Origin of the sequence: Mesorhizobium sp. M7A.F.Ca.US.008.03.1.1, assembly GCF_003997495.1 — a bacterium.
In the GTDB taxonomy this organism is placed as follows: Bacteria; Pseudomonadota; Alphaproteobacteria; order Rhizobiales; family Rhizobiaceae; genus Mesorhizobium.
Genome location: NZ_RZRU01000025.1, coordinates 1 through 55,227, shown reverse-complemented (window position 1 = coordinate 55,227; position 55,227 = coordinate 1). Strand labels below are relative to the sequence as shown.

At 62.9% G+C, this 55,227-nt stretch carries 58 protein-coding genes and 1 tRNA gene (1 of these 59 only partly in view); 21 read left to right on the top strand and 38 right to left on the bottom strand.

Annotated elements, in window-relative coordinates; genetic code table 11:
- Positions 1-115: the beginning of a transcriptional regulator GcvA gene (gene gcvA, locus EOA16_RS27040; RefSeq protein ID WP_127260857.1), read on the bottom strand. It extends 791 nt beyond the left edge of the window; 115 of the gene's 906 nt are visible here — the first part of the coding sequence; its start codon is at positions 113-115; its stop codon lies beyond the left edge, outside the window.
- Between the two features lie 110 nt (positions 116-225).
- On the opposite strand from gcvA, the gene EOA16_RS27035 reads away from it, so the two are divergent.
- Positions 226-411, top strand: a complete 186-nt coding sequence (locus tag EOA16_RS27035; protein WP_127260890.1) for a hypothetical protein — start codon at positions 226-228, stop codon at positions 409-411.
- 35 nt (positions 412-446) lie between these two features.
- On the opposite strand, the gene EOA16_RS27030 is transcribed toward EOA16_RS27035, so the two are convergent.
- The gene (locus EOA16_RS27030) at positions 447-1,406 is read right to left on the bottom strand and encodes a sugar-binding transcriptional regulator (RefSeq protein ID WP_127260856.1); all 960 of its coding nucleotides are present in this window, start codon (positions 1,404-1,406) and stop codon (positions 447-449) included.
- Between the two features lie 257 nt (positions 1,407-1,663).
- Here EOA16_RS27030 and EOA16_RS27025 point away from each other — a divergent pair, with 257 nt between their 5' ends.
- The gene (locus EOA16_RS27025; protein ID WP_127260855.1) at positions 1,664-2,296 is read left to right on the top strand and encodes an HAD family phosphatase; all 633 of its coding nucleotides are present in this window, start codon (positions 1,664-1,666) and stop codon (positions 2,294-2,296) included.
- A gap of 61 nt (positions 2,297-2,357) precedes the next feature.
- Here the strand turns inward: EOA16_RS27025 and EOA16_RS27020 are convergent, their stop codons facing one another.
- The 9 genes from EOA16_RS27020 to ureC all read right to left on the bottom strand — a co-directional run bounded on the left by EOA16_RS27020 (position 2,358) and on the right by ureC (position 9,241).
- A complete protein-coding gene (locus tag EOA16_RS27020) occupies positions 2,358-3,125 on the bottom strand; it encodes a class II aldolase and adducin N-terminal domain-containing protein (RefSeq protein ID WP_127260854.1) in 768 nt (255 codons plus the stop codon).
- Between the two features lie 83 nt (positions 3,126-3,208).
- Positions 3,209-3,853, bottom strand: a complete 645-nt coding sequence (ureG, locus tag EOA16_RS27015; RefSeq protein ID WP_013528407.1) for an urease accessory protein UreG — start codon at positions 3,851-3,853, stop codon at positions 3,209-3,211.
- Positions 3,850-4,290, bottom strand: coding sequence for a DUF3995 domain-containing protein (locus tag EOA16_RS27010; protein ID WP_127260853.1), 441 nt, complete (start codon positions 4,288-4,290; stop codon positions 3,850-3,852). Before EOA16_RS27010 ends, ureG begins: the two co-directional genes overlap by 4 nt.
- Positions 4,287-4,958, bottom strand: a complete 672-nt coding sequence (locus EOA16_RS27005; protein WP_164754400.1) for an urease accessory protein UreF — start codon at positions 4,956-4,958, stop codon at positions 4,287-4,289. Before EOA16_RS27005 ends, EOA16_RS27010 begins: the two co-directional genes overlap by 4 nt.
- A complete protein-coding gene (gene ureE, locus EOA16_RS27000; RefSeq protein ID WP_127260851.1) occupies positions 4,951-5,544 on the bottom strand; it encodes an urease accessory protein UreE in 594 nt (197 codons plus the stop codon). Before ureE ends, EOA16_RS27005 begins: the two co-directional genes overlap by 8 nt.
- A complete protein-coding gene (locus tag EOA16_RS26995; protein WP_127260850.1) occupies positions 5,541-6,146 on the bottom strand; it encodes a glutathione S-transferase family protein in 606 nt (201 codons plus the stop codon). Before EOA16_RS26995 ends, ureE begins: the two co-directional genes overlap by 4 nt.
- A 44-nt stretch (positions 6,147-6,190) precedes the next feature.
- Positions 6,191-6,784: a hypothetical protein gene (locus EOA16_RS26990; RefSeq protein WP_127260849.1), complete on the bottom strand. Its 594-nt coding sequence runs from the start codon at positions 6,782-6,784 to the stop codon at positions 6,191-6,193.
- Positions 6,785-6,846: 62 nt separating this feature from the next.
- Positions 6,847-7,335 carry a DUF29 domain-containing protein gene (locus EOA16_RS26985; protein WP_127260848.1) on the bottom strand — a complete coding sequence of 163 codons (489 nt, stop codon included), beginning with the start codon at positions 7,333-7,335 and terminating at the stop codon, positions 6,847-6,849.
- 190 nt (positions 7,336-7,525) lie between these two features.
- The gene (ureC, locus tag EOA16_RS26980; protein WP_164754403.1) at positions 7,526-9,241 is read right to left on the bottom strand and encodes an urease subunit alpha; all 1,716 of its coding nucleotides are present in this window, start codon (positions 9,239-9,241) and stop codon (positions 7,526-7,528) included.
- 179 nt (positions 9,242-9,420) lie between these two features.
- Between ureC and EOA16_RS26975 the strand changes: the two genes are divergently transcribed.
- Both EOA16_RS26975 and EOA16_RS26970 read left to right on the top strand, forming a co-directional pair.
- On the top strand, positions 9,421-9,804 hold the full coding sequence (locus EOA16_RS26975; RefSeq protein ID WP_127260847.1) for a hypothetical protein: 384 nt from the start codon (positions 9,421-9,423) through the stop codon (positions 9,802-9,804).
- A 129-nt stretch (positions 9,805-9,933) separates the two neighbouring features.
- Positions 9,934-10,428 carry a hypothetical protein gene (locus EOA16_RS26970; RefSeq protein WP_127260846.1) on the top strand — a complete coding sequence of 165 codons (495 nt, stop codon included), beginning with the start codon at positions 9,934-9,936 and terminating at the stop codon, positions 10,426-10,428.
- A 20-nt stretch (positions 10,429-10,448) separates the two neighbouring features.
- On the opposite strand, the gene EOA16_RS26965 is transcribed toward EOA16_RS26970, so the two are convergent.
- The 5 genes from EOA16_RS26965 to EOA16_RS26945 are packed head-to-tail and all read right to left on the bottom strand — an operon-like array spanning position 10,449 to position 12,808.
- Positions 10,449-10,754, bottom strand: a complete 306-nt coding sequence (locus EOA16_RS26965; RefSeq protein ID WP_027040029.1) for an urease subunit beta — start codon at positions 10,752-10,754, stop codon at positions 10,449-10,451.
- 8 nt (positions 10,755-10,762) lie between these two features.
- Positions 10,763-11,350, bottom strand: a complete 588-nt coding sequence (locus tag EOA16_RS26960; RefSeq protein ID WP_127260845.1) for a HupE/UreJ family protein — start codon at positions 11,348-11,350, stop codon at positions 10,763-10,765.
- Between the two features lie 28 nt (positions 11,351-11,378).
- Entirely contained in the window at positions 11,379-11,633 is a 255-nt protein-coding gene (locus EOA16_RS26955; protein ID WP_127260844.1) for a DUF1272 domain-containing protein, read from the bottom strand.
- Between the two features lie 10 nt (positions 11,634-11,643).
- A complete protein-coding gene (locus EOA16_RS26950; protein ID WP_127260843.1) occupies positions 11,644-11,946 on the bottom strand; it encodes an urease subunit gamma in 303 nt (100 codons plus the stop codon).
- A 28-nt stretch (positions 11,947-11,974) separates the two neighbouring features.
- Positions 11,975-12,808: an urease accessory protein UreD gene (locus EOA16_RS26945; protein ID WP_127260842.1), complete on the bottom strand. Its 834-nt coding sequence runs from the start codon at positions 12,806-12,808 to the stop codon at positions 11,975-11,977.
- Between the two features lie 215 nt (positions 12,809-13,023).
- On the opposite strand from EOA16_RS26945, the gene EOA16_RS26940 reads away from it, so the two are divergent.
- From EOA16_RS26940 to EOA16_RS26930, 3 genes are read left to right on the top strand one after another with little or no spacing between them, the layout of a single operon-like run.
- Entirely contained in the window at positions 13,024-13,278 is a 255-nt protein-coding gene (locus tag EOA16_RS26940) for an acyl carrier protein (protein WP_127260841.1), read from the top strand.
- A gap of 5 nt (positions 13,279-13,283) precedes the next feature.
- Positions 13,284-14,492 carry a beta-ketoacyl-[acyl-carrier-protein] synthase family protein gene (locus EOA16_RS26935; protein WP_127260840.1) on the top strand — a complete coding sequence of 403 codons (1,209 nt, stop codon included), beginning with the start codon at positions 13,284-13,286 and terminating at the stop codon, positions 14,490-14,492.
- 55 nt (positions 14,493-14,547) lie between these two features.
- Complete coding sequence (locus EOA16_RS26930) at positions 14,548-15,252, top strand: glutathione S-transferase N-terminal domain-containing protein (RefSeq protein WP_127260839.1); 705 nt, start codon at positions 14,548-14,550, stop codon at positions 15,250-15,252.
- Between the two features lie 54 nt (positions 15,253-15,306).
- On the opposite strand, the gene EOA16_RS26925 is transcribed toward EOA16_RS26930, so the two are convergent.
- From EOA16_RS26925 to EOA16_RS26910, 4 genes are all read right to left on the bottom strand, one after another.
- Positions 15,307-15,654 carry a hypothetical protein gene (locus tag EOA16_RS26925; protein ID WP_127260838.1) on the bottom strand — a complete coding sequence of 116 codons (348 nt, stop codon included), beginning with the start codon at positions 15,652-15,654 and terminating at the stop codon, positions 15,307-15,309.
- An 86-nt stretch (positions 15,655-15,740) separates the two neighbouring features.
- Positions 15,741-16,361 carry a nucleoside triphosphate hydrolase gene (locus tag EOA16_RS26920; protein ID WP_127260837.1) on the bottom strand — a complete coding sequence of 207 codons (621 nt, stop codon included), beginning with the start codon at positions 16,359-16,361 and terminating at the stop codon, positions 15,741-15,743.
- 106 nt (positions 16,362-16,467) lie between these two features.
- Complete coding sequence (locus EOA16_RS26915) at positions 16,468-17,568, bottom strand: hypothetical protein (protein WP_127260836.1); 1,101 nt, start codon at positions 17,566-17,568, stop codon at positions 16,468-16,470.
- Between the two features lie 236 nt (positions 17,569-17,804).
- Positions 17,805-19,619, bottom strand: a complete 1,815-nt coding sequence (locus tag EOA16_RS26910; RefSeq protein WP_127260835.1) for a methyl-accepting chemotaxis protein — start codon at positions 19,617-19,619, stop codon at positions 17,805-17,807.
- A 209-nt stretch (positions 19,620-19,828) separates the two neighbouring features.
- Here EOA16_RS26910 and EOA16_RS26905 point away from each other — a divergent pair, with 209 nt between their 5' ends.
- From EOA16_RS26905 to EOA16_RS26875, 7 genes are all read left to right on the top strand, one after another.
- Positions 19,829-20,719, top strand: a complete 891-nt coding sequence (locus tag EOA16_RS26905) for a D-alanyl-D-alanine carboxypeptidase family protein (RefSeq protein WP_127260834.1) — start codon at positions 19,829-19,831, stop codon at positions 20,717-20,719.
- Between the two features lie 543 nt (positions 20,720-21,262).
- On the top strand, positions 21,263-22,186 hold the full coding sequence (locus EOA16_RS26900) for a DUF1003 domain-containing protein (protein ID WP_127260833.1): 924 nt from the start codon (positions 21,263-21,265) through the stop codon (positions 22,184-22,186).
- A gap of 132 nt (positions 22,187-22,318) precedes the next feature.
- A tRNA-Arg gene (locus EOA16_RS26895) sits at positions 22,319-22,395 on the top strand.
- Between the two features lie 341 nt (positions 22,396-22,736).
- On the top strand, positions 22,737-23,780 hold the full coding sequence (gene dcm, locus EOA16_RS26890) for a DNA (cytosine-5-)-methyltransferase (RefSeq protein WP_127260832.1): 1,044 nt from the start codon (positions 22,737-22,739) through the stop codon (positions 23,778-23,780).
- Positions 23,781-23,849: 69 nt separating this feature from the next.
- Entirely contained in the window at positions 23,850-25,724 is a 1,875-nt protein-coding gene (locus EOA16_RS26885; protein ID WP_127260831.1) for a hypothetical protein, read from the top strand.
- A complete protein-coding gene (locus tag EOA16_RS26880; protein WP_127260830.1) occupies positions 25,714-26,550 on the top strand; it encodes a hypothetical protein in 837 nt (278 codons plus the stop codon). Before EOA16_RS26885 ends, EOA16_RS26880 begins: the two co-directional genes overlap by 11 nt.
- Complete coding sequence (locus EOA16_RS26875; RefSeq protein ID WP_127260829.1) at positions 26,547-27,296, top strand: DUF6339 family protein; 750 nt, start codon at positions 26,547-26,549, stop codon at positions 27,294-27,296. The genes EOA16_RS26880 and EOA16_RS26875 overlap by 4 nt, the downstream gene beginning before the upstream one ends.
- A 160-nt stretch (positions 27,297-27,456) precedes the next feature.
- Here EOA16_RS26875 and EOA16_RS26865 read toward each other — a convergent pair whose 3' ends face one another.
- Positions 27,457-28,578 (bottom strand): LacI family DNA-binding transcriptional regulator, encoded by a 1,122-nt coding sequence (locus tag EOA16_RS26865; RefSeq protein WP_164754399.1) that lies wholly within the window; start codon positions 28,576-28,578, stop codon positions 27,457-27,459.
- A gap of 559 nt (positions 28,579-29,137) precedes the next feature.
- Here EOA16_RS26865 and EOA16_RS26855 point away from each other — a divergent pair.
- From EOA16_RS26855 to EOA16_RS26845, 3 genes are all read left to right on the top strand, one after another.
- A complete protein-coding gene (locus EOA16_RS26855) occupies positions 29,138-30,100 on the top strand; it encodes a sugar-binding protein (RefSeq protein ID WP_127260828.1) in 963 nt (320 codons plus the stop codon).
- A 115-nt stretch (positions 30,101-30,215) separates the two neighbouring features.
- Positions 30,216-31,754, top strand: a complete 1,539-nt coding sequence (locus tag EOA16_RS26850) for a sugar ABC transporter ATP-binding protein (RefSeq protein WP_127260888.1) — start codon at positions 30,216-30,218, stop codon at positions 31,752-31,754.
- Positions 31,755-31,813: 59 nt separating this feature from the next.
- Positions 31,814-32,809, top strand: a complete 996-nt coding sequence (locus tag EOA16_RS26845) for an ABC transporter permease (protein WP_127260827.1) — start codon at positions 31,814-31,816, stop codon at positions 32,807-32,809.
- 44 nt (positions 32,810-32,853) lie between these two features.
- On the opposite strand, the gene phnN is transcribed toward EOA16_RS26845, so the two are convergent.
- From phnN to EOA16_RS26795, 9 genes are all read right to left on the bottom strand, one after another.
- The gene (gene phnN, locus EOA16_RS26840) at positions 32,854-33,483 is read right to left on the bottom strand and encodes a phosphonate metabolism protein/1,5-bisphosphokinase (PRPP-forming) PhnN (RefSeq protein ID WP_164754398.1); all 630 of its coding nucleotides are present in this window, start codon (positions 33,481-33,483) and stop codon (positions 32,854-32,856) included.
- Positions 33,480-34,619, bottom strand: coding sequence for an alpha-D-ribose 1-methylphosphonate 5-triphosphate diphosphatase (locus EOA16_RS26835; protein ID WP_127260826.1), 1,140 nt, complete (start codon positions 34,617-34,619; stop codon positions 33,480-33,482). Before EOA16_RS26835 ends, phnN begins: the two co-directional genes overlap by 4 nt.
- Positions 34,620-34,632: 13 nt before the next feature.
- On the bottom strand, positions 34,633-35,340 hold the full coding sequence (locus tag EOA16_RS26830; RefSeq protein ID WP_127260825.1) for a DUF1045 domain-containing protein: 708 nt from the start codon (positions 35,338-35,340) through the stop codon (positions 34,633-34,635).
- Between the two features lie 153 nt (positions 35,341-35,493).
- Complete coding sequence (gene iolB / locus EOA16_RS26825) at positions 35,494-36,306, bottom strand: 5-deoxy-glucuronate isomerase (RefSeq protein WP_127260824.1); 813 nt, start codon at positions 36,304-36,306, stop codon at positions 35,494-35,496.
- 344 nt (positions 36,307-36,650) lie between these two features.
- Positions 36,651-36,899: a DUF3329 domain-containing protein gene (locus EOA16_RS26815; RefSeq protein WP_127260823.1), complete on the bottom strand. Its 249-nt coding sequence runs from the start codon at positions 36,897-36,899 to the stop codon at positions 36,651-36,653.
- A gap of 57 nt (positions 36,900-36,956) precedes the next feature.
- Positions 36,957-37,874: a myo-inosose-2 dehydratase gene (iolE, locus tag EOA16_RS26810; RefSeq protein ID WP_127260822.1), complete on the bottom strand. Its 918-nt coding sequence runs from the start codon at positions 37,872-37,874 to the stop codon at positions 36,957-36,959.
- 63 nt (positions 37,875-37,937) lie between these two features.
- A complete protein-coding gene (gene iolD / locus EOA16_RS26805; protein ID WP_127260821.1) occupies positions 37,938-39,788 on the bottom strand; it encodes a 3D-(3,5/4)-trihydroxycyclohexane-1,2-dione acylhydrolase (decyclizing) in 1,851 nt (616 codons plus the stop codon).
- Between the two features lie 34 nt (positions 39,789-39,822).
- Entirely contained in the window at positions 39,823-41,757 is a 1,935-nt protein-coding gene (gene iolC / locus EOA16_RS26800; protein WP_127260820.1) for a 5-dehydro-2-deoxygluconokinase, read from the bottom strand.
- A gap of 156 nt (positions 41,758-41,913) precedes the next feature.
- The gene (locus tag EOA16_RS26795; protein WP_164754402.1) at positions 41,914-42,759 is read right to left on the bottom strand and encodes a MurR/RpiR family transcriptional regulator; all 846 of its coding nucleotides are present in this window, start codon (positions 42,757-42,759) and stop codon (positions 41,914-41,916) included.
- Positions 42,760-42,914: 155 nt separating this feature from the next.
- Between EOA16_RS26795 and EOA16_RS26790 the strand changes: the two genes are divergently transcribed.
- Entirely contained in the window at positions 42,915-44,024 is a 1,110-nt protein-coding gene (locus tag EOA16_RS26790) for a Gfo/Idh/MocA family oxidoreductase (protein ID WP_127260818.1), read from the top strand.
- A 10-nt stretch (positions 44,025-44,034) separates the two neighbouring features.
- On the opposite strand, the gene EOA16_RS26785 is transcribed toward EOA16_RS26790, so the two are convergent.
- Positions 44,035-44,736, bottom strand: coding sequence for a YafY family protein (locus tag EOA16_RS26785; protein ID WP_127260817.1), 702 nt, complete (start codon positions 44,734-44,736; stop codon positions 44,035-44,037).
- A 129-nt stretch (positions 44,737-44,865) separates the two neighbouring features.
- On the opposite strand from EOA16_RS26785, the gene EOA16_RS26780 reads away from it, so the two are divergent.
- A complete protein-coding gene (locus EOA16_RS26780; RefSeq protein WP_127260816.1) occupies positions 44,866-45,501 on the top strand; it encodes a LysE family translocator in 636 nt (211 codons plus the stop codon).
- 261 nt (positions 45,502-45,762) lie between these two features.
- Here EOA16_RS26780 and EOA16_RS26775 read toward each other — a convergent pair whose 3' ends face one another.
- The 7 genes from EOA16_RS26775 to EOA16_RS26740 form a co-directional block, all read right to left on the bottom strand.
- Complete coding sequence (locus tag EOA16_RS26775; RefSeq protein ID WP_127260815.1) at positions 45,763-46,854, bottom strand: 3-deoxy-7-phosphoheptulonate synthase; 1,092 nt, start codon at positions 46,852-46,854, stop codon at positions 45,763-45,765.
- Between the two features lie 449 nt (positions 46,855-47,303).
- The gene (locus EOA16_RS26765; RefSeq protein WP_127260813.1) at positions 47,304-48,098 is read right to left on the bottom strand and encodes an SDR family oxidoreductase; all 795 of its coding nucleotides are present in this window, start codon (positions 48,096-48,098) and stop codon (positions 47,304-47,306) included.
- Positions 48,099-48,129: 31 nt separating this feature from the next.
- A complete protein-coding gene (iolG, locus tag EOA16_RS26760) occupies positions 48,130-49,125 on the bottom strand; it encodes an inositol 2-dehydrogenase (RefSeq protein WP_127260812.1) in 996 nt (331 codons plus the stop codon).
- Positions 49,126-49,241: 116 nt separating this feature from the next.
- Positions 49,242-50,009, bottom strand: a complete 768-nt coding sequence (locus EOA16_RS26755; RefSeq protein WP_127260811.1) for an ATP-binding cassette domain-containing protein — start codon at positions 50,007-50,009, stop codon at positions 49,242-49,244.
- A gap of 2 nt (positions 50,010-50,011) precedes the next feature.
- Positions 50,012-51,088 carry an ABC transporter permease gene (locus EOA16_RS26750; RefSeq protein WP_127260810.1) on the bottom strand — a complete coding sequence of 359 codons (1,077 nt, stop codon included), beginning with the start codon at positions 51,086-51,088 and terminating at the stop codon, positions 50,012-50,014.
- A gap of 114 nt (positions 51,089-51,202) precedes the next feature.
- On the bottom strand, positions 51,203-52,144 hold the full coding sequence (locus tag EOA16_RS26745) for a sugar ABC transporter substrate-binding protein (protein ID WP_024502009.1): 942 nt from the start codon (positions 52,142-52,144) through the stop codon (positions 51,203-51,205).
- A 300-nt stretch (positions 52,145-52,444) separates the two neighbouring features.
- Entirely contained in the window at positions 52,445-53,476 is a 1,032-nt protein-coding gene (locus EOA16_RS26740; RefSeq protein WP_023810652.1) for a LacI family DNA-binding transcriptional regulator, read from the bottom strand.
- A gap of 170 nt (positions 53,477-53,646) precedes the next feature.
- Between EOA16_RS26740 and EOA16_RS26735 the strand changes: the two genes are divergently transcribed.
- On the top strand, positions 53,647-54,738 hold the full coding sequence (locus EOA16_RS26735; RefSeq protein ID WP_127260809.1) for a fatty acid desaturase family protein: 1,092 nt from the start codon (positions 53,647-53,649) through the stop codon (positions 54,736-54,738).
- A gap of 97 nt (positions 54,739-54,835) precedes the next feature.
- The gene (locus EOA16_RS26730; protein WP_127260808.1) at positions 54,836-55,150 is read left to right on the top strand and encodes a MocE family 2Fe-2S type ferredoxin; all 315 of its coding nucleotides are present in this window, start codon (positions 54,836-54,838) and stop codon (positions 55,148-55,150) included.
- Positions 55,151-55,227: the final 77 nt, after the last annotated feature.

Below are 55,227 nucleotides of genomic sequence, written 5' to 3'. Positions count from 1 at the left end.
TGGCAAGTTCCTCGGCCGCCTTGGTGAAGGAAAGATGCCGCGCCACCGCTTCGAACACCCGGATCGCCTGCAGCGGCGGAAGCTGTGAAACCTGCCGAGAGCTGAGATCCGGCATAAAGTCTCCTTATGGGTCCTTATCGACGTTCGATTGGCAAAGGCGGCCGTCAGGACCGACATTCCCAGTCAACCCGTCATTCGGGTTCAGGATAGCGAAGGTTGACGATCATGACCATGGCGCAGCAAAAATGCACTCACGCACCGGATCACCGCTGGTTTTCGTGGCTGACGGATGGATTCGGCTGGTTCGCGGCCAAAAAACGGGCGCATCTCGACATCAGGGACCTGTCGCCGCATCTGCAGCGCGATCTCGGTTTTCTCGATGGCAATGACCCTTTCGGCCGGCACGGCTAATGCGGTTGGTTTTATCGCAAACCAGTTGCTTCCGGTCAGATGCTGGCCAGCAGGGCGGCGGCGGTCCGTTCATCGGTGATGAGGCCGTTGATCAGCCGCCGGTTGGCGGCCGCCAGGATGCCCGGCAGCTTTCGTTCGCCCATGGCCAGTGCGATGACCAGCGATTTCTCACGTGACGGCAGCGACGCCGACGACACCCGGTCGTTGGTGATGCCCTCGATCATGCGGCCTTCCCTATCGAACACCCAGCCGACGATCTCGGCGATGCCGCCGGCCTTCTGCAGCGCCTTCAGTTCGCTCTCCGAAATGAAGCCGTCCTCGTAGAGCGGGGCCTTGGCGCCGAGGTCGCCGATGCCGATGAAGGTGACGTCGGCCTCGGCGGCAAGCGCCAGCGTCGGCTGGATCATCGGCTGGTTGAGCAGCATCTCGCGCTCCTCCGGCGACGAGGCGATGACCGGCAAGGGCATCGGGAAGGAGCGCGCCTTGACCCTGTCGGCCATGGTGAAGATGACGTTGTAGAACGCGGCCGAACCGTCCGGCGAGATGTTGCCGGTCAACGACACCACCTTGTGCTGCGGGCATTCCATCGGCGGCAGCTGCTCGATCGCCGCCTTCAGCGTGCGCCCGGTGCCGATCGCCATGACGATCGGGGTTGGTGAACGCAACCGCCGCTCGATCTCGGCGGCAGCCGCTTCGGCGATACCGATCGTGGTCGAGGACGAGTTGGGGTCGCTCGGCACCACTTCGACCAGATCAAGGGCAAAGCGCGATCTCAGCCGTGCCGCCAGATCGAGGCAGTTGGCGATCGGATGGTCGACGCGAACCTTGATCAAGCCCTCCGACACCGCCAGCGACACCAACCGCTGCGCCGTTTGCCGCGAGATGCCAAGCGTCGAAGCGATCTGGTCCTGTGTGTTGCCGGCAACATAATAAAGCCAGCCGGCGCGCGCCGCATCGTCCAGCCTGTTGCTGCCACCATCCTGCCGGCTATTCAAAGTCTTGCCTCCCGAGACCGCCGTCATGAGAGCGGCCCATGCCCACTTTCGCAGGGAACGGCCTGCTGCGCAATTGTCAATCTCGGGGGCAATTGCTTGCTGTCCATCGGCGCAGGCACGGCTCAGCTTTTCTTCTCCGACGATGTCTCTGTCCCCAAAGAGACTTGCCCCCGGTCGCGGCAGGCGGCACGTTCTTCGGTCCCGAAGGTTTATCTCCCGGCTCAAACCCTTTAAGGGATGGCAAAAAGGAGCCTCACATGACGCCGAAAGCGGTTTTCTGGGACATGGACGGCACGCTGGTCGACAGCGAACCGCTGCACGAGGCCGCCCTGATGGCGGCGATGCGCAATGTCGGCCTTGTCCCGCCTGATGACCTGCACGAGCGCGTACTCGGCGTTGCCGCTTGGCCGGTCTACGAGATGATGCGTGACGAGTTCGGCCTGGACCTGCCTTTCGACGACTGGATCATGCGCAAATACGAACACTACCTGCCGCTGGTGGAGAGCTTGAACCCGCGCCCCGGCGCGATCGAGATTTTCAGCGAGCTGCGGGAAAGGGGCGTGGCGCAAGCCGTGGTCTCGAATTCGGACCGGATGATCGTCGACGCCAATCTGAGCATGGTCGGCCTGACCTACCCCGGCATGAAGACGATCAGCCGCAACGATGTGCGCGAAGGCAAGCCGCATGCCGAGCCGTTCCTGCGCGCCGCCTATCTGGCCGATGTCGACCCCGCGCACGCCGTGGCGATCGACGACAGCTGGCCGGGCGCCATGGCGGGACTGGCGGCGGGCATGAAGACGATCTTCTGGCCGGAAAAGCCGATGGAAGGCCCTCCTGGCGCCGTCGTCATCAACAGCGCCGAAGAATTGCGCGCCGAACTGGGGCTTTAAAGCAATTCCAGGAAAAGTGTGAAGCGGTTTTCCGTCCGGAATTGCGTCAAACTAAGAGCCCTCAGTTCCGGTAGGCCGGTTCCTGCTCGTCGAGGATCGCCTTCAACTCGCTGAGATGGCGTTCGGCCTGGCCGGGATAGTCGTCCATCTCGCTCGCCGCCTTTTCGGCGATCGCATCTGACAGCGTGCGCAGCGGACGGCCGGTCCACAGCGCCTTGATGTAGGTCTCGGCGGCGCGTTCGAAATAGAACATGCGGTTGAAGGCATCGGCGACCGTATCGCCGATCACCAGCACGCCGTGATTGCCCATCACCATAACCTTGACCTTGGGATCGACGAGAAGCTGCGAGCAGCGCTCGCCCTCCTCCTCGAAGGCCAGCCCGCCATAATGCGCGTCGACGACATGGCGGTTGAAGAACATCGCCGAATTCTGGTCTATCGGCGGCAATGTCGAGTCAGCGAGTGAGGCCAGCACCGTGGCGTGGATCGAGTGCACATGCATGACACAGCGCGCGTGGCGCACATTGCGATGGATGGCGCCATGCAGCCCCCACGCCGTCGGGTCGGGCGCATTGGGGCCGGAGAGCGTTTCTGGATCGTTGGCATCGATCATCAGAAGGTCGCTCGCCTTGATGCGCGAGAAATGCACTTGGTTGGGATTCATCAGGAACTGTGTGCCGCCATCATTGACGGCCAGCGAGAAATGATTGGCCACCGCCTCGTGCATGTTGAGCCGCGCCGTCCAGCGGAAGGCGCAGGCGAGATCGACGCGCTCCTCATAGTAGGGCAGGTTGGTCAGCGGTTCCTTTTGCAGACGGGCAAGGCTCATCGAAAAATCCTCCGGTTTCGGCAAGAATGCCGTGGCCAGCCCATTCCCGCAACCGGTTTTGGTTGGTGCAGGGATGGCGTGTCTCACGCCGCCGTGCTGGCAGCGGCAGCGCCGGCTCGCAGGCCGCCATGCTCGATGATGAAATCGATCACCTCCTGCAATCCCTTGCCGCGCGACAGGTCGGTGAAGCCGAACGGCCGCTTGCCGCGCATGCGGCCGGCGTCGCTCTCCATGACATCGAGGTTGACGTTCACGTAAGGAGCAAGATCGCTCTTGTTGATCACCAGGAAATCGGAGCGGGTGATCGCCGGCCCGCCCTTGCGCGGAATCTCCTCGCCCTGGCAAACCGAGATGACATAGAGCGTCAGGTCGGCCAGATCCGGCGAGAAGGTGGCGGCAAGGTTGTCGCCGCCGGATTCGATGAAGACGATGTCGAGATCCGGGAATTTCCTGTTCATCTGCGCGATCGCCTGCAGATTGATCGACGCATCCTCGCGGATGGCGGTGTGCGGGCAGCCGCCGGTCTCGACACCCATGATGCGGTCCTCGGGCAGTGCCTGCAGCCGCGCCAGCATCATGGCGTCTTCCTTGGTGTAGATGTCGTTGGTGACGACGGCGATGGAAAACTCGTCGCGCAGCGCCTTGCACAGCTTTTCGGTCAGCGTCGTCTTGCCCGAACCGACCGGGCCGCCAATGCCGACGCGCAGCGGACCATTTGTCTGTGTCATGCGGGAAACTCCGTGATGGCGAGGATGGCAAAGCCGAGCCCGATCAACAGGCATAGCGGCGAATAATAGCGGACATCGAGCCGCGCGAAAGGCTGTTCCGGCGTCAGCCGCCGCCACCATGACGTGAAGCCGGCAATGCCGCGTCCCAGGAACACGAGACCGATGAGCAGCGAGGTGGCGGCGAGGCCCTCCCTGGGAAAGGGCGAGGCAAAGACGCCTTCGAGCGCCAGCGGCCATAGTGTCGCCAGGCAGAGGCACGCGGCAACGGCGAAACTGGCGAACGGCGTCGGCATCTCGTCGACGCCGCGAAAGCCGACCACGGCACGAGCGCAGGAGGCCGCATCCTGGCCCGGCCAGATGCCGCCAAGGCCCCAATAGACATGCAGCGCGGTGATCAGCAGCAGGACAAGGGAGAGCGCGAAGGCGAGAAAAATCATGAGCGGAACAGCCGCGAATACTGGGTTTCATGCTTCATCGCCATGACATCGGAGACGAAGGCGCAGCCACCGAGATCGTCCAATGCCGAGCGCGCGGCGCGGCTTGCGGTCGCCAGGGCCAGCGGCTCGAAGCCGGCCAACAACGCGGTCGCGCCGTTCTGGCCGACGATGCCAAGCCGGATCGCTGCCTGCACGAGATTGGAGAAGAAGGTTTGCAGGAAAGCCGACAGCGCATCCTGAAGCGCGATGCCGTTGCCGCCGGCAATGGCGCCGACGGCGACGCAATAGGCGCATTCGGCCGGCAAGCGCTCCAGCACCGGATTAGGCCAGGCTGCCGCCGCTTTGAGGAAGGCCGCACCCTGCAGCATGGTCTCGGTATGGCGTTCACGCGAGCCGGCCAGCGCCTCGGCGAGTGCCGCCACTTCATCGAGATCACCGGCGCCGCGCGCCCGGCGCCAGCTCTCGGCGAACAGCACGGCGTCGTTCCAGCCCGAACCGATCTCGACAAGCGTTTCCAGCCAGTTGGCCAGGCTCCCGGCATCGGCAACCAGCCCGTCATGCACCGCACGCTCGAGACCATGGCTGTAGGAAAAGCCGCCGACCGGAAAGGCAGGCGACAGCCACGCCATCAGCCGCAGCAGGGCGATGTTCGAAGGCTGGTCAGTCATGATCGTGGTCATGGCCGGCATGACTGTGCGAGTGGGAATGCGATTCGCCATGAGAATGGCTGTGCGCTTCCGCGTGGCTGTGCGCATGCGCATGGCCGTGATCGTGGCTTTGCCCACCATGGCCGGAATAGGCGCCGCGCACCGGCTTGAACGGTTCGGACACGTCGGTCACCGTGGCGCCCAGCCCCTCCAGCATCGCCTTGATGACATGGTCGCGCAGAATGAGGATGCGCCCGGCCTCGATGCTCGCCGCGAGATGACGGTTGCCGATATGCCAGGCGAGTTCGGCCAGATGCACGCCGTCGCGGGCGCGGATGTCGTAGACCTCTTCCGGCGCCGCGGCGATCTCAACATGGCCGCCATCCTCCAGCACCAGCCGGTCCCCATCGTTCAAGGCGACGGGTTCGGGCAGGTCGACCAGCACCTTGCTGCCGTCGGCAAGTTCGATAGCCCGGCGGCGCAGATGGCGCTCGTCATGGGCGAGAATGGCCCGGCCGGACGGTAGGGTGGTTCCGGCATGGCCGGCGGACAGCACCGAGACGGCGCGCGGGAATTTGGTGAAGTCGGTGTTCAGGTTGAGTTTCATTTCATGGATCCCCCATTTGCTTGTGCCCGCACACGCGCAGGCCGCGCCAGCACGCGGTCGAAATAGGCGTTGACGCGTTCGGACTCGATCGCAAACCGGCCGGCACGCGCCCACCCACCCATGTCGCCGAGCAGCACGTCGACGGCTGAAAACCGCTCGCCTAGAGCAAACGGCTTGTCGCCCAGACGCCGCTCCAGCGCCTTCAGTTCCGAGGCAAAATCGTAAGCCGCCGCAGGACCGACATCGACGCGCACATCCCTAGGCAGCAGGAAGCGATGGCGCAATTTGTTCCACAGCGGCGCCTCGAACTCGCTCTGGGCGAAATGCATCCAGGAATCCATCTCGGCACGGCCGGCGACGCCCGGATTGGCGCCCATGTCCTTCTCCGCGTGCTTGTCGGCGAGATAAACGCAGATCGCCGCCGAATCCGTCACTGTCAGTTCGCCATCGATGAGAATCGGCACCTTGCCCGATGGGTTGAGCGCATAGGCTTCCGGTGAGCGCAGATGAACCTCGACGAATTCATAAGGCTGCCCGAGCTCCTCGAGCATCCAGAGAACGCGGCTGACCCGGGATCCACGCGATCCAACGGCCTTGTACATGTCGAACCCTGCCTTTCCCCAACAAGCTAGACCATCGCGTTCGTTCAGACGATGGTGTCGAAGAGCCGCAGGATGAACGATATCTGATAGACAAGCGCCGCCGTGACGAAGGCGATGTGGAAGCGGCGGTCGCGCACCAGGATCGCGATGATGCAGAGCGCGACGAAGACCGGCGTGCGGAACAGATACTCGTTGCCGAAGCGGGCGAAATGCTCCGGCCCCTTCAGCAGCGTGTCGATCACGTCGAGCAGGTAGGTCGCCGCCAGCAGGCCGAAGAACCACGCCCGGCGCGAATAGAAGAAATCCTCGTAGCTGGTGTAGTCCAGCATCGAATCCGGAAACAAAAGCGCGCACAGCAGGAACAGCGTGATCGCATAGAAGATGATGAACAGGTACTTGCCGAAGGTCCAGGTTTCGATGGCGTAGAGGCCGAACTCCCACCACCAGAAATGCACCAGCATCAGGAGCACCGAGACGACCCAGGCCAGATGCACGGTATAGAGCTTGTACTGGCCGGGATGCTGGACGATGCGCGCCACCCCCGAGAGCAGACGGGCAACGCCAAGCCCGATCACCATGCCCATGACGATCCGGATATGCGGGAAGATGTCGTGGGCGGAAGCGATTTCGGTGGCCATGGCTAGTCACGCGGTTTCGTTGAGCCGCATAGTGCGGCGTCCGGTCCTGTGCCGCAATGGGTTCAGGTGCGAACAAGCTGCTCCGGCAGCAATGGCGCGCCAGGGAAAAAGTCCTGGTTGAGAACGTCCGCAATTTCGTATGGACAATCGATCGGAAAATCCTTTTCAGGCAAGCCCGTTTCGTCAATAGCTTTCAGGCGCGCAAACTCGAATTCGCTGACGATCTGCGTTCGTGGGTAGGCCTTCAGGCTTGGGCTTTCATCGATCAGCTTCCCGATCTGATGCCGCTGCTCCCGGATTGTAAGCAACCAACCCGCCTTGCGCATTTTGGCTTGGAACTGCCACTTCAGCAGATGCAAAAGCAATATGCCAAGCCTGTTTGCTATTTCCCTCTTGTCGCTCCGCCCCAAGCTCTCGATCTCCTCCGCCAAGTTCTCGCGATCGAGGTCAGAGAGACGACCTTCGCGCAACAGCGCGCCCTGCTCGGCGCACCACTGAGCGTAGTCGGCATCGTAGGGCGTCAATTGCTGTCTTCGAAAAATCTTGTTCATTCAGGATATATTGCTCTCAAAGAGCGAAATTTCCAAGCCAGACAAAACGGTGGAGCTTGCTCAGGTTCTTCCGCGCAACATCCTTTCAGTCGCAATTGACAAAGCGCGCGCGCTTTCACGAAGGTCACATTTGACAAAGTGCGCATTGGTCAGGCGCACTTGACCAAGTTCATGAACTTTGTCGGAAGCCTCAAAACAGAAAATACCGTTGCGCCATCGGCAGCACCGTTGCCGGCTCGCAGGTGAGCAGTTCCCCGTCGGCGCGCACCTCGTAGGTTTCGGGATCGACCTCGACATGCGGCGTGGCGTCGTTGAGCACCATTGAATGCTTGCCGATGCCGCCGCGGGTGTTTTCGACGGCGACGAACTGCTTGTCGACGCCAAGCCTGCCATGCAGCCCCGACTCGAGCGCGGCTTTCGAAACGAAGGTCACCGACGAATTGGTCCTGGCCTTGCCATAGGCGCCGAACATCGGCCGGTAGTGCATGGGTTGCGGCGTCGGGATCGAGGCGTTGGGGTCGCCCATCGGGGCGGCGGCGATCATGCCGCCGATCAGCACCATGTCCGGCTTGACGCCGAAGAAGGCCGGGTTCCACAGCACCAGGTCGGCGCGTTTGCCGACCGCGATCGAGCCGATGTCCTTCGACAGGCCATGCGCGATGGCCGGGTTGATCGTGTATTTGGCGATGTAGCGGCGGACTCGGAAATTGTCGTTGTTGCCGGTTTCCTGCGGCAGCGAGCCGCGCTGGCGCTTCATCTTGTCGGCGGTCTGCCAGGTGCGGATCGCGACTTCGCCGACGCGGCCCATGGCCTGCGAATCCGACGAGATGATCGAGAAGGCGCCGATGTCGTGCAGGATGTCTTCCGCCGCGATCGTCTCCTTGCGGATGCGGCTTTCGGCGAAGGCGATGTCTTCGGGGATCGACGGCGACAGATGATGGCAGACCATCAGCATGTCGAGATGCTCGGCCAGCGTGTTGACCGTGTAGGGCCGCGTCGGATTGGTCGAGGACGGGATGACGTTGGGCAGGCCGCAGACCTTGATGATGTCGGGTGCGTGGCCGCCGCCGGCGCCCTCGGTGTGGAAGGCGTGGATGGTGCGGCCCTTGATCGCCGCGACCGTGTTTTCGACAAAGCCGGATTCGTTCAGCGTGTCGGTGTGGATCATCACCTGCACGTCGTAGTCGTCGGCGACCGACAGGCAGCAGTCTATCGCCGCCGGCGTTGTGCCCCAGTCCTCGTGCAGCTTCAGCGAGCAGGCGCCGCCCAGCACCATTTCCTCGAGTGCGGCGGGCAGGGAGGCATTGCCCTTGCCCGACAGGCCGATGTTCATCGGAAAGGCGTCGAAGGACTGGATCATGCGCGCCATGTGCCATGGCCCGGGCGTACAGGTGGTGGCCAGCGTGCCGTGCGCCGGACCGGTGCCGCCGCCGAGCATGGTGGTGATGCCTGACATTAGCGCTTCCTCGATCTGCTGCGGGCAGATGAAGTGGATATGCGCGTCGAAGCCGCCTGATGTCAGGATCTTGCCTTCGCCGGCGATGATCTCGGTGCCGGGGCCGATGATGATGGTGACGCCATCCTGCGTATCCGGATTGCCGGCCTTGCCGATGGCCGCGATGCGCCCGTCGCGAAGCCCGATATCGGCCTTGAAGATGCCGGCGCTGGCGTCCACCACCAGCGCGTTGGTGATCACCGTGTCGACGGCGCCCTGGGCCCTGGAAACCTGGCTCTGGCCCATGCCGTCGCGGATCACCTTGCCGCCGCCGAATTTCACCTCTTCGCCATGGATGGTGAGATCCTTCTCGACCTCGATGAACAGTTCGGTGTCGGCAAGCCGCACCCTGTCGCCGACCGTCGGGCCATACATCTGCGCATAGGCGGCGCGGGTAATTCTGGCCATCAGCGATTGCTCCTGAAATGCGGTTTGCCGGAATGCGGTTGGATTGAAGCGCGGCGGCACATTGCTGCCATCCTATGGTCACGCAATGACCTGCTGGGCGACACCTTCTGATCCCATTTGGCGGTTGAGGTTATGGGGTCACCCCAGACCGACCGTTTGCCAATCGATGGAAAGGAAAATCCATGCGCAAAACGATAGTTCTTGCCGCCGCAGCCAGCCTGATGCTGGCGGGCGCCGCCAGTGCCCAGCAGCAACCCGCGCCACAGCCCACTCCGGCGCCGACAACGCCTGCTCCAGCCACGCCCCAGGCTCAGCCGGCGGTGCCGACGATCCAGAGCGTCAACATCGTCGACATCACGGAGCTGCCAAAGGACACCCAGACGCAGGTCAACCAGGTGATCGCCCAACGCGGCGACGACGGCTTGAAGAAACTGCGCAGCTCGATCGACGCCACGCCCAAGGTCAAGTCCGCGCTGGAGGCCAAGGGGCTCAGTTCGGCGCAAGTCGTGGCCGCCAGCATGGAACCCAATGGCGCACTGACCCTGATCACCAAGAAGGCGAGCTGACGCCACGGCGCGGCGGGCCGGCATCCGGCCCGCCGGCCGCATCGGGAAAGGAACCTTCGCCGGGCGGGATTCGTTTTGTTCTTTTCGCGCTAACCCGCGCCCCGAAACGATTTCTCTCAGGAGCGAGCGATGGCGACCACTTCCTTTTCTCCCAAAAGACGGCTGCGGGCGGCCAGCGTCATGGCGTTCCTGGCGGTGGCAGGTTCTGCTGCCGGACTGAAGGCGCAAGGGCTGGAAAGCACCGAGACCGTCAACCGCATCGTCGGCTCGCAGGTAAAGCAGGAAGAGGCCAAGGCCACCGCCGAAGCCCGCAGCGTCAACACGGCGATCGACCGCACGCGTGAAAACATCGGTACGGTGCGCAAGACGTCCAAGCTCGACAAGGTTGACATCGTGTTCCTCACCGACGCCGCGCGCAGCGAAGGCGGCCCGCCGCCGGAGATCGAAAGCAAGGTCAAGCAGCATCAAGACGACATCGCGGAGCTGCGCAAGGAGATCGAGGCCAACGCGCTGTTGTTCAACGCCATCGAATCGCGGCGCTTGCAGGCGCAGGATGTCCTCGCCGTCGAATTCGGCGATCCCGGAAAGATCGTCATCTACGCCGCGGCCAAGCCGTCGAATTGAGCTGAGCGCGCCGGAAGATCTCACAGCTTGCCCATCACCTTCTGCTGAAATCCGTAGACCTCGCGCTTGCCGCCGAGCGGCACCAGCGTGACGTCACGCTCTTGGCCCGGCTCGAAACGCATGGCCGTGCCCGCGGCAATGTCGAGGCGCATGCCCCTGGCGCGCTCCCGGTCGAACTTCAGCCCCTCATTGGTCTCGAAGAAATGGTAGTGGCTGCCGACCTGGATCGGCCGGTCGCCGCTGTTGGCGACTTTCAAGGTGACGGTCGGCAGGCCCTTGTTGAGCTCGATGTCGCCGCCCACCGTGATGATTTCACCGGGGATCATGCTCACCCTCACACGATGCCAAAGGCGAGACCGATGCCGATCGCCGCGCAGGCGGCACCGGCAGCGCGGGCCAGGCCACGGAACCGGATGCCGAGACTGAGACCGGCGGCGATGCCGGTGGCATGCAGCAACAGCGTGGCGACGGCAAAGCCGGCCATGTATTCAAGCCCGCCGGCATTCTCCGGCACCTCGGTGCCATGCGCGTGGCCGTGGAAAAGTGCGAACAGGCCGATGATGGCGACGCCGGCCGAGACCGGCAGATCGATCGCCAGCGCCACCAGCAGCCCGAGCGTCACGACCGATGCCAGTATACCCGGTTCGACGAAGGGCAGCGGCATATGCAGCATGCCCAGCGCGCCGCCGACCAGCATGACACCGACAAAAGCCGCCGGCCAGGCAAGAACCGCCTTGCCGCCCTTGAGCGCCGCCCACAGTCCGACCGCGATCATCACCGTCATGTGATCGAGCCCGGAAAGCGGGTGCATGAAGCCGGCCGTGAAGGAGGAGGCCGTGCCGATGCCGACATGGGCATAGGCCGGCATGGCAGCGGCCAGCAGCAGGATCGCCGACAGGCAGAGGCGTTTGGCAGGGATCATTCTATTTGCCTTTCGTTTGCTGTGCTGTTCACGCGGCCTTGCGAGGGCCGCAGCCGTCGGCCTTGAGAACGCGTTTGCTCGACGCCGGATATTTCTTCAGCATTGCCGCCGGCCGAATCGGCCGCGCCGAAAAACCACCGCCGCAATTGGGGCAGATGCCACCCAACACCTGTTCCACGCATCCGGCGCAAAAGGTGCACTCGAAGGTGCAGATCAGCGCATCCGCCGCCTCAGGCGGCAGGTCCTTGTCGCAGCATTCGCAGTTGGGACGCAGCTCCAGCATCCTGTCCTCCTCAACGGATCGGTTCGTGCACGGTCACCAGCTTGGTGCCGTCGGGAAAAGTCGCCTCGACCTGCACGTCATTGATCATCTCGGCGATGCCTTCCATGACTTGCGCGCGGCTGACGACATGAGCGCCGGCCTCCATCAGTTCGGCGACCGGGCGGCCGTCGCGGGCGCCCTCGACGACGAAGTCGGTGATCAGCGCGATCGCTTCCGGATGGTTGAGCTTGACGCCGCGTTCGAGCCGCTTGCGCGCCACGATCGCCGCCATGGCGATCAGCAGCTTGTCCTTTTCCCTCGGCGTCAGGTTCATGCGTTTCCCTGGATTGGTAGAGACAGGCCTATAGTGACCATAATTTGGGCAACCCCGCCCTTCCGTTGAGCAATTCGACGAGTGGAACCAGCCGCTGGCGCAGCCGGTAGCCGTCCCCGGCGTAGAGCCTCGCAAGAAGCTTGCCAGATTTCTTCACGCTCCAGGCGCTGGCGCTGCCGTGGTCGCCGACGATCTCCAGGACCGGATCGAGCAGGGCTTCGGCGCGCGGCGACACCAGAAGCAGCGTCGCCACCGCGATCGCGCCGCCGGCAACCACCGGGCGGTCGAGCGTGGCGGCGATATCTGGTCCGATCCGGAAATCCTCGGCATGAATGAGGGCGCCCTCCTGGCGGACACGCCAGCGGTCATGGAAGTTGCCCCGCGTGGCGCGTTCGCCCATCGCCAGGCGGCCGAAGACGGCGGCTTCCAGCACCAGCGCCTCGGCGCCGACGGCAAGCTCGACGTCGAGCGTGCGGGCAAAAGCCGCCCGGTCGAAGACGATGGTTTCCTGCGGCAGCCAGGCGATGCGGCCGTTTTCCCCGACCGACAAATTGACCCGCACTTCGGCACGGTCGGACGCGGCCCGGTAGATCTTCTCGCAGGCCTGCGTGGTGATCGATGCCGAAGCGGCCGCGCCGACATCCACGTCCCAGGCGATACGGTCGCCACCCGTCATTCCGCCGGCGGTGTTGATCAGCACCGCTTCGAGCGGATCGGCCGAGACGGCCGGCATTCTTATCTTGGCGGCGCCGTCTTGATAGAGGCGCCGCAGGCGCGTGCGGCCCTCCCTGAGCGCGCAGGAAAGCCGCGCGACGCCCGCAACGCGCTGCGTCGAAATCCCGCCATGTTCGATCGTATCCATGCCTGCACGTTAAGCACTCCGGCGGCTTTGTCGATATGGAGTTCGATATAGCTTGTTGCTTGACAACGTTTCGGTTTCTATAGAGGGAACCACCTTGGTACGGTCATGCTGCGCTTGGCGGGGGTATTAAACGACGACGGCGGCTTGATACCAGGAGAAAAAGGGGCGCTGCTCAGTTGGCGTCGGGAAACGCGAGATAGTGGGGAAGGAACCGAATGGCCGACCAGCTGGCAACGGATATCATCGCGAAGATCAAGGCTCATGCCGAGCCGGGCGGCGAAGAAATCACCACCACCACCGATTTGACTTCGCTTGGCATCCATTCGCTCGAGCTGACGGAGATTATCTTCGATCTTGAGGAAGAGTATGGCATCGAGATCGAGATGAACACGGTCGACGCCTGGAGCAATCTGAAGAACGTCGGCGACATGGTCGAAGCTGTGCGCGCGCTGATCGCGAAAAAAGCCTGAACTGAATGCGGCAGCGCGTTGTCATCACCGGCATGGGCGGCATCTGCGGGCTCGGCACCAGCGCGCCCGCGATCTGGAACGAGATGCGCGCCGGCCGCTCGGCCATCGGCCAGATCACAAGTCCCCAACTGCATGATTTGAAGGTCAAGGTCGGCTGCGAAATCAAGACGCTTCCCGATCACGGCATCGACCGCAAGCAGACCGTGTCGATGGACCGCTTCAGCCTGCTGGCGACGATCGCAGCCAGGGAAGCCATGCTGCAGGCCGGCCTGGTTTCGAATGAGGCCACCACCTATCGGATGGGCACTGTCGTCGGTGTCGGCGTCTGCGGCTGGGAGGCGATCGAAGAGAACTATCGCGCCATCCTGGTTGAGGGCAAGAACCGCGCCGGTATCTTCACCGTGCCAAAGGTTATGCCAAGCGCGGCCTCCGGCCACGTCAGCATGAATCTGGGCCTGCGCGGTCCGGTCTTCGGCGTCACCTCGGCCTGCTCCTCATCCAACCACGCCATCGCCTCGGCCGTAGACCAGATCAGGCTTGGCCGCGCCGACGTGATGGTCGCCGGCGGCACCGATGCGCCGCTGGTCTGGGGCATCCTGAAGGGCTGGGAAGCATTGCGCGTGCTGGCGCCCGACACCTGCCGGCCATTCTCGGCCGACCGCCAGGGGCTGTCGCTCGGCGAGGGTGCCGGCATGGCGGTCCTGGAGACGTACGAGCACGCCATGGCGCGCGGCGCCACCATCCTTGCCGAGGTCGCCGGCGCCGGCCTCTCCGCCGACGCCTCCGACATTGTCGCCCCAACCGTCGAAGGGCCGACAGCGGCCATGCGCGCCTGCCTGGCCGATGCCGGCTTCAATCCCGAGGATGTCGACTACCTCAACGCCCATGGCACCGGCACCAAGGCCAACGACCAGATCGAGACGGCAGCGATCAAGCGCGTCTTCGGTGACCATGCCTACAAGCTTTCGGTGTCGTCGACCAAGTCGATGCATGCCCATTGCCTCGGCGCGTCGGGTGCGCTGGAGATGATCGCCTGCGTGATGGCCATCCGCGAGGGCATCGTGCCGCCGACGGCCAATTTTCGTGAGGCCGATCCCGATTGCGACCTCGACGTCACGCCGAATGTGCCGCGCGAGCGCAAGGTGCGCGCCGCGATCAGCAACGGCTTCGCGTTCGGCGGCACCAATGCGGTGCTGGCCTTCAAGGCCGTCTGAACAAGGCTGTCTGATCTAACCGCGCCGCTCGGCGAATCCCCATTCAGGAGTTTCCATGGCCGACCTGTCCGCCTTTCCGATCGCAACGCGTTGGCCGGCCAGGCATCCGGACCAGCTTCAACTCTATTCGGCGACAACGCCGAACGGCGTGAAGATCTCGATCGCCCTGGAGGAACTCGGCCTGCCTTACGAGCCGCATTGGGTCAACATCGGCCAGAACGAAAGCTGGACACCGGAATTCCTGTCGCTCAACCCCAACGGCAAGATACCGGCGATCATCGATCCGAACGGTCCGGACGGCAAGCCGATCGGCCTATTCGAATCCGGCGCCATCCTGCTCTATCTTGCCGAAAAGACCGGCCTGCTCATGCCCATTGATGCCGCGCGCCGCTACGAGACCATCCAGTGGGTGTTCTTCCAGATGGCCTCGGTCGGACCGATGTTCGGCCAGGTCGGCTTCTTCCACAAATTCGCCGGCCGCGAGATCGCCGACAAGCGCCCGCTGGAGCGCTATCGCGACGAATCAAAGCGGCTGCTCGGCGTGCTCGATGGCAGGCTGAAGGGCCGCAAGTGGATCATGGGCAATGACTACACCATCGCCGACATTTCGCTGCTCGGCTGGGTGCGCAACCTGATCGGCTTCTACGAAGCGCGCGAACTGGTCGGCTTTGACGATTTCGCCAATGTGGGAACATGGCTGGAGCGTGGCCTGGCACGGCCGGCGGTGCAGAAAGGGCTGACCATCCCGGCCAAGGGATAGCCGAACCAGCCTCCGAAGCGCGGCTATTTCGCCTTCGCTTTGGCCTTCGAGCGGCTATTTCGCCTTCGCTTTGGCCTTCGAACCGCCTTTGCCCATGACGGAAGCAGCAAGCGACGCAGCCCCTCGGGCGGCGACCATGACCGCGCCGGCAGCGACGTTGGCCGTGGCCTTGGCCGTGCGCATCGCACCGCCGCTCAGGGAGTCGCTGGAACTCGCGGGCTTCTTCGGCTTCGCGGCTTTTGGCGCGGCTTTCGCTGCGGCCGGCACCACTTTCTTCGGCGCAGCCTTGCCGAAGGCCGGCTTGGCGTCTTTCGAACGGGCTGTCATCGCCGGGCCTGCGCCGGCCTTGGATTGGGTCGCCTTGCCCTTGGCGGGCGCGGGCTTTCTTGCCTTGGTTGCCATTGGACCGAATCCCTCTTTTGGCAGAATTGCCGTGTTCGGGATAACGGCCTGAAAGTCTTAAGGTTCCCCTTGCGCAATTCGCCCAATCAAGCGGAAAGGCCGATCACCAGATCTGCGGCACTGCGGCGGGCGAGCACGCGCTCGATGTTGGGCAGGTCGTTGGACGCGATCCAGGCGCGCGCGTCTTCATCGGAGCGGCCATGTCCGTGCCAGCGCTCCATCAGGCGGCGCTCGAGTTCGTTGCGCGGCACGTCGACGAAGATCGAGAAATCGAACAGCGGCGCCAGCCGCGACCACGGCTCCTCGTCGAGCAGCAGGTAGTTGCCCTCGACCAGGATGAATTTGGTCTCGGTGGCGACGATCGAGGCGGCCGCGCGCGACAGTTCCATGCTGCGGTCGAACACCGGGATGGCGATATCGGCTTCACCGGCCCGGATACGCTTCAGCAGGGCCTCAAAACCGGCAAAGTCGAAGGTTTCCGGCGCCCCCTTGCGCGCGCGCAGGCCGCGCCGCTCGAGCACCGCGTCGTCATAGTGGAAGCCATCCATAGGCACGACTTCCGAAGCACCTTCGGGCAGCAGTTCATGCAGCCTTGCCGACAGCGTCGACTTGCCGGAGCCCGGCGGGCCGGCAATGGCGACGATGAAGCGGTTTGCCTTGCCGGCGCGTTTGAAGATGGTGGCGGCGAGATGGGCGATTTCGGACATGAGAGCCTCTCTGGCAGGAGCTTCAAATCCACCATGCATGATGATTTCGGCCACATCTTGCCGGCAGTTCGTGGAAATTTCAAACCCTACGGCCGCGCAATCCCACCTATGAGGCCGCTGGCTGACCAATGCGCAGGAAATCGCTGTCGAAGGGAACCTCCCGGGTCGCGTCACCGGCTGCCAGCCGCATGCGGCCATCCGCCGTCGTGATCGCCTGCGGCGGCTCGTCCCCGGACAAGGGCACGGCGCCGATGACATGGCGAAAGGACACGCTTTGGCCTTCGCCCAGTGCAAAGGCGGTCGCTATCCCTTCGCGCTTCAGCCAGTTGTCGCCGATCGAGGCGGCATGGCCGACGGCAGCGCGGCCATCCTCGATGCCGAGCACGCCAAGGTGGCGGCCGCTCCACGGCGCGTAGTCGCGTCCGCCATTGCTGAACCACAGCATGGTGATCGGCAGCTCGGTCGGGTTCTTCAGCACCAGCACCAGATCATCCTCGGCCTGGCGCGCAAGCGCGGTCCAGCCCGGCCCGCCATGATCGGCTTCGACGAGGGTGATGAAATCCTCGCGGCGGTCATCCATGCGGTACTCCGTCAGGTCGAGCGTACCGCCGCCGGCGGCGGGGAAATGGCACAGATCCGAAGACCGCGCCGGATAGGCCAGCATGAAGCGGCCGCGGACGGGGTCGGGCTCCAGCGGGTCGTCCAGCGTCGCGGCAAAACGTTTGGGCGAAAAGGCCAGCCTGCCGCCGCCGGTCATCGCCGTCATCGGATGATGCGCGACCGAAATCGCACCATGGCCGCCGGAAAACACATGCTCCTGGTAGAGGAAGGGATGGCCGTCGCGCAGCGTCAGGATCTTGTCGACGCTGGCGCCCATCACCTTGTGCCGCAGGCGGTAGACCGCGCGCCTGCCGTCGTCTGTCGCGGCACTCTCGACGACATCCCAGGCGCTGTTGGCCGGCCAGCCATGCAGAGGCGCTTCCTCGACATCGCTGCGTGAAAACGGCGCGCAGAGAAAATCGCCGGAAAGCCGAACCGTGCCTTCCGGCAAATTGTCCGGCAGCGTCTCGTTCGCATCGACCCAGGGCGCGCGGTGCAGCGGCTTCAGCTGCCGTCCGCCGCTCTCGACGACCATGTCGGCGATGTGGCCGACCGTGAGGTCGAGCGAAACCGAAATGCCTCTGGCCTTGATCGTATGGATGGTCATCGCGCACCTGTTGATTCTGTCTGCGCCAGCAAAACCCGCTGGGTTGCGAATACGCAAGCATAGCGACCGGCAATTTGCATCAGCGCCCCCTTCACCCTCCCCTTGTGGGGAGGGTCGATCCGCGCAAAGGATCGGGGTGGGGGTGACGCCGGCGCCAGACCCCCACCCCGTCGAACGGTCTCCGCTTCGCTTCGTCCGCTCGCCGACCCTCCCCACAAAGGGGAGGGTAAGCGCCGCTACTGCCGTTTGTATTCCCGCACAGGCGACTTGGTGTCGTCGGTGTAGGTGACCTGCACCGACATCGACTTCACGCTGTCGGCGACCTTGAAATAGGGCTGGTAGTCGTAGGGGATGGCGTAGGGGTCCTTCTTGTCGCAAGGCGGCATCTTGATCTCCTTGTCGAGCGCCGCGCCGTTCAGGCTGTAATGCACCTGCTTGATGGCGCAGCGGTAGGACAGCATCTGGGTGAAATAGACCAGGCCATGATTGCCGCTGGCATCGAAGGCGATCCACGAGGTCCAGAACTGGTCGAGGATCTGCTTGTTGCCTTGCTGAAGCGCGGTCTCGGGGTCGAAGCGGATGTCGAACGGGCCGGTCTCGCGGCCTCGGATGTCGAGATATTTGATCGCGATGATCCCGGCCGCGGTGCTGTCGGGCATCTCGAAACTCGGATTGGCCATGGGCTTGCCGGTCGTCTGGTCGTTCATGGCCAGGAAGCCGGTGTCGGTGAACGGGCCGCTGTCGCCCATGCGCCAGGAGATGGCGGTCGCCGGCTCCGGCAGCGAGATGGTCATCGACCAGCCCTGGTTGGAGCGCATCGGCGTCAGCGAAGGCACGAAGCGGGCGGGATCGAGCACGTCGCCAAGGGCTGCCAGCCGGCTGCGGCTGCGGTCCAGCCAGTCGGCCAGCTGCGTCTGGTCGACGAAATATTTCAGCAGCCCGCCATCCTTTTCGTAGGACGTGAACGTGGTCAGCGCCTTGGCCTCGTTGCGCTTGTCGGCCAGCGTCTGGGTGCCGAGGCGGTCTTCGGAAAACTCCTGCGCCAACAGGAAATAGGCCGGCGCAAAATCTGGATTGGCGGCGATGAAGGCGTTGAGCTTGTCGAGGCGCTGGGCGTCATCGAACTGCTGGATATGCACCAGCTTGATCGACAGCGCCTTGCCCTTGTCGGCAAGCGCGCCGAACACTTCGCGCGCGCCGGCCTTGCCGTCCTGCACCCGAAGCAGCGTGGCAAAGCGCGTGTAGGGGTCGATGGCGTCGACATCGAAACCGGCAAAGGCGAGGTAGGAGCGCCGCGCATTGAGCATGTCGCCGGACAGCTCGTAGACGCGGGCATTGTGGTAGAACTCGTCCGGGCGCTTGGGCTCGGCAATCGCCCCGCCCTGCACGGCCAAGGCGGCAAACCCCTTGGCGATGGTGTCGATCGATGCGGCGATCTGCTGCGTCGTCGCTTGCAGCTTCTCGGTCTGGGCCTGCTGCTGCGCCTGGCCGGCGGCCAGCGTCTCGGTCTGCTTCTTGACCTCTTGCGCGGTCTTTTGCACTTCCGCCGTCTGTTGCGTCTGCTGCTGCTGGACGGAGGCGATCTCGTCGGTTTTCCTCACCACCGTGTCGGTCGACTGCTTGACCTCTTCGACCGTCTTCTGTGTTTGCGTGACCGTCTGCTCGATCCTGGCCACCTTTTCGGACACGATGCCCATCGATTTCTGCAGCTCGGCGATGGCCGGCACCAGGCTGGCGATTACCCCGTTCTGTGCGTTGGTCTGCTGCTGCAGGCCGTAGACGCCGCCGGCGACGGCGGCAGCACTTGTGGCGAAGATCAAAGCCGGCAGCGCCTTGGCGGCCAGCACCAGCCTGAGCGCGATGGCAATGGCGATGATGGCCGCAGCCACCGCGGCGACCAGCGCGATATAGGCGGCGAACGGCGCCAGCGGATTGAGCACGTCGCCAACGGCGCCGCTGATGAAAGCGACGCTGCCGGCCCATTTGCCGGTGCGGCTGAGCGATGCCCTGATAAGCGAGGGCGCAGCGCCCCCGGCCCCGATATGTGTCATGCCAAGCCCCCCTAGCCGCCAGATACCACGCCCCTTCCCACAGGAAACGCGGCCTTGGCAAGGAAAGACACCGGAAACGGGCGTTTTCGGGGCGAGCCTCAGCCCTCGACAATCCTGGGCCTGTCAGCCATTAACCAAATGGACGCATCACTTGCGTTACGTTAGCTTCGCCTCATCTCAGCAACAGCTTCGCCAGAACAGTCCTGCCCTTGTCCAACCTGCGTCCCCTTCCGCTCATCCAGAGAGTTTTTGCGGCACTCGCCCTGCTGGTGCTGCTTGCCGGCTGCACCACCACGACGCCGCCCGACAGCGTGCTGGCCGTGCCGGCGCCGGCGCAGAAATATGCCGCCATCGTCGTCGACGCCAGGACCGGCAAGCAGCTGTTCGAGGTCAGCTCGACGGCGCAGCGCTATCCGGCCTCGCTGACCAAGATGATGACGCTCTATCTGCTGTTCGAGGCGCTGGAGTCCGGCCGCGTCACCAAGGAGACGCAGATCCCGGTTTCCGACCATGCCGCCTCGCAGCCGCCGACCAAGATGCGCTTCCGGCGCGGCGAGAGCATCGACGTCGATTCGGCGATCCGCGCCATCGTCGTCAAATCGGCCAACGACGTGGCGGTGGCGGTCGGCGAATATCTCGGCGGCAGTGAAGATCAGTTCGCCGCCATGATGACATCCAAGGCGCGCCAGCTCGGCATGACCAGCACCACCTTCCGCAACGCCTCCGGCCTGCCCGACGACAGCCAGATGACCACCGCGCGCGACATGGCGGTGCTCGGCATGGCGCTGCATCAGCGCTTTCCCCAGCAGTTCCACTATTTCTCCGAAAGCGATTTCATGTTCCGCGGCAGGCTGGTGCGCGGCCACAACGACATGCTCGGCCGCGTGCGCGGCGTCGACGGCATCAAGACCGGCTACATCAGGGCGTCGGGCTTCAACATCGTCACCTCCTACAATGCCGACGGCCGCAACCTGATCGTCGTGGTGATGGGCGCCGACTCAGCCCGCCAGCGCAACGACCATGTCGAAGCGCTGATCCAGCGGAGCCTGTCGCCGACGACGGACGGCGCCAAGACAAGGCTGATGTTCGCCGAACAATAGCGGCCGCCGCACGTTTGCACCTGGCTGCGCGGTGATGGATTGCCCGGTGAGGGCAGTTATGCTACTGTTTTGGCTATGGTGCCGAGTCGCGCCAATTGATCCACCGGAAACGTGACCCGCCCGCAAGGCGGGTTTTTTGTTGCCGTCGCCGTGCAGAACCTTTGCGGGACGCTGGCAGGACAGCACCCCCCTCTGTCCTGCCGGACATCTCCTCCGCAAGGGGGGAGATCAGCGGCTTCGGCGCTACGCTCACTCCTGTGACGGTGGAAATTGGCGAAAGCCGGGATAACAGCCAATCTCCCTCCTTGCGGGGGAGATGTCCGGCAGGACAGAGGGGGTGATTGGCGCTAACATCGGGCAAGTTCTTCACCGCAACAACACACAGGATCCTCGGGTCCGCGCGACCGCTTCGCTCCCGCTCCGCCCGTGGATGACGAGCGATCGGCCTCGATCAAAAACAATTGTACCGCCGCGAAATCCGTCGCGAAGCTGGCGATGTTGCGGCATAGGCATATCACCGCCCAGCACCACCAGGAGCCCACAATGAGCACCGTCCCCAAAACGCCCGAGCAACCGGCCGACAATCAGAACGATGACGGCGGCGAATATTTCGAGGCGCCGATCGTCGGTGAGCTGGAGGCCGATCCGGTATCGGACGAGCACTTCGAGACGCCCGAAGTGCCGGACTCCGAACCTGCGGGCCCAGGCGCCCACCGTGGCAAGCCGAAGAAAAAACCATCGGCGATCTCGGGCCGCAAATTCCGCAAGCGCGATCTGGTGCGCATCGACACGCTGCGCCCGAGCCTTGCCGACCGCATCCGCTCGGACCATCCCGACCTGCCGGCCGGCGCCCGCATCAGCCGCGCCGAGCTCGGCCGCTACCGCATGCGCTACATGGAGGAGCTGCTGCAGCAGGAGCACGGCGAATTCTCCGAGCTCGACCGCCAGGTGGTCGAATCGATCGCCAGGCAGGACACCATTTCCGAAAACTCGGAGGAGGAGTTCGAGGAGCACCGCACCTTTGCCGACCGCGTCTCCGACAACATGGCTTCCTTCGGCGGCAGCTGGTGGTTCCTGATCTCCTTCGGCAGCGTGCTGCTGGTGTGGATCGGCATCAACCTGATCGCCGGCATGAGCGCCGCCTTCGATCCCTACCCCTTCATCCTGCTCAACCTGCTGCTCTCCTGCATCGCCGCCATCCAGGCGCCGATCATCATGATGAGCCAGAGGCGGCAGGAGTCCAAGGACCGCCTGCGCTCCTTCAACGACTACCGCGTCAATCTCAAGGCCGAGCTCGAAGTGCGCCACCTGCACGAAAAACTCGACTACCTCATCTCGCGCCAATGGACCCGCCTGGCCGAAATGCAGCAGATGCAGCTGGATGCGATGCACGAACTGACAGGTGCGAAGAAGCCGAAGCGGGCGGTGCGAGGGCGGCGGACGGTTAAGAGCGGGGCGGCAACCTGATAGGCCGCAGCCTGGAAGCCCCGAGCCAACTCGCCGCCAATCTCCAATTGCCCGTTGAAGCCCGCGCCTGCTTCCGCTAAGAAGCCGTGACTTGCCGGTTCACCGGCTGGTTCGTTTTCCGGATTCCGGGAAGCACCCGTAGCTCAGCTGGATAGAGCGCTGCCCTCCGAAGGCAGAGGTCACAGGTTCGAATCCTGTCGGGTGCGCCATGACACATCACCAAACAATTGAAATTTTTGCGATTTTTCACGAAGCGTAATTTTGGGATCGCCCAATAGCTTCTCCCAATCATGTCGGAATCAGAATGACTTGCGCGTAACGTAACGGCATTTAGCAATCCCAAGCGATCTCACTGGCAATATGTGTTCCAAAGGGCATGAATTGCGGTCGCTTTCGCGATGGCCTTGCGCCCAGGTAAAAACTCAAGCCGTTTGAAGTCCGAACGACTACCTAGGCTAAAAAACGCCTTGTCGAGCAAAGGCGGCATTACGTCGACATCGCACGCACAACCTTATTTTTTCAAGACCCGCTGCCGAACTGTCGATCGTTGGTGTACAAAGAGGCGCGCTCCGGCGCGTCTGTGAGTCTCAGAATTGGTATAGAAATGACGTTAACTTGCGGTGCTTTGTTCTCCGGAATCGGCGGATTCTGTCTCGGCTTCGAGCAGGCTGGTTTTCAATCTTCTTGGGCAGTGGAGATCGACGATCATGCGGCGGAAACGTACAGGAGAAACCTTCCGCACGTCCGCCTGATCACGAAAAGCGTATCCGAAATCGACGTCGTCGCTGACAGCTTGACGCCTGTGGATATCCTTCATGCAGGCTTTCCTTGCCAGAGCTTCTCTCAGGCCGGAGAAAAGAAAGGCTTTGAGGATCCTCGAGGTCGCCTGTTTTTCGAGATCATCCGCATCATCGAGCAATTCGGCGACGAAAAGCCAAAAGTTCTAGTGTTGGAGAATGCGCCGTTTCTACGGTATGGTGAGGGTGGAGCATGGTTTCTGGAGGTTCAGCGTGCCATCCAGAAGGCTGGATATTGGTTCAGACCAGAAAACGCCCAAGAACTGAGCGCCTTCGAACTGACAGAGTTGCCCCAGCAGCGAACCCGCCTGTTTATGGTCGCCCTCTCCATGGAGCACTTCAACAGCGGGCGATTCACTTTCCCGGCTGAGAAGAATGCGACGCCGAAGCGCCTGAGGGACTACATCAGCTTCGAAGAAAGCGTAGCAGACGAATATTATCTTGATAATGAGAATCGTTACTACAAGATGATCTCAGAAGCCGTGACTGATCGCGAGCGCCTTTATCAGCTTCGCAAGTATGAGGTACGCGCGAAGGAAGCGGGTGTTTGCCCAACACTGACTGCCAATATGGGCCTCGGCGGTCATAATGTGCCATTCATTATGAATGGCCACGGATTGAGAAAGCTGACCGAGAACGAATGCTTGCGATTGCAAGGTTTTCCAAAGGATTTTTCGTTTCCTGAGGTTGTGCCGCGTGCGAAACGTTATACACAAGTTGGTAATGCGATCGCTGTTCCGGTAGCAAAACTTTTAGCGGAACGCGTAAAAGCCAAGCTTGTGAATGGGGTATCCTAATTGGCAAAGGTGGGGTTCGAGTTCCCGATTGACGCGTCGGGTTAATGGGACGGTTTCAACGATTCCGCGATGGAGCACTTCAGCGGCAACCCGTTTCAGCATCTTGGCCGCGAGGTCCCACAGAACACCATAGACGCGAAAGCCGGAAATCCGGCGCGCATCCGCGTTTCGCTTAAGAAAATCTCCCCGTCCCGAATTCCCGACTTCGATAGCTTTTCAGCAACGATCGACAAGTGCTTAGTTTCTGCGAAGGTCGAGCAAAACGAGAAGGCGATCAAGTTTTTCAATCACGCGCAGGGCCTGCTCAAGAAAAAAGACCTGCTCGTTCTGCAAATCGAAGATTCGAACACGATCGGAGTTAAAGGTCCGTGTGAAAACGGGCAGCCGTTCTTCGCCCTTCTGAAAGCCACAGGCCAGAGCCGTAAGGCTGATACATCAACGGGATCCTACGGCATCGGAAAGTTCGCACCTTTCACCGTTTCCGGATTGCGTACGGTCTTCGTGACGACAGTTTGGAAAGACGAGGACGAGAACTGGCACCATTACGTCCAGGGCAAGTCCGTACTTATGTCCCACCTCGACAAGAAAAAGGTACGAAGAGGAACCGGGTTTTGGGGCGAAACCGACGGATGCATGCCCATCACCTCTATCACGGATGACGTTCCTGATTGGCTACGCAGAACGCATGACAGTCAGATTTCAGGCTTCGCCGGCACGACGCTTAGCATCTTAGGCTTCGACGCTGTGAAGGACTGGCAGAAAGTTTTGACTGCCAACATCCTCATGAATTTCTTTGGCGCGATCAAACGCGGCGAGCTGGAAGTTTCCATCGAGGGAGGCCACGACATCAATTTGGCAAGCCTGGATACTTTGCTGAACGACACGACGCTGGCCAAGGTGGCCGACGAGCAGGAAGGCGAAGCAGGGCGCTTCAGGACAATTCTGAGCTACCTGGAAGCTCTGGAAGGTGGCGAAGGCGTTTCTATCGAGAACACGCAAAACCTTCATCTTGGCGACTGCCAAGTACGAATTCTTGTCGGTGAAAAGCTGCCGAAAAAAGTGGCCGTGCTGAGAAACGGTATGCTGATTACTGAGGAGCTCACTGGGCTCAAGCGCTTCGGCGAATTCAAAGACTTCGTTGCGGTGCTTGAGTGCACCAGCACCAAGGGTCAGGCACTGCTACGCGGAATGGAGCCGCCACGCCATGATGCCTTCGAACCAGAGCGGCTTCCGCCAGATAAGCGTAGCGCTGGCAAAACGGCACTTAAAGAGCTTGCTGCATTTGTTCGCGAAATGCTTAAGCGTCATGCCCAAGATCCTGTCACTGAGGTGACGAATCTTGATGAACTAGCGGACTTTTTCGCCGACGAGGAAGACGAAGGGGGCGGAAAGAAGCCGGATGAAAACCCTGCAGGAAAAATCGTCATCCGTGCGCGGCAGATAAAGATTAAAACGCGAGCGCCAAACTCTGTCTCGGCTACCAACGAGGTCGTCTTAGACCTCGACGACAACGACGTCGTCGACAGTCCCGAAGAGACCAATGCGGATGGCAAAAATATTGGCCCCGGCGCAGGCGGTGCAGGGGAGGCAACAGCAAACGATAGCTCGGGTGGAGACGACGCGAGCGAGGGCGGGATGGGCAACGCGCAACACGGAGCTTTTTCCGCAGCTCCGGTCCGGGACGTCCGAGCCGTTCCCCTCTTAGACAAACGGCGCCGCCGGATCGCCTTCACACCGCTGAGAACCGGTATGGGGCGAGTTGTGCTCCAGGATTCCGGAGCTGACACCGATAGACCTCTGAACGTCGTAAATTCGACGATCGGCGAGGTAACAGCCGGAATTGTTGGTTCGCTTCAGATGATTTCAGGGGAACGTCTGTCGTTCGAGGTCGAACTCGACCGTGAGTTTATCGGCACGATCAAGGTTGTAACACATGCAGTTTGATCTTCTCAGGGCGTTCCCCTACCCCGTTCTTCGTCCATCGGTTGACGACTATATCGATGGCGACATCCAAGCGACCGTCGACTTCACCCAATCGGGCGACGGTCTGACGCTTACGGCTAATATCTCCTTCGCCCTCTCGGTGCCCGAGATCGTGGCGGAAATCGAAGCCGGACGCGCTGCATATTCCGTGGTGTTCGCATGCCGCGACACCTACTTCCGGAAGGCTGTGCTTAGCGATGTCCCGACGTTCTCTCACAGTTTTCCTGCAGGGTCCATTCGCGGTGAGGTGCTGATCTACCCCTACGTCGTGGCGAGGACGAACATCGCAAGCTTCACGTGCAAATGGATCAATGCCGAATTCGGCGCAGGCCCGTTCGCCTTCGATGAAGGCGCAGCACTGGCGCTCGAGGTCCCACAGGCGATCTACGTCGATCGCGACGCGTTCAAACCCATTAGTTCGGCGTTCCAGCTGGTCAAGAGCTATGACGTCCCCGACAATCAATGGCGCGTGGACCCCTACGGCGACAAAGTTATTATCTCTGTCAGCCCCGACACCAAGGCAAAAATCGACCTAGCCCGCAACGATAGCGGGAAAAAGGCCATCCTTCTCAACTCGATCTATCTTGGCGCGGTTATCCAGTGCGTTTCGCTACTGAAGTACGAACCCGATGAAGTCGAGAACTATAGATGGGCGCACATCTTCCACAAGAGGTGTGATGACCTGTCGATCAACCTGGACCATCAGAGCGCGTCTTTCGTAGCTCAGGAACTAATGAAACATCCTATGAAGCTCATCGACGCTTATTTCTTCAAGGCGGATTTATGAAGGCTAGACTCCTGAAGGGTGTGACCCTCGAAGAACTCCGTCAGGCGGTTCCGACCAATCTTCAGCAATATCGAAGTGGAAACTTCGAAAGCATTGAAGTCGACGACGCCCTTTGGTTCTCGCTTGACCGCGAAGTGAATGAGTCGCGTCTCAAGGACATGACGTTTTCGAAGGGCGCCGACCACTATGAGGTGGACAACTGCATTGTTCTCTACGATGCCTTCGACGGCCTTACAGCTTATGAGGCTCGTGACGAGCGGCTGTGGGCTTATTATGTCCACACCCATCTCCTGGAATATTCGAGACGCCGATGGCCGATCCCGAACGACGATGAGCAGGCCGTTACGCATATACGCAGGCACTTCTTCGCCCGTGATAAACGTCAAAGCGAACGAGACAACGCAGGGTCGCGGCTCTGGTGGATGGCGCATCTCTGCGCTCGCGTACCCGAGCTTGATAGGGAGGTCGCGCTCGAGGCTTTTCTTTTCAAGTCTGACGTCCGGGCAAACCTAGTCGAAAGGCCGACGACGTCGCAGTCGACGGAACTTTTTGGAGCGATCCTAGAAAGGCTCGTTGCGTCTTATAAAGGTAACAAGAAGCTCTTCGAGCGCCGGTCTTTCCGAAAGCTAATGGCAGAAGTCAATTCCATCGGCGGCTTCAAGCTGATCGATTGCTTCGATAGCATCCAGGCGTCTAACGTAGTGTCTGATCTTATTTCGACTAAACTAATGATCGCCGATATCTGACCGCTAAGTTAAAGCCAATAGGCCATCAATAAGAAGAACTACTAGGCGGCGGTCAGGTCAAGATGTGCGCTGGCGCGGATGTGCACCAACTGATTCCTGTTGCCAATCCGCCTAGCCCGCTTGGTTCTGGCTTGTTGCGTTGCGCGAAAGGTTCGCGGCCTCAAGTAACTCCCACCCCCCTCACACTCTCCCGCTCCACCAGCGGGCACTCCAGCTTCGTGATCGGATACCTCCCCCGTCCCGCCGCCGCCGGCGCTTCCAGCTGTTCGATCGCCCATTGGCCCATCGCCATGTGCGGCAGGATGGAGGTTGTCAGCGGCGGGAAGAGGTGACGGGCGATTTCCTCGTCGTCGTAGCCGACGACGGAAATGTCCCCAGGGATGTGCAGGCCGGCTTCCTTCAGCGCTTCGTAGCAGCCGATCGCGGTGCGGTCGTTCTGGCAGAAGATGGCGGTCGGGCGGTCTTTCAGCGCCAAGAGCTTGACGGTCGCGGCGTAGCCGGCGCTGGCCGACCAGTCGCCCTCGATCACCCGCTCCGGATCGAACGGGATGTCGGCGGTGGCGAGCGCGCGGCGGTAGCCCTTCAGCCGGTCCTGTGCGGCCTGCATCCACGGCTCGCCGGTGATGGTGGCGATGCGGCGGTGGCCGTGGCTGATCAGATGGCGGGTCGAGCTCTGGCCGCCGGCGATCTCGCTCGGCACCACGGCGGGGAAGGCGTAATCCGCCGTGTAGCAGTTGAGCAGGATCACCGGGATGTCGAGGCCGTAGAGATAGTCGGGCGCTGTGATCTCGCGGGTGAAGATGGTCATGTAGATCAGCGCCGAAATGCCCCGCTTGGTCAGGGCTGCGATGGCGCGCGGCTCCATGACGGAATCGCCCAGCGTCTGCGCCACCAGAAGCACGTTGCCGGCATTCCACGAGGCCTGGCGCGCACCCTCGATGGCAACGACGGCTTCCGGGCTGGTGGCGAGCTGGTCGACGGCGAAGCCGATGACGCCGTCCAGGCCTTCGAAGGCGGGCCCCTCGAAGGCAGGCAGCGCCGGGTGGAGTGCCTCGAAAGCAGGCGCGGTGTAGCCAAGCGTCCGCGCGGCTTCGATCACCCGTTCGCGGGTCTGCTGCGACAGCTTGATCCCTGGCGAATTGTTGAGCACGAAGGAAACGGTCGCCTGCGAGCAGCCGGCCGCCCTGGCGATATCGATCATGGTGACGCGGCTCTTGGCGCCCTTGGCCGGCGCCTTGCGCCGCCTCGCCGTGTCGCTGGCCCGATCCGTCGTCTCGCTCATGGCAAATCCCAGTCTGGCAGGCCGGTCAGGCCGGCAAGATGGCGTGACGCCGTCGATCTATAGAGATATCGTCAAGGTCGTTTATAACTATTAGTAAGCCGGAGGTCCATCCGCCATGCATCTCCATACAAGCCAAAACTCAAAGGGCGAAAGGCTCGGGCGGCGGCCTGGCCGTGCGGACGGCTCGCCGGTGGATACGCCGCGAAAACCGCCGGCATTGCCTAAAACTAATACTGTTTACTAATACAAAAATGCGCTGTACCGTCAATCTGTCGCATCCGGCCCGGTGGGCTCGGGCGGCGGGAGAGTACGAAAAATGGCCCGATGGCGAGCGGATCCTACCCCCGCAAGCCTTGTCGCAGATATGTGATATGTCAGACAAATCGGACTATTTACGAACGAAGGATGAGTCTCTAAGGTCCATGATCGTGGCTGGAACGACGCCATTCTTTCTGTGCCGGGAACCCCTTTGAGGAGGAGGGCGTCCACGCTGCAAACGGCAAATCAGGTCAGTGCAAGATCGGCCGGTCCAACGACTGAGCCAAACGGGAGGTTGAACATGAAATCCTTGATACGAAATGCATCCGTAGCCGCGACCGCGCTGCTGCTTGGCCTGTCGGCCACGGCGATCGCGCGCGCCGACGACAAGCCGACGCTGGCCTTCGTCGTCAACGGCGCTTCCGATTTCTGGAAGGCCGCCGAAGCCGGCGTCAAGAAGGCGCAGGGCGAACTGCCGGACTACACGCTCGAGCTCAAATATCCCGAGCAGTCCTCGGTCGCCATCCAGCAGCGGCTGATGGACGATCTGGTGACGGCCGGCGTCAAGGGCATCATGGTCTCGGCCGTCGATCCCAAGACCTCGACTGATGGCCTCAACAAGATCGCCTCGGAAACGGCGCTGTTCACCACCGACTCGGACGCCCCGCAGACCAAGCGCGTCGCCTATATCGGCTCGTCCAACGTCGATGCCGGCAAGCAGGCGGCCGAGATCGCCAAGAAGGCGATGCCCGATGGCGGCAAGTGCCTCGGCTTCGTCGGCCTGCTCGGCGCCGACAATGCCAAGGAGCGCATCCAGGGCATGAAGGACGGCCTGGCCGGCACCAAGATCGAGCTGATCGACGTGCGCGGCGACGACATCGACCAGGCGCGCGCCAAGAAGAATGTCGAGGACGCGCTGGTCGCCAGCCCCGACGTCACCTGCATGGTCGGCTTCTACTCCTACAACACGCCGCGCATTTATGAAGCGCTGCGCGACGCCGGCAAGCTCGGCTCGATCACCGTCGTCGGTTTCGATGACGATCCGATCACGCTGGGCGGCGTCAAGGAAGGCACCATTGCCGCCACCGTCGTGCAGCAGCCCTTCGAATGGGCCTATCAGGGCATGAAGCTGATGGCTGCCTACCTCAAGGGCGACAAGTCGGGCATCCCGGAAGGCAACCTCATCATCATCCCGACCAAGATCATCGGCAAGGATGACGTCGACGCCTATGCCGCCAACCTGAAGGCAATGGCTGGAAATTAAGACTTGAAGCAGTTCAGCCGGCTCGAGTTCGCTTGAGCCGGCTGCTCGCATTGACGAACCGCGCGAGGATCGTCAGTCTGCCAAAAGGTCGGCCCGCCAATCGCTGTCAGGCATGATGAATTATTCCGAGACATCCATCGCAGCAACCACGCCGTTCCTCAGCCTCGAGAACGTGCGCAAGACCTATCCGGGCGTCGTCGCGCTGGACGGGTTTTCCATGGAGGTCAGGCCGGGCGAGGTCATCGGCCTCGTCGGTGAAAACGGCGCCGGCAAATCGACCTTGATGAAGATCCTCGGCGGCGTCACCACGCCCGACAGCGGCACGATCACCGTCGACGGCACCGCGCATGACAGGCTCTCCGTCGAAGGCAGCCTGGGGTCCGGCATCGCCTTCGTCCACCAGGAACTCAATCTGTTCGAAAATCTCGACGTCGCCGCCAACATCTTCTTCGGCCGCGAGCCGTTGCGCGCCGGGCCGCTCAAGCTCGTCGACCGCGCCAAGCTGCGCACCATGGTGGCGCCGCTTTTGAAGCGCGTCGGTGCCAATTTTTCCGCCGACACGCAGGTCGCGACCCTGTCGCTGGCGCAGCAGCAGATGGTCGAGATCGCCAAGGCGCTGTCGATCGAGGCAAGGCTGGTCATCCTCGACGAGCCGACATCGAGCCTGCCGCTCGCCGAGACCGACAAATTGCTCGACGTCATCAAGGCGCTGAAGGCCGACGGCATCAGCGTCATCTTCATTTCGCACCGCCTGCACGAGGTCGAGCGTGTCGCCGACCGCGTCGTCGTGCTGCGCGACGGCATGCTGGCCGGCACCTTGCCGAAGAGCGACATCGGCCACGACCAGATGGTCAAGCTGATGATCGGCCGCATGCTGAAGGAGCGCGAAAAGGCCTCCGAGGCGGCGCGTGCGCCCGGCGCCACGGCGCTTGCGGCCAAGGCCATCCGCACGCCTGCCTATCCCGGCCGGCCGGTCGATCTCGACGTCAGGCGCGGCGAAATCCTCGGCCTTGCCGGTCTTGTCGGTTCCGGCCGCACCGAGCTGGCGCGGGTGTTTTTCGGCATCGACTCGAAGCTCGGCGGCGCGCTGGAACTCGACGGCAAGCCGCTCGCGCTGGCTTCCGCGGCCGACGCCGTCGCGCACGGCATCTTCCTGGTGCCGGAAGACCGCAAGCTGACCGGCATCCTGCTCGACCTGTCGATCGCGCAGAATATTTCCCTGCCCAACCTGCCTGCGCATGCGCGCCGCTCCCTGGTGTCCTCGAGCGCCGAGACCGCCACCGCCGAGAAGCAGAAGAAAGATCTCGGCATCAAGGCGCCGTCGGTGCAGACGCGCACCGGCACGCTGTCGGGCGGCAACCAGCAGAAGGTCGTGCTCGGCAAGTGGCTGGCCATGAACCCCAAGGTGATGATCCTCGACGAGCCGACGCGCGGCATCGACATCGGCGCCAAGGCGGAAATCTACGGGCTGATGCGGGCGTTGGCCGATGCCGGTGTCGCCGTGCTGATGATCTCCTCCGACATGGAAGAGGTGATCGGCGTGTCCGACCGTATCGCCGTCATGCATGAGGGCCAGATCTCCGGCATTCTCGACAAGGATCGGTTCAGCCAGGAAAACGTGCTGCTGCTGGCGGTCGGCAAGCAGCCGAAATAGTTTTTGTTCTGCCGAGGGTTCTCGCGGAACCTGTCCAGGCAGGCATTGGGGAGAAGACGATGAGCAAGAAAGATCTCGGCCTGCTGATCCTGATCCTGGTGGTCGGGGCGATCGTTGCGCTCATCAATCCGCGCTTCCTGTTGCCGATCAACCTCGCCAACACCTCGAACCTGATCGGCCTGTTCGGCATCCTGTCGATCGGCCAGGCCTTCGTCATCATCACCGGCGGCATCGAATTGTCGGTCGGCTCGGTGGTGGCGCTGCTGGGCACGCTGTTCATCGACTTCATCGCCGTGCGCGGCATGGGATGGCCGGTCGCCTTCGTGCTCATCCTGGTGCTTGGCGCCATCATCGGCCTGGCGCATGGCTGGCTGATCACAAGACTGAAATTGCAGCCTTTCGTCGTCACGCTGTGCGGCCTGCTGATCTACCGCGGCGTCGCCCGCTTCTACACTGGCGACGGCACCGCCGGCTTTGCGTTCGGCCAGAATTTCCCCGACCTCGAATTCCTCACCGCCGGGCGCTCTTATGGCGTGCCGAACAGCTTCATCGCGCTGATCGTTATTTCGATCGTCATGTGGGTGGTGCTGCACCGCTCGGTGTTCGGCCGCTATCTCTACGCCATCGGCAAGAACGAGGAGGCGGCGAAATATTCCGGCATCCGCACCGGCCGTGTCGTCATCGCCGCCTATGTCATCTGCGGCGTGCTGACGGCGCTGTCGGCAATCTATTTCGCCATGTACACGCGCTCGATCTCGCCGGCCAGCCACGGCCAGTTCTACGAACTCTACGCCATCGCCGCAGCCGTGCTCGGCGGCTTCTCGCTGCGCGGCGGCGAAGGCTCGCTGATCGGCGTCATCCTCGGCACGGTGCTGCTGCAGGAGTTGCAGAACCTCGTCAATCTGCTTGGCATTCCGTCCTCGCTCAACTTCGCGGTGATGGGCGGCGTCATCCTCATCGGCGTGCTGGTCGACCAGCAATGGGGTGTGTTCCGGGAACGGCGGCTGATGGTCGACGCCACCCGCAAAAGCGCTGCCGGCGCGGCCGCGGAATAGCACGGCGCGGACTTCCTTCTCCCGCAAGGGGAGAAGGAAGAACGTCAGATCAGGCCCGACATGTCTGAAAATGCCATCGCCTTGCGCAGCACCTCGGCGAAGCGTTCGCCAGCCGCCTCGCGCGGGCCACTGTTGTCGATCGAGGTGACGCCGGGCCCGGACAGAGTGACATTGGCGCTGCGTGCCAGCCGCGCCAGCACTTCGCCGCGTGACTCGCGGCCGCGCATCGCCAGGCGCTCGGCCAGCACTTCAGGTGAGGCGGTGATCTCGACGATGGCCAGATTGGCATAGCGTTCGCGCAAGAAGGGGATGATCGCGCGCGACACATTGGCGACAGCAACACGGCCATTGGCGACAGACCAGTCGATATCGGCGGGGATGCCGTAGCGCAAGCCGTGCGCTTCCCAGGAGATGGCGAAGGCGCCGTCGGCTTCGGCTTCGACGAAGGCGGCATCCGCCAGCGTGTCGTGATCCTCGCTGGCCATATCGCTCGGCCTGGTGATGACCCGGCGGACGAACTCCAGCCTTGTCTCATCGGCAAAATGGCTGCGGGCGTAGCCGATCACCGTGTCCTTGCCGGCGCCGCTTGGGCCGACCACGGCGACGAAAACGCCACCGCGGATCGGAAACGTCTCGGCCGACAGTTCCCGCTCGATCAGTGCCGACACCATCATGCCACCCGGCGCCCCTGCCGCCAGACGGTGCGCACGACTGGGACATGGTCGTCGACACGCACCCGCACCAGATCGGCGCGGCGGCCCTGCTCGATGACGCCGCGGTCGGTCAGGCCAACCGCATCGGCCGGGTTTTTCGAAACCATGGCGACCGCCTGCGGCAGGGAAATGCCTTCGACGACATCGCCGAGGAAGAACGCCGACTGAATCAGGCTGAAGGGAATGTAGTCGGACGACAAGATGTCGAGCAGGCCGTCGCTGGCCAGCGTACGGGCCGAAACATTGCCCGAATGCGAGGCGCCGCGCATGACGTTGGGCGCGCCCATCAGCACACCCATCCCGGCCTCTTTCGAGGCCCTGGCCGCCTCTTCCGTGGTAGGGAATTCGGCGACCCGGACGCCCTGTTCGATCGCCTCGTCGACATGGCCTGATGTGGCGTCGTCGTGGCTGGCCAGCACGATGCCGCGCTCCTGGCAGGCGGCGGCGATCACCGCCCGGTTCGGCGCCGAATTGCGCGCCGATTCTGCCATCCGCTTTTCGCAGAACACTTTGAAGTCGCGATCGGTCAGCTTCAGCTTGCGCTGGTAATAGTAGGCATAGGTCTCGAGGTTGACGAACTGGCGCTGGCCTGGCGCATGGTCCATCAGTGATGCCAGCTTGACCCGCTCGTCGCCGTCGAAATTGACGAAAGCCCTGAGGCAGTCCGGTGCCGAAACCTCGCAGCGCAGATGGATGAAATGGTCGGCGCGCAGACGGTCCTGCTTCACACTGTCCTCGATCGCGTCGGCCAGTTTGCGGATGTCGGCCGATGTCAGGTCGGCGTCTTCGTCCATGCCGACGCGCAAGGCGTCGAGCACGGTGGTGATGCCGGCGGTTGCCACCTGCGCGTCATGGGCGAGCACGGCGGCGATCGGGTTCCAGCGCACCTTGGGCCGCGGCGCGTAATGGCCTTCAAGATGGTCGGTGTGCAATTCGACCAGCCCCGGAATGATATAGTCGCCGCCCATATCCTCGCCGATGTGGCTGGTGCCGGCTTCGATGCCGGCTATAAAGCCGTCGCGCAGCACCAGCGAACCCTCGACGATCTCGTCGGCAAGCACGATGCGGGCATTGTGGAGAACGGTCTCGGCGGTCATTTCAGGCAGTCCTTCAGGCGGTTTTTCTGGTCGGGCGGCGCCCGAGCGCGTGATGCGAGAGCACCATGAACGGTGCACCCGGTTCGGTTTCGACAAACAAGGTCAGCGCATCCACCAGCACCGGCTGTTGCAGCACTTCCGCGAACAGGCTGTCGATCGCTGCGCGCAAACGAGGGCTTTCCTGTGACCCCGCCCGGCCGGAGAGCGTCATGTGGAAGCGAAAGGTTTCGAAGACATAGGGGTAACCAAATTGGCAGAGGTTGCGGAACTCGGCCGGCTTCAGCGAATCCGGGCTGCGCCGCTCGATTTCCGCCTCGCTCAGCGGTGCGCGAAACCGGTCGAAGTCGCGCACGACATCATCGGCGAAGCGGTTGAGCGCCGGCAGCGGTCCTTCCGGCACCAGCGCGAAGAAGCCGTCGATCTGGCTGACGACGAGACGCGGGATGGTCACCACCGGCGTCGCCTCGGCAAAATGGTCGAGTGCGGCGCGCAGCGAGGCTTCCGTCTCGTCGGCAGCCAGGCGGAAGGGGGCTTTCAGCGTCGCATGGAAACCATAGCGGCGCGCCGAAGCGGTGTGGAAAGCGACTTCCGCCGCCGACAGGTCGGCCACCGCTTCGACCGGCCTCGTTGCGGCGCCAAACGGGTCGCGGCCCAGCCAGTCGGCGGCGATCCGCGCCAGTGGCTCGTCCTGCCGGGGAGTGAAATAGATGGCATAACGCATGGAAAGTCCTTGTCAGCTTCGCTGCCATAGGTGATTTCCATGACGAATTGACGAAGCCTTGCTGGCTTTCAGGTAACAAAACGCTGCGGCGGGGTCATTAGCCGACGATTTTTTCGTGCTGGACCAGGGAGCGAGTGCTCACGCAGCGACCGATCAGGCCTTCATCAGCCACTCGTGCTCAGGCGCGTTGTGGAATTTCCACGTCCGCTTCGGCCCGGCCATGACGTTGAGATAATAGAGGTCGTAGCCGTGGCAGGCAGCGCAGGGGTGATAGCCTTTGGGCACCAGCACGACATCACCATCCTCGATCGCCATTGCTTCGTCGAGCGCGCGATGGCCATTCTTGTCGGCGTCGGTGTAGACGCGCTGGAAGGCAAAGCCCTGCGGCGGGTTGAGGCGATGATAGTAGGTTTCCTCGAGATAGGATTCGGCGGGCAGATTGTCCTGGTCGTGCTTGTGCGGCGGGTAGCTCGACGTGTGGCCGCCAGGCGTGATGACCTCGACCACCAGCAGCGAATCGGCCGGCTTGCCCTCCGGCAGGATGTTGGTGACGTAGCGCGTGTTGGTGCCCTTGCCGCGCACCTCCTGGCCGAGATCGTCCGGTGCGATCACCCGCACCGGCAGGCCGCCGCCAAGGCCCGGCGCCGAGCAGACCGCGAGTTCCAGCTCGGTATCCGCCGTCACCGACCAGTCCGATCCCTGGGGCAGGTAGACCGACCACGGCTTGCCCTCGAAAGGCGACATGCGCCCGCCGAGCAGGCCAAGCTCCTTGCCGCCGGCTTTCGCATTGCCCTTGCCGGTGACGAACACCAGGCAGGCTTCGCGATCATCGGTCTTGCCGGAGGCGCTCTCGCCGGGCTTCAGCCGATGCAGGTCGAAACCGACATAGGTCCAGCCGGCGCTTTTCGGCGTCACATGGGCGACGCGGCCATGGCCTTTGTTGGCTTTGACGAGCAGCTTCGACATTCTTGTCTCTCCTATCCTTTGACCGAGGCGCCGGGTGCCGGACGGTCGCAAATCTTCGAGATTGGCCGAAGCCTCCCAACTTCGTCATCCTAGGGCGAAGCAGGAGCGAAGCTCCGTCGCGAAGACCCTAGGATCCATGCCGTTACCTCAGCCGAGGGGCGCAGCGGAGCAGAATTCTCCACCGTAGCGGCGCCCATGGGGCGCGGCATGGATCCTAGGGTCTGCGCCGCGTCGCTTCGCTCCTTGCTCCGCCCTAGGATGACGAAGCGAGAGGCGTTTCGGCCAATCGCCAACGTATGCAATCCGCTACCCACGCAGTCTTCGATCCACAGGACCGTCTCCAATCATTCCTTTGGCTCAGCGCCGGCCTTTGGTTCGCTAGTCTTCGGTTCGTCAGCCGGTGCCTTGCCCTCATCGGCCGGCTTGTAGAGATAAAAAAACTGCCAGACGGCGTAGCCGGCGAAGCCGAGCGCGATCATGCCCCAGAACGGCGTGCCGGTGGCGAACTCGATGATCGACCAGATGACGCAGACCGCGACGATGGCGACACGCCGCCACAAAGGCCGGAAGAAGGGGTGCTCGGAATCTTTCATCGGGCCAATCTACAGCAATCGGCCTCGCCGGGAACCCGTCGCATCAGGCCCCCTTGATCAGGCATTGGGAAAGCCTTGCGTCTCGACCGTGTAGCCGGCGGCGGTCATGACGCGCATCAATTCCTTGTAGCCAACTTGCGCCATTCTGAGCGGCGGGTTCTTCTTCGGGTCCTGCTCGGCCTCGACCACGAACCAGCCCTCATAGCCATGGTCGGCGAAGCGCTGCACGATGGCGCCGAAGTCCAGCGAACCGTCGCCCGGCACGGTGAAGGCGCCGAGCGTCACCGCGTCGAGAAAGGATTGTTTGGTGCGATCGAGCTTTTCGATCACCCCCATGCGAACGTCCTTCACATGCACATGGCTGATCCGGGTATGGTGGTTGTCGATGGCGCGCAGCACGTCGCCGCCGGCGAATGCCAGATGTCCGGCATCGAGCAGCAGCGGAATGCCGGCTCCGGAATAACGCATGAAGGCATCGAGTTCCGGCTCGGTCTCGACCAGGGCCGCCATATGGTGGTGATAGGAGAGCGGCATGCCCTGCTCGGCGCACCATTCGCCAAATTCAGTGAGGCGCCTCGCATAGGCTTTCATCTCGTCGTCCGACAGCTTCGGCTTGGTGGCCAGCGGCTTCGAGCGGTCGCCCTGGATCGAGCGGCCGACCTCGCCATAGACGATGCAAGGCGCGTTCACCGCCTTGAACAGGTCGATCATCGGCTGGATGCGATCCTTGTTGCCGGCCATCTCCCCGTCGACCAGCGTGCCCGAGAACCAGCCACCGCACAGCGTGACGTCGGCGGCCTTCAGGATCGGCAGCATGATTTCGGGATCATTGGGAAAACGCCGGCCCATCTCCATGCCGGTGAAGCCGGCCGAGCGCGACTGGCGCAGGCATTCCTCCAGCGACACGTCATCGCTGAGTTCGGCGAGATCGTCGTTCCACCATGCAATGGGGGACATGCCCAGTTTGGCTTTCAAGTCGTCACTCCGGTTTCTTGTTCACCTCCCGCAAAGGGGGAGGTAGGGGTGGCAGCGCCTATATCAATCGCCGACGGTCTGCATCTTCCGCTTCTCGTCATACGCCTTGCGCGCCGCGTTGACCTGCGGCCGCACAGACACTTCGGGCACCGCCACGTCCCACCAATGGCCCCCGGCATCGGTGGAAACCAGCGGGTCGGTATCGATGACGAGCACCGTGGTGCGCGTATTCTTCTTGGCTTGTGCCAGCGCGTTTTCCAGCCCGGCGATCGACAGCACTTTCTCGGCGATCGCCCCCATGCTCGCCGCATGCGCGGCAAAGTCGATGTCGGGCAGAACCTCGTGGCGCGAGTCCTTCAGGAGATTGTTGAAGTTGGCGCCGCCGGTCGCCATCTGCAGCCGGTTGATGCAGCCATAGCCGCGATTGTCGAGCAGAACGATGGTCAGTTTCAGTCCGAGCATCACCGAGGTGGCGATCTCCGAATTCATCATCAGATAGGAGCCGTCGCCGATCATGACGACGATCTCCTGATCGGGCTTCGCCATCTTGGCGCCGAGCCCGCCGGCGATCTCGTAGCCCATGGTCGAGAAGCCATATTCGCCATGGTACGAGCCGGGCGCGCCAGCCTGCCACAGTTTGTGCAATTCGCCCGGCAACCCCCCGGAGGCATTCAGCAGCGTCACACCGGAGCCCATGGCGCGCTGCACGGCGCCGATCACCTGCGCATCGGACGGGTAGGCGGCATTGGTCGACGCCGTCACCTTGGCTGCCTCGGCCTGCCAGGTCTTCTTGCCGGAGGACGCATTGTCGGTCCAGGCTGCCGGCGCCTTCCAGCCCTTCAGCCCAGCTCCGAGTTCGGCCAGGCCCTCGGCCGCATCGGCCACCAATGGCAGGGCGCGGTGCTTGCCGGCGTCGAAGGGCTGCACGTTGAGCCCGATGATGGTCTTGCCCGAATTCTTGAACAGCGCCCATGAGCCGGTGGTGAAATCCTGCAGGCGCGTGCCGATGGCCAGCACGACATCGGCTTCCTCAGCCAGCCGGTTGGAGGCAGAAGTGCCGGTGACGCCGACCGCCGCCATGTTGAGCGGATGATCGTCCGGCAGCGAGGATTTGCCGCCTTGCGTCTCGCAGACCGGGATGCCGGCGCTCTCGGCGAATTTCGCCAGCTCGTCCGACGCCTGCGAATAGAGGACACCGCCGCCGGCGATCACCAGAGGCTTTTTTGCTCCCTTGAGCGCCGCCAACGCGGCGGCCAGTTCCTGGCGGTCCGGGCGCGGCCGGCGCTGGTGCCAGACCCGCTCGGCAAAGAAGCTCACGGGGTAGTCGTAGGCCTCGGCCTGGACGTCCTGGCACAGCGACAGGGTCACCGGGCCGCATTCGGCCGGATCGGTCAGCACAGCCATGGCGCGGCTGAGCGCAGGAATGATCTGCTCCGGCCGGGTGATGCGGTCGAAATAGCGCGAAACCGGACGGAAGCAGTCGTTGACCGTCGCGGTGCCGTCGGAGAAATCCTCGGCCTGCTGCAGCACCGGGTCGGGAATGCGGTTGGCGAAGACGTCGCCCGGCAAAAACAGGACGGGCAACCTGTTTACATGGGCGAGCGCTGCCGCCGTCACCATGTTGAGCGCGCCGGGGCCGATCGAAGAGGTCGCGGCCATGAAGCGGCGGCGGAAATTGGCCTTGGCGTAGGCGATCGCCGCATGCGCCATCGCCTGTTCATTGTGGGCGCGGAAGGTCGGCAGTTCGTCGCGCACCTGATAGAGCGCCTCGCCGATGCCAGCGACATTGCCGTGGCCGAAGATCGCCCAGACGCCGCCGAAGATCGGGACTTTGCTACCGTCGATCTCGGTCATCTGGCACGACAGGAAGCGAGTCAGCGCCTGCGCCATCGTCAGGCGGATTGTCTTTGTCATGGTGGTTTCCTCCGCAGTCCTATTCCGCGCCTTCTTATGCCGCCTTGCGGCCGCGCGCGGCAAGCCACGCATCCGTCAACTGTTCGAAGCGCTGCGCCATGTCGGCGATCGCCTCGTCATCCGACATCTTGCCGGCCAGCCATTGTTCGGCCGCATGGACGAAGATGGTGCGGCCGACGGCGAACCCCTTGACGATAGGCGCCTTGGCAGTGGCGGCGAACGCCGCTTCCAGCTCGTCCTGCGGCGCTTCCAGGCCAAGCAGCACGACGCCGCGGCACCAGGGGTCGTGCTTCAGGATCACGGCCTCGATCTTCGCCCAGGCGCCGCTCGACGCCTGCGGCTCGAGCTTCCACCAGTCCGGCTTGATGCCGAGCGCATACAGTTCCTCCAACGCGCGCGGGATCGTCGTCTCGTCGAGCTTGCCATGCTTGCCGGCGATGATCTCGATGAGAAGCTCCCGGCCGACCTTGCGTGCGGCTTCGAACAGCGCACGCAGCTTCTGCTGCTGTTCTTCCTTCAGCGCCGCCGGATCGTCTGGGTGATAGAAGCACAGGCACTTGATGCAGTGGTCGACCGGCCACTCGGTGAGCTGCGAGCCGATGTCCTGCGAGAATTCGAAGCGCAGCGGCCGCGAACCCGGCAACTCCACCGGCCGCCCGAGCCAGGCGAAGGAATGCCTAGCGAATTCAAACATCGCCTTGCGGCCGTGTTTCTCGTCGATCAGCATGCCGTAGCCGTCGCGGCCGGCGGCAACCTTCGCAGCGGCCTTGACCGCCAGCACCTTGAATTCTTCGATCCGCGCCGGATCGGCACCGGCCTTCGCCGCCACATCCTCGAGCTGCACGCGGTGGTCGCAGGCGAGCGCCATCAGCGAGGGAATGTCGCGCCGGCGCGTCGTTGCCCAATGGATGTGGTTGATCGCCTCGTCCTTGCGCAACGCCAGATGCTTGCTGCCGTTCTTGAGGAAGAACCGCAGCTCCTCGAAGGTCGGATATTCCGGCGCGCAGAGCAGCCGCGACACGGCGAAAGCGCCGCAGGCATTGGCCCAGGTCGCAGCCGTCGCATGGTTCTCACCGCCCAGCCAGCCGCGCAGGAAGCCGGACATGAAGGCGTCGCCGGCGCCGAGCACATTGTAGATCTCGATCGGAAACCCCTTGCCGACGACGCCGTCCTCGAGGTCGTCGCTGATCGGTCCGTCATAGACGATGCAGCCCATGGCGCCGCGCTTCAGGACGATGGTGGCGGACGACAGCGAGCGGATCGTCTTCAAGGCGCTCAGGCAGTCGTCAGCGCCCGACGCGATCATGATCTCTTCCTCGGTGCCGACGATGAGGTCGCAGTCGGGCAACACCGTCTTCAGCTGCGCCGAGACCCGGTCCGATTTCACATAGCGCTCGAACCCTTCGGCATGGCCGGCGAGGCCCCAGAGGTTGGGCCGGTAGTCGATGTCGAACACCACCTTGCCCCCCTTGGCCTTCATGATGCGGATCGCCTTGCGCTGCGCGGCATCGCTGTTAGGCCTGGAAAAATGCGTGCCGGTGACGACGATCGAGCGGGCCGAGGCGATGAAGGCCTCGTCGATGTCTTCCGGCGCCAGCGCCATGTCGGCGCAGTCCGAGCGATAGAAGATCATCGGCGAGACGCCTTCGTCCTCGACCGACAGGAGCACCAGTGCGGTCAGCCGCTCCTTGTCGGTCTTCAGGCCGTCGACATTGACGCCTTCACGCGTCAGCTGCTCGCGGATGAAGCGGCCCATCTGCTCGTCGCCGACGCGGGTGAGCAGCGCCGAGCGCAGGCCGAGCCTGGCGGTGCCGACAGAGATATTGGCCGGGCAGCCGCCGACCGACTTGGCGAAGGAGGTGATGTCCTCCAGCCGCGAGCCGATCTGCTGGCCGTAAAGGTCGACGGAAGCGCGACCGATGGTGATGACGTCGAGCGGCGCGTATCCAGCGTCCACGGCTTCGCTCATTGGAACCTCCCGTCGGCCTTGTTGTCATGAACAACATTGTTTGGGTAACACGCGCTAGCGGCAGCGTGGCGCCGGGAATATGAAATAATAATTCCAATACATAGTCAATATGGAATGAGTGTTCCTTCGGCGAAAAGTGCCTTTTCGGCGGGTGGATCAGGCTTTGCGCTTCCGGCTCGTGTCGCGTCGTTTCTCGCCGACGCCGACGGTCAGCGCCATGGCCAGCGCCATTGTCGCCGATAGCGAGCGGAAGCCGGCGAAATCGGCCTCTGCAACCTCGAACCAGACCTTGGCGAACTGGGCGAGCGGCGAAAACGAGCTGTCGGTGATGGCGACGATCGGCACGCCCTGTTCCGAAATGCTTCGCGCTTCCTCGATGGTGGCCGGCGCGTAGGGCGAGAAGGAGATGGCGATGACGGCATCCGCCGGCGTGGCAAAGCCGATCATCTCGGCATTCAGCCCGGCCGCCGATTCGATAAGCTGGTTGCGGATCTTCAGCTTGCCCAGCGCATAGGCGATGTAGGACGCCACCGGATAGGAGCGCCGCTTGGCCAGCACATAGATGGTTTCCGCCTTTGCCAGCAGGGAAATAGCGTCTTCCAGATGCGCTTCGTCCAGCGTGCGCGAAATGTCGTTGAGCGAGGTGCTGGCGGCGGCGACGAAGCCGTCGAAGATCGCCCGGTGGCCGGCGCCGCCCTCTGCCTTGGCGCGCAACGCCTGCAGCCTTTCGTCATAGGATGAGTTGCGCTCGCGCAGCCGTTCGCGAAACACCTGCTGCAGGCTGGTGAAACCATCGAAGCCAAGCTGCTGGGCAAATCGGATCAGGGTCGAAGGCTGCACGCCGGCCGAAGCGGCGATGCTGGCGGCGGTGCCGAAGGCGATATCGTCGGGATTGTCGAGCGCATGGGCGGCGATCTGGGCGATGCGCTTCGGCAGGCTTTCGCGCCGCTCCAGGATGGTGGTGCGCAGCGTCTCGAAATCGCGAGGTACCCGTTCGTCCATCGTCGCTCTGTCCAAGCTCATGCGTGAAGCGTCCCTCTGTGCATCATCATAGCGAGCCTGCGCAAGAACACCATAAAAAATGAGGCAGACATTCCATTTCGGGATAAAATGGATTAATTCATCCACGCAACGCTTCAATCAGTGGAGAAACGGGAATGGTCGGTGTCGGTCTCATAGGCACGGGTTTCATGGGCAAGTGTCACGCCATCGCATGGAGTGCCGTCAGCGCCGTCTTCCCCGATGTTGCCAAGCCGCGGCTGGTCCATCTCGGCGAGGTCAATGAAGAGCTTGCCCGGCGCAAGGCGGGCGAGTTCGGTTTCGCCAAGGCGTCGGGCGACTGGCGCGCCGTCGTCAACGATCCGGAAGTCGATATCGTCTCGCTGACCACGCCCAACCAGTTCCATCCGGAAATGGCCATCGCCATCCTCGAAGCAGGCAAGCATCTGTGGTGCGAAAAGCCGATGGCGCCGAGCTTTGCCGAGGCCGAGGCGATGGCTGCGGCGGCGAGCAAGTCCGGCAAGGTCGCGGCGCTCGGCTACAATTACATCCAGAGCCCGGCCATCCGCCACATCGGCGCACTGCTCGACGAGAAGATCATCGGCGAGGTCAACCATCTGCGCATCGAGATGGACGAGGACTTCATGGCCGACCCCGAAGCGCTGTTCTTCTGGAAGCACGAAGCCGCGTCAGGCTATGGCGCGCTCGACGATTTCGCCGTGCATCCACTGTCGCTGGTCTCAGCCCTGTTCGGCCGCGTCGCCAGTGTCATCTGCGACATGGCCAAACCCTATGCCGACCGCAAGCTGGCCAGCGGCGGCCGTCGCGCGGTGGAGACCTACGACATCGCCAGCGTGCTGATGCATCTGGAAAACGGCATTGCCGGCACGCTGCTGGTCAACCGCTCGGCCTGGGGCCGCAAGGGCCGCATCGCCGTCCAGATCTTCGGCTCGAAAGGCTCGATCCTGTTCGACCAGGAGCGATCGAACGAATTCCAGCTCTATCTCACATCAGATCGTCCGACCGAGCAGGGCTACCGCACCATCCTGGTGGCGCCGCACCACAAGCCCTATGACCTCTTCGTGCCGGCGCCGGGCCATGGCCTCGGCTTCAACGACCTGAAGATAATCGAGTGCCACGAATTGCTGACGCGGCTTGCCGGCAAGCCGGCGCGGCTCATCGAGTTTGCCGAAGGGCTGGAGATCGAGCGCACGGTGCACGCGATGGCGCGTTCGTTCGAGGAAAAACGCTGGGTGGATGTGCGGTGATAAGCCCGCTTCAGACGACGGTGGCAGCGACGTTCGTCTCCCACCCGCTTACCCAGACCTGCCGCAACCGGTCGCCTTCGCCCTTGAACCGCAGCCCCGTCGCCTGGCAATTCTCGATCCGGTCGCTGCGGAAATTGCGGATCGCCTGGCGCAGCTCGCACCAGGCGACGATGTTGGCGGTTTCGGCGTAATAGATCAGCGCGATCGGGCGGATGAGGCGCTCGGAGGCGCGGCCCATTTCGTCGCGATAGGAGAGCTCGAGCTTTTCCTCGTCGCGGATGGCGCGCCGCATCAGCGCCAGATCTACCGCGCCGGTCGAGGGCGCAGCGAATCCCCAGGCATGCAGCGCATTGGCGTCGAATACCTGGCGCAAGGGTGGCGGCACCGCGCCGGCGATCTTGGCGCTGACGCGCTTGGCCGCCTGCTTGAGCTCGCTGTCGCCCGTGCGCTCCAGCAGCGCCAGTGACAGGACGATAGCCTCCATCTCCTCGATCGAAAACATCAGCGGCGGCAGGTCGAAGCCGGGGCGCAGGATATAGCCGATGCCGCGTCCGCCCTCGATCGGCACGCGCATCGCCTGCAGCGCTGCGATGTCGCGATAGATCGAGCGCACCGTCACTTCCAGCCGCTCGGCAATCGTCGCTGCCGTCACCGGCTGCCGCGCCAGCCGCACGATCTGGATGATCTCGAGCAGGCGTGACGCCTTGCGCATTTTTTACCCCAGTTTGCGAGTCCAACTGACACACCATTGTCAGTTGGACTGACCTATAGGAGCGCCTATCGAATTGAAAATCAACACAATCCGCGGCGGTTTGGCCGGGCGAGGCGACAGGCAACTGACATGGGCTATGCGGAAAATCTCTGGCTTTTCTTTATCCTGCTGTTCGGCATCATCGCCGTTCCGGGCATGGACATGCTTTTCGTGCTTGCCAATGCACTGACCGGCGGTCGCGACAGAGGTCTCGCCGCGACCGGCGGCATCATGGTCGGCGGCATGGTGCACACGCTGAACGGCGCGATCGGCGTCGGCCTGCTGATGCATTTCGTGCCGATCCTGTTCAAGCCGCTGCTGCTTGCCGGCGCCGCCTACATGGCCTTCATCGGCATCACGCTGATGCGCAGCTCCATCACCGTCGGCCAGGAGGGGCCTACCGGCAGCCGTTCCGCATGGAAGGCCTTTCGCCAGGGTTTTGTGACCTGCCTGATCAACCCGAAGGCATACCTGTTCGTGCTTGCCGTCTACCCTCAGTTCCTGAAACCGGACTACGGTCCGATCTGGATGCAGGCGACGATCATGGGGCTGCTGACCGTGGTCACACAGGCTGCGATCTATGGCGGGCTGGCGATCACGGCCGGCCGCAGCCGCAACCTTCTGATCGCCAATCCGCGGGCGACCATTTTTGCCGGCCGGGCGGCCGGACTGCTGCTCTTTGCCGTGTCGGTGTTCACCGCATGGGAAGGACTAAGGGCGGCGTGACAAATCCTTGTGACCCAACCCTTCCAATCGCATATTGCGGCGCCCACCCCCACTCCGGCCGCTGCGCGGCCACCTCTCCCCCATGTCCATGGGGGAGAGGAAACCCAAGCCTTTCAAGGCGGCGAACTTGGCGATTGGCATTTCCTCTCCCCCACGAATGTGGGGGTAGAGGTGGATCGGCGAAGCCGAGACGGAGTGGGGGCCGGCGCTGCCATATGCGATTGCCCTTTTGTGGGAAGAGCATGTGCAGGGCATGCCCTCTCAAGCGGCCCCCTGCCGGCTGTCGATCATCGCGCGCCTAGCCGAGCGGCGCCATTCGACGGCGCCGGCAAGGCCGTGCAGCACCGTCTCGGTGGTCGCCCAGTCGATGCAGCCATCGGTAATGCTCTGGCCATAGACCAGCGGCTTGCCTGGCACCACGTCCTGCCGGCCGGCGACGAGATTGCTCTCGATCATCAGGCCGATGATGCGCTCGTCGCCTGCCGCGACCTGGCCGGCGACATCGGCCGCGACCTTGGGCTGGTTCTCGGGCTTCTTGGCTGAGTTGGCGTGGCTGACATCGATCATCAGCCTGGGCGCAACCCCGATGCGGGCGAGTTCCACAGCGGCGGCTTCGACGCTCGCCGCGTCATAGTTGGGCTGAACGCCGCCGCGCAGGATGACGTGGCAGTCCTCATTGCCCGTGGTCGTGGCGATGCCGCTGCGCCCGCCCTTGGTCACCGCCATGAAATGATGCGGCTGGGCGGCCGATTTCACCGCTTCGGCGGCGATCCGCAGATTTCCATCGGTGCCGTTCTTGAAGCCGACCGGGCAGGAGAGGCCCGAGGCGAGCTCGCGGTGGATCTGGCTCTCGGTCGTGCGCGCGCCGATCGCGCCCCAGGCGACGAGGTCGGCAATATATTGCGGCGTGGTCATGTCGAGGAATTCGGTCGCTGCCGGCAGGCCTAGATTGTTGACGGCCGACAGCACGTTGCGCGCCATCCGCAGCCCCTTGTCGATGTTGAAGCTGCCGTCGAGGTCGGGATCGTTGATCAGGCCTTTCCAGCCGACCGTCGTGCGCGGTTTCTCGAAATAGACCCGCATCACGATCTCCAGCCGGTCCGACAGGCTCTCGCGCAGCGCCGCCAGACAGCTGGCATAGTCGACGGCCGCGACCGGATCGTGGATCGAACACGGACCGACGATGACGAGCAGCCGGTCGTCGGTCCCGTTCAAGATGGCATGGGTTGCGTTGCGAGACGCGCTGACGGTGCGCGTCGCCGTCAAAGTGCGCGGGATTTCCCGCATCACCTCGTCCGGCGTACTCAGTTCTCGTATTTCCTTGACCCGGAGGTCGTCTGTGGTGGTCAACACGGCTTTCTGCTCCTGTTTGGGAACCTGCCGGCTGAAACAAAAAAGCCGCCAGGTATGGCGGCTGTTCGGATCTTGTTGCTGCAATCTTCAGATCGAGCGCAATCCTCCCGCCGCCAGCGAGCTCCTAAAGTACCAATATGTGGCGGTCAGGTTGATCATGAGGCTCATATAGTCGAAGCGGAGGCGCTTGTCACGTGCCCTGATGAAGGCCAATTAAGTATGGGACCGCCCCCGGCTTCGTCATCCTATGGCGAAGCAGGAGCGAAGCTCCGTTGCGAAGACCATAGGATCCATTCCGTGACCATGCCAAAGGGTGCGGCGGAACAGAATTCCGCACCGCGGCGGCGCTCAGAGGTCGCGGCATGGGTCCTCGGGTCTGCGCCGCGTCGCTGCGCTCCTTGCTCCGCCCGTGGATGACGAAGTTGTAGGCGTTTCGCGATGCTGTGCTGCTACTCCGGCGACGACCCCGCAATGCTCTGGTCGTAATCGACCAGCGATCCGGTCATGACGCCCGACTGCGGGCTGACCATGTAGCTGATCAGCCGCGCCAGCTGGTCGGGCTTCACCAATTGCCCCATCGGCTGCGCGGCTTCGGCCTTCTGGAGCCAGTCGTCTGGCGCGTCGTGCCATTTCTTCTGGACGATGTCCTCACCCTCGGTGTCCATCCAGCCGGGCAGCACCGCGTTGCAACGGATGCGGTTATAGCGATAGGCATTGGCGACGTTCTTGGTCAGCGTCATCAGCGCCCCCTTGCTGGTCGAATAGGGCGTCAGGAACGACTGGCCGGTATGCGCCGACATCGACAGCACGTTGACCATCGAGCCGGGCGCCTTCTTCTCCAAGAGATGCGCCACCACGCCCTGCATCAGGAAAAACGGCCCGCGCACATTGGTGTCGAAGATGGTGTCGAAAAGCGCTTCGCTGGTTTCGACCAGCGAGCCGCGCGCCGACGTCGCGGCGGCGTTGACCAGCGCGTTGATGGTGCCGAAATGCGAGATCGCGGTTGCGACCGCCCGCTTGCAGTCGGCCACCTTCGAGACGTCGGCGCTGATGAAGATCGCGTCGACGCCCGCTTTCTTGAAATGGGCAACGGCCTTGTCGCCCTTCTCCTGCGAGCGGCCGATGAGCGCCAGTGCCCGGCAACCTTCCTCGGCCAGCGCTTCGGCAACGGCGAAGCCGATGCCCTGGGCGCCACCGGTAACGATGGCGCGCGTCTGTGAATTGCGATCTGCTGTTCCGCTCATCGCTTTGCTCCTGTGGTTCTTTCCAAGGGTCTTACTTGTCGAGACGGACGGTCTTGCCGGTCGTTGCTGACTTCAGCGCCGCATCGGCCAGCTTCAGCGCCACCAGCCCATCCGCGCCGCTCGGCGACGCTTTCTTGCCCGAGGTCGCGGCTGTGATGAACGCGGCGATCTCAATGGCATAGGCGTCGAGATAGCGGGTCATGAAGAAGTCGTGCAGCGGCGGGCGGGTGTAGCCCTTCTCGTTGGCCAGTTCGATCGACACCGGGCGCTGGTTCTCGGCCGCGATCATGCCTTTCGAGCCATGCACCTCGATGCGCTGGTCATAGCCATAGGTGGCGCGGCGCGAGTTGGAGATGACGGCCTGTTTGCCGGAAGCGGTTTCGAGGATGACGCTGACGCTATCGAAATCGCCGGCAGCACCGATCTTCTTGTCGACCAGCACCGAGGCATGGGCGCTGACCGCCACCGGCTCCTCGCCGAGCAGGAAGCGCGCCATGTCGAAATCATGGATGGTCATATCGCGAAAAATGCCGCCCGAACGCTTGATGTAGTCGATCGGCGGCGCGCCGGGATCGCGCGAGGTGATGGTGACCATCTCGACGGTGCCGATGGCGCCGTCGTCGATCGCCTTGCGCACGGCAGCGAAATGCGGATCGAAGCGCCTGTTGAAGCCGACCATCAGCGTCGCCTTGGTCTTTTCGACCACGGCCAGGCACTTCTCGACGCGCTTGACGTTGAGGTCGATCGGCTTCTCGCAGAAGATCGCCTTGCCGGCCTTGGCGAAGCGCTCGATCAGATCGGCATGGGTGTCGGTCGGCGTGCAGATGACGACGGCGTCGATATCTCCGGCTTTCTCGATATCCTCGATGCTGCGCACCTCGGCGCCATAGGCGCCCGCCAGCTCTTTGGCGGCCTTCTCGAACGCATCGGCGACGGCAACCAATTTGGCCTGCGGGTTGGAGCCGACGGCGCGGGCGTGGACCTTGCCGATGCGGCCGGCACCGAGGAGAGCGAAGCGAACGGTCATGGGTATTTCCTCTAGGGGGATGGGTTAGAGAGAGTTGTGTCCGCACCTTCCCTGAGGAAGGGGCAAGATTGTTTCAAGCACGCATATCGTCCCTAAAACAGGGTGATCGTCCTGTTTTAGGCCGCGAGTTCCGCCTCCCCGGTCTTGGCGCCGGTGATGTAGGAGACGATGTCGTTTCCGTCGGTGTTCTCCTTGCGCAGATTGGCGACGATGCGGCCGCGCCGGAACACGACGATGCGGTCGCAGAGATCGAACACCTGACGCATATTGTGGCTGATCAGGATCAGCGGCTCGCCATTGTCCTTGAGCGTACGGATGATGTTCTCGACCTGCGCGGTCTCCTGCACGCCAAGTGCTGCCGTCGGCTCGTCCATGATGATCAGCTTGGAGGCGAAGGTCGCGGTCCGGGCGATCGCCACGCACTGGCGCTGGCCGCCCGACATGTGGCGGATGGTGTTGGACAGATTGGGGATCTTCACCGCCGTGCGGACCAATGCCGCTTCGGTCGCCTTGCGCATGTATTTGCGGTCCAGGATCGAGAACGGGCCGAGGTTGAACAAAACCTTCTCGCGGCCGAGGAACAGGTTCGAAGGCACATCGAGATCGTCGGCCAGCGCCAGGTTCTGGAACACGGTCTCGATGCCCGCCGTGCGGGCCTCGATCGGCCCGGCAAAATTCACTTCCTTGCCGTCGAACCAGATCTGGCCGCTGGTACGCTGCTCGACGCCGGTGATCTGGCGCACGAAGGTCGACTTGCCGGCGCCGTTGTCGCCCATGATGGCGACATGCTCGCCCTTGCGCAGCTCGAAGTCAGCGCCTTCCAGCGCATGCACGCCGCCATAGCGCTTGGTCAGGTTTTCGGTCTTCAGGACGATGTCTGACATGGTCATGCCCTCATTGCCCGCAGGCGTTGGCGCCACTGGTCGAGAACCACCGCGCCGACGATGATCACACCCTTGACCATCTCCTGGTAGTAGGCGTCGAGGCGCAGGAAGGTGAAGCCGGAGATGATGACGCCGAAGATCAGCGAGCCGATCACCGTGCCGATGATCGAGCCGCGGCCGCCCGACAGGGAGACGCCGCCGATGACCGCCATGGCGATGGCGTCGAGCTCGTACATCACGCCCATGCCGGACTGCGCGGTCAGGTTCTTGGAGCTCAGCACCACGGCGGCGAGCGCTGCGAGAATGCCGGCGATGACGTAGACCAGGATCTTGTGGTTGGCGATCTTGATGCCGGACATGCGCGCGGCGTCCTCGTTGGAGCCGATCGCGTAACAGTGCTTGCCGTACCTGGTGTAGGTCATGATCAGCTGGAACAGGATGGCCAGCGACAGGAAGATGACGACGGGCATCAGGCCTTTGCCGATGCTGGCGAAACTCTCGGTGGGAAACGAGATCGGCTGGCCCTTGGACCACCATTTGGCGATGCCGCGCGCGGTCACCATCATGCCGAGCGTGGCGATGAACGGCGGAATGCGCGTGTAGGCGATCAGCGCACCATTGACCAGGCCGGCGAAGAGGCCGCACGCGATCGCCACCAGCAGCGGCACGATGACAGGCAGGTCGGTCCAGCCTTGCGCCAGGAACATCGCCTTGGGATTGGGGTTGCCGTTGACCGTCGCCACCTGGGCGAAGCTCATGGCGATCATGGCGGTCGCGCCGACGATCGAGCCCGAGGACAGGTCGATGCCGCCGGTGATGATCACTTGCGTCACGCCGATGGCGATGATGCCGACGATCGACACCTGCAGGATAATGATCTGCAGGCGCGCTTCGTTGAAGATGCCGCCGACGTCGCTGCGTGTGTTGAACAGGAAGCTGTCGCCGAGAAAGACGCGGCCGATCAGTTCGAAGATGACGACGAGAATGACCAGTGCGAGGAAAACATTGAACTCGGCCGGCCATGTGCGCTTCCTCGCATCATAACCGACGCCGCCGACGCCATGGGATGTCTGTGCCACGTATTCTGTCCTCCATCAGCCGCGGTCGCCCTCGCGCCGTGCCGGCGCTGAGGGAGAGAGGGGAGCGGCGCCGTCTTGATCGAGAGCGCCGCTCGTATCGAACCGTTTGGCGGCTCAGTTCTTCTTCAGGAACTTGTCGATGTTGGCCGGCGTCACCAGTTGGAAGGGCACGTAGACCTTGTGCTCGACCTTCTCACCCTTGGAAAGCTTGAGCGCCGCATCGAGAGCGCCGGCGCCCTGGCCGGCGGCGTCCTGGAACACGGTTACGTCGAGGTCGCCCGCCTGCATGGCCGCTAGCGCGTCCTGGGTGGCATCGACGCCACCGACGACAACCGCCTTCATGTCGATGTTGCCGGCTTTCATCGCCTGGATGGCGCCGATGGCACTTTCGTCATTGTTGGCGATGACGCCGTCGAACGGCTTGCCGGTCGACAGCCAGTTGGTCATCAGGTTCTGCGCCTCGTCGCGGTTCCAGTTCGACGTCTGCTTGTCGATGATCTTGATGAAGCTGCAATCCGGCGTCGCGATCACATCGTCGATGTCCTTGGTGCGCTGCACGGCGGCCTGGTTGGAAAGCTCGCCCATGATCACATAGACATTGGCTTCCTTCTTGCCGGCTTCCTTGAACAGGCGGCAGACTTCCTTGGTCTCGAGCGTGCCGGAATCGGCTTCGTTCGAGGCGACGAAGGCCTGGTTGTCGGGCAGCGTGTCGACATTGACGGGCTCGCGGTTGACATAGACCAGCGGGATCTTGGCTGCTGCAGCGGCATCCGACATCGCCTGCGTGGCCGAAGTGTCGACCGGGTTGACGATGATGGCATCGACGCCCGAAGCGGCGAAGTTCTTGATCTGGTCGAGCTGCTTGGCGACGTCGTTCTGTGCGTCCTCGACCTGCAGCTCCACGCCGCTCATGCCTTTGGCCTGCTCGATCATGCCGTTGCGCAGCACGGTCAGGAAGTTGTCGTCGAACTTGGCCATCGACACGCCAACCTTGGCGGCCAAGGCGGATGAGCTCATCAGCGCCGCGAAAGCGACGCCCAAAATCAATTTCTTCATTGTGTTTCTCCTCCACATATTGGTGTCCGGTTTCACCGATTTATCCGGAATCCCCGATCTCCCCGGGGAATCTCTCCCGATGGCCTCTCCTGTTCCGGATGACGCTTGCCGTTGGCTGGAACGTCAAACCCCCTGTTTGAAACAGATGCTCCGGAACGAAAGAACCAAAATACACAGATGATGAAATATTTATTCCATTTCACATCGGGGCGTCAAGGGCGATTCCGCGGCCCGCGGGCCGATTTACGCATCGCTCTGATGGATTCTATCATTTGCCTCGGCGGGCTTGCGCGCGGCGGGTTAGATGTTTTCCGGCAGGTAGATGTCGAAGGGCAGGAAGGTCTGGCCCGGAGCGTTGGCGGCGCCGGTTTCGATGGCATGCGCCATCAGGTCGACAAGCTCACGGCACAAAGCGGCGAGCGGGGTCGAGATCACCATGGTGAGGATATTGTCGGCGAGCGCCGCGCGCGATTCGGCGTTGATCTCGTTGCAGACCACCACCGGCATGGTCGCGGGCTTCGCTGCCCGCAGCGCCGAGACCGCGCCTTCCATGCCGCCGCCCGCGACGTAGCAGCCGGCAAGATCCGGATAACGCGCCAGAAGATCGATCATCGCGTCATGGGTCACCTGGTTGGCTTCCAGATTGACCAGCGTTTCAAGCACGCTGAACTCCGGCGCATGCTCGCGGAAGAAGGAGCGAAAGCCGATCTCGCGCAGCTCATGGCCGTGGAAGCGGTGGCTGCCGACAAAGAGGGCGACCTTGCCGGGCCGCTTGGCTGCTTTGGAGATCATCCATGCGGCTGTGCGCCCGACCTTGCGGTTGTCGAGGCCGATATAGCCCTCCCGGATGCCGGCGGCAAAGTCGGACAGCACCGAAAAGACCGGCTGGCCTCTCGCCTTCAAGGTTTCCACGACCGCCGTCAGGGTCGGATGGTCCGGACCGACAACGGCGATGGCCCTCGATTTCGCCGCCAGTCTGCGCATCTGGGAGGCGATCTCGTCGGGAGCCAGGGAACTGGCGAAATCGATGGTCGCAACGCCGCGGAAGCGTTGCGATTGCGAGATGGCCAGTTCGAGTTCCCGCGCGAAGTCACCGTAGAAGGCATCATTGCCCCGCAGCAGCAGGAAACCCAGCCGGTACTCCGGCAATTCCTGGCGCATGCGCTGCTTGATAAGGCCGGCGGCGTGGTAGCCGATATCGGTAGCGGTCTCGTAGACGCGGCGCGCTGTCTCTTCGCGCACCGGCAGCCGGTTGTTCAGCACGCGGTCGACGGTGGCGACACTGACGCCCGAGATGCGCGCCAGATCGGATATTGTCGGCCGCTTCACCATGCTTGCCTCGTCGGGTTTGCTTTGAGCCTTCGTACATCACCCTGATGGGAAATGATAGAAACTATCTTCGCGATGTTGAGTCTATCATCGGTAGGCGTTACTTTGATGCTCGAAGCCAAAGGATTTCATGGCATCCGCCCTGGCGGATGCCTTTGCCGAGGGAGGCAACCATGTCCACTGCGCCGTCCCGGCGTGACTACAGCCTGATCGGCCGCGACGCCAGGCTCGCCGTCGAGACCGGCCTGTCGGCGGCCGAGTGGTATCACACCGAGGTACCGCGCAAGCAGATGAAGGAGCTGATGCAGCGCTCCGACGGGCCGGCGATCCGCGATACGGCAATCTGGTTCGCCGCGCTGATCGTCAGCGGCGGCGGCGGCGTCTGGTTCTGGGGCAGTTGGTGGTGCGTGCCGTTCTTCTTCGTCTATGGCGTGCTCTACGGCTCCTCGACGGATTCACGCTGGCACGAATGCGGTCATGGCACCGCCTTCCGAACGCAGTGGATGAACGATGCGGTCTATCAGATCGCCTGCTTCATGATCATGCGCAATCCGGTGACCTGGCGCTGGAGTCACACGCGCCACCACACCGACACCGTCATCGTTGGCCGCGATCCGGAAATCTCGGTCATGCGGCCGCCTGATCTGGTTCGCGCCATGTTGGGCTTCGTTGGCGTGCTCGACGCCTGGCATGCGATGTCAGACATGCTGCGCAACGCCGCCGGCACCGTCAGCGCTGCCGAAAAGACCTTCATTCCGCAACAGGAACAGCCCAAGGCGATCCGCGTCGCCCGCATCTGGACGGCGATCTATGCCGCCACCGTCGGGCTGGCGCTCTACACCGGTTCGTTCCTGCCGCTGATGCTGGTCGGCCTGCCCAGGCTCTACGGCGCCTGGCACCATGTCATGGTCGGGCTGCTGCAGCATGGCGGCCTTGCCGACAATGTCACCGACCATAGGCTGAACAGCCGCACCGTCTACATGAACCCGATCAGCCGCTTCATCTACTGGAACATGAACTACCATGTCGAGCATCACATGTTTCCGATGGTGCCCTATCATGCGCTGCCGAGGCTGCACGAACTGATCAAGCACGATCTGCCGGAGCCGACACCGTCGATCCTGGCCGGCTACCGCGAGATGATCCCGGTCTTCCTGCGCCAGCTGCGCAACGAGAACTATTTCCTCAAGCGCGAGCTGCCGCCGACCGCACGGCCATATCGCGAAGAATTCCACAACGAGACTATCGCCGCCGCGGCGGAATGATCGTGCTTCCATCCGATCTAGACTGTTTATTTTAACGCAATTCCGGACGGAAAACCGCTGCGCACTTTTCCTGGATTTGCTTTTGGGGAGGACTTGAATGAGCGACTGGGTCGAGGCCTGCGCCACCGGCGACATAGACGAGGAGGATGTGATGCGCTTCGACCATGGCGGCCGCACCTTCGCCATCTATCGCAGCCCCGACGATGAGTTCTTCGCCACCGACGGCCTATGCACGCATGAAAGGGTGCACCTGGCCGACGGGCTGGTGATGGATGACATCATCGAATGCCCCAAGCACAATGGGCGCTTCAACTACAAGACGGGCGGCGCCCGCGGCGCCCCGGTCTGCGTCAATCTCAAGACCTACCCGGTCAAGGTCGATGCCGGCAAAGTGCTGATCCAGATCGGATGACTGACATGGCGGGGGGGATGCTCATCATCGGCGCCGGCGAATGCGGCGGGCGGGCGGCATTGGCGCTGCCCGACCTC

Excerpts from the sequence above, each read along its gene's own strand:
- EOA16_RS27035 (WP_127260890.1), top strand. The coding sequence starts at position 226 with ATGACCATGGCGCAGCAAAAATGCACTCACGCACCGGATCACCGCTGG.
- EOA16_RS27025 (WP_127260855.1), top strand. The coding sequence starts at position 1,664 with ATGACGCCGAAAGCGGTTTTCTGGGACATGGACGGCACGCTGGTCGAC.
- EOA16_RS27020 (WP_127260854.1), bottom strand. The coding sequence starts at position 3,125 with ATGAGCCTTGCCCGTCTGCAAAAGGAACCGCTGACCAACCTGCCCTAC.
- ureG (WP_013528407.1), bottom strand. The coding sequence starts at position 3,853 with ATGACACAGACAAATGGTCCGCTGCGCGTCGGCATTGGCGGCCCGGTC.
- EOA16_RS27010 (WP_127260853.1), bottom strand. The coding sequence starts at position 4,290 with ATGATTTTTCTCGCCTTCGCGCTCTCCCTTGTCCTGCTGCTGATCACC.
- EOA16_RS27005 (WP_164754400.1), bottom strand. The coding sequence starts at position 4,958 with ATGACTGACCAGCCTTCGAACATCGCCCTGCTGCGGCTGATGGCGTGG.
- ureE (WP_127260851.1), bottom strand. The coding sequence starts at position 5,544 with ATGAAACTCAACCTGAACACCGACTTCACCAAATTCCCGCGCGCCGTC.
- EOA16_RS26995 (WP_127260850.1), bottom strand. The coding sequence starts at position 6,146 with ATGTACAAGGCCGTTGGATCGCGTGGATCCCGGGTCAGCCGCGTTCTC.
- EOA16_RS26990 (WP_127260849.1), bottom strand. The coding sequence starts at position 6,784 with ATGGCCACCGAAATCGCTTCCGCCCACGACATCTTCCCGCATATCCGG.
- EOA16_RS26985 (WP_127260848.1), bottom strand. The coding sequence starts at position 7,335 with ATGAACAAGATTTTTCGAAGACAGCAATTGACGCCCTACGATGCCGAC.
- EOA16_RS26975 (WP_127260847.1), top strand. The coding sequence starts at position 9,421 with ATGCGCAAAACGATAGTTCTTGCCGCCGCAGCCAGCCTGATGCTGGCG.
- EOA16_RS26970 (WP_127260846.1), top strand. The coding sequence starts at position 9,934 with ATGGCGACCACTTCCTTTTCTCCCAAAAGACGGCTGCGGGCGGCCAGC.
- EOA16_RS26965 (WP_027040029.1), bottom strand. The coding sequence starts at position 10,754 with ATGATCCCCGGTGAAATCATCACGGTGGGCGGCGACATCGAGCTCAAC.
- EOA16_RS26960 (WP_127260845.1), bottom strand. The coding sequence starts at position 11,350 with ATGATCCCTGCCAAACGCCTCTGCCTGTCGGCGATCCTGCTGCTGGCC.
- EOA16_RS26955 (WP_127260844.1), bottom strand. The coding sequence starts at position 11,633 with ATGCTGGAGCTGCGTCCCAACTGCGAATGCTGCGACAAGGACCTGCCG.
- EOA16_RS26950 (WP_127260843.1), bottom strand. The coding sequence starts at position 11,946 with ATGAACCTGACGCCGAGGGAAAAGGACAAGCTGCTGATCGCCATGGCG.
- EOA16_RS26945 (WP_127260842.1), bottom strand. The coding sequence starts at position 12,808 with ATGGATACGATCGAACATGGCGGGATTTCGACGCAGCGCGTTGCGGGC.
- EOA16_RS26940 (WP_127260841.1), top strand. The coding sequence starts at position 13,024 with ATGGCCGACCAGCTGGCAACGGATATCATCGCGAAGATCAAGGCTCAT.
- EOA16_RS26935 (WP_127260840.1), top strand. The coding sequence starts at position 13,284 with ATGCGGCAGCGCGTTGTCATCACCGGCATGGGCGGCATCTGCGGGCTC.
- EOA16_RS26930 (WP_127260839.1), top strand. The coding sequence starts at position 14,548 with ATGGCCGACCTGTCCGCCTTTCCGATCGCAACGCGTTGGCCGGCCAGG.
- EOA16_RS26925 (WP_127260838.1), bottom strand. The coding sequence starts at position 15,654 with ATGGCAACCAAGGCAAGAAAGCCCGCGCCCGCCAAGGGCAAGGCGACC.
- EOA16_RS26920 (WP_127260837.1), bottom strand. The coding sequence starts at position 16,361 with ATGTCCGAAATCGCCCATCTCGCCGCCACCATCTTCAAACGCGCCGGC.
- EOA16_RS26915 (WP_127260836.1), bottom strand. The coding sequence starts at position 17,568 with ATGACCATCCATACGATCAAGGCCAGAGGCATTTCGGTTTCGCTCGAC.
- EOA16_RS26910 (WP_127260835.1), bottom strand. The coding sequence starts at position 19,619 with ATGACACATATCGGGGCCGGGGGCGCTGCGCCCTCGCTTATCAGGGCA.
- EOA16_RS26900 (WP_127260833.1), top strand. The coding sequence starts at position 21,263 with ATGAGCACCGTCCCCAAAACGCCCGAGCAACCGGCCGACAATCAGAAC.
- EOA16_RS26885 (WP_127260831.1), top strand. The coding sequence starts at position 23,850 with ATGGAGCACTTCAGCGGCAACCCGTTTCAGCATCTTGGCCGCGAGGTC.
- EOA16_RS26880 (WP_127260830.1), top strand. The coding sequence starts at position 25,714 with ATGCAGTTTGATCTTCTCAGGGCGTTCCCCTACCCCGTTCTTCGTCCA.
- EOA16_RS26875 (WP_127260829.1), top strand. The coding sequence starts at position 26,547 with ATGAAGGCTAGACTCCTGAAGGGTGTGACCCTCGAAGAACTCCGTCAG.
- EOA16_RS26865 (WP_164754399.1), bottom strand. The coding sequence starts at position 28,578 with ATGAGCGAGACGACGGATCGGGCCAGCGACACGGCGAGGCGGCGCAAG.
- EOA16_RS26855 (WP_127260828.1), top strand. The coding sequence starts at position 29,138 with ATGAAATCCTTGATACGAAATGCATCCGTAGCCGCGACCGCGCTGCTG.
- EOA16_RS26850 (WP_127260888.1), top strand. The coding sequence starts at position 30,216 with ATGAATTATTCCGAGACATCCATCGCAGCAACCACGCCGTTCCTCAGC.
- EOA16_RS26845 (WP_127260827.1), top strand. The coding sequence starts at position 31,814 with ATGAGCAAGAAAGATCTCGGCCTGCTGATCCTGATCCTGGTGGTCGGG.
- phnN (WP_164754398.1), bottom strand. The coding sequence starts at position 33,483 with ATGATGGTGTCGGCACTGATCGAGCGGGAACTGTCGGCCGAGACGTTT.
- EOA16_RS26835 (WP_127260826.1), bottom strand. The coding sequence starts at position 34,619 with ATGACCGCCGAGACCGTTCTCCACAATGCCCGCATCGTGCTTGCCGAC.
- EOA16_RS26830 (WP_127260825.1), bottom strand. The coding sequence starts at position 35,340 with ATGCGTTATGCCATCTATTTCACTCCCCGGCAGGACGAGCCACTGGCG.
- iolB (WP_127260824.1), bottom strand. The coding sequence starts at position 36,306 with ATGTCGAAGCTGCTCGTCAAAGCCAACAAAGGCCATGGCCGCGTCGCC.
- EOA16_RS26815 (WP_127260823.1), bottom strand. The coding sequence starts at position 36,899 with ATGAAAGATTCCGAGCACCCCTTCTTCCGGCCTTTGTGGCGGCGTGTC.
- iolD (WP_127260821.1), bottom strand. The coding sequence starts at position 39,788 with ATGACAAAGACAATCCGCCTGACGATGGCGCAGGCGCTGACTCGCTTC.
- iolC (WP_127260820.1), bottom strand. The coding sequence starts at position 41,757 with ATGAGCGAAGCCGTGGACGCTGGATACGCGCCGCTCGACGTCATCACC.
- EOA16_RS26795 (WP_164754402.1), bottom strand. The coding sequence starts at position 42,759 with ATGGACGAACGGGTACCTCGCGATTTCGAGACGCTGCGCACCACCATC.
- EOA16_RS26790 (WP_127260818.1), top strand. The coding sequence starts at position 42,915 with ATGGTCGGTGTCGGTCTCATAGGCACGGGTTTCATGGGCAAGTGTCAC.
- EOA16_RS26785 (WP_127260817.1), bottom strand. The coding sequence starts at position 44,736 with ATGCGCAAGGCGTCACGCCTGCTCGAGATCATCCAGATCGTGCGGCTG.
- EOA16_RS26780 (WP_127260816.1), top strand. The coding sequence starts at position 44,866 with ATGGGCTATGCGGAAAATCTCTGGCTTTTCTTTATCCTGCTGTTCGGC.
- EOA16_RS26765 (WP_127260813.1), bottom strand. The coding sequence starts at position 48,098 with ATGAGCGGAACAGCAGATCGCAATTCACAGACGCGCGCCATCGTTACC.
- iolG (WP_127260812.1), bottom strand. The coding sequence starts at position 49,125 with ATGACCGTTCGCTTCGCTCTCCTCGGTGCCGGCCGCATCGGCAAGGTC.
- EOA16_RS26755 (WP_127260811.1), bottom strand. The coding sequence starts at position 50,009 with ATGTCAGACATCGTCCTGAAGACCGAAAACCTGACCAAGCGCTATGGC.
- EOA16_RS26745 (WP_024502009.1), bottom strand. The coding sequence starts at position 52,144 with ATGAAGAAATTGATTTTGGGCGTCGCTTTCGCGGCGCTGATGAGCTCA.
- EOA16_RS26740 (WP_023810652.1), bottom strand. The coding sequence starts at position 53,476 with ATGGTGAAGCGGCCGACAATATCCGATCTGGCGCGCATCTCGGGCGTC.
- EOA16_RS26735 (WP_127260809.1), top strand. The coding sequence starts at position 53,647 with ATGTCCACTGCGCCGTCCCGGCGTGACTACAGCCTGATCGGCCGCGAC.
- EOA16_RS26730 (WP_127260808.1), top strand. The coding sequence starts at position 54,836 with ATGAGCGACTGGGTCGAGGCCTGCGCCACCGGCGACATAGACGAGGAG.